The organism is Pseudomonas sp. TYF_14, assembly GCF_043105275.1.
Taxonomy (GTDB): domain Bacteria; phylum Pseudomonadota; class Gammaproteobacteria; order Pseudomonadales; family Pseudomonadaceae; genus Aquipseudomonas; species Aquipseudomonas alloputida.
Genome location: NZ_JBICLK010000027.1, coordinates 115343 through 172006 on the forward strand (window position 1 = coordinate 115343; position 56664 = coordinate 172006).

Annotated in this window: 55 protein-coding genes and 1 pseudogene (1 of these 56 running past the window's edge); 30 read left to right on the plus strand and 26 right to left on the minus strand. The window is 62.9% G+C overall.

All coding sequences use genetic code 11. The features are described 5' to 3' along the window. Positions 1-340: 340 nt before the first annotated feature. From ACF8O8_RS07440 to pilM, 7 genes are all read right to left on the minus strand, one after another. Complete coding sequence (locus ACF8O8_RS07440) at positions 341-1930, minus strand: SPOR domain-containing protein (protein ID WP_020191281.1); 1590 nt, start codon at positions 1928-1930, stop codon at positions 341-343. Positions 1931-1945: 15 nt separating this feature from the next. Next, positions 1946-3043: a 3-dehydroquinate synthase gene (aroB, locus tag ACF8O8_RS07445; protein WP_010955624.1), complete on the minus strand. Its 1098-nt coding sequence runs from the start codon at positions 3041-3043 to the stop codon at positions 1946-1948. A gap of 96 nt (positions 3044-3139) precedes the next feature. Further along, positions 3140-3658 carry a shikimate kinase AroK gene (gene aroK, locus ACF8O8_RS07450; RefSeq protein WP_010955625.1) on the minus strand — a complete coding sequence of 173 codons (519 nt, stop codon included), beginning with the start codon at positions 3656-3658 and terminating at the stop codon, positions 3140-3142. Positions 3659-3662: 4 nt separating this feature from the next. After that, positions 3663-4925, minus strand: coding sequence for a type IV pilus secretin PilQ (locus ACF8O8_RS07455; protein WP_010955626.1), 1263 nt, complete (start codon positions 4923-4925; stop codon positions 3663-3665). Continuing rightward, a complete protein-coding gene (locus tag ACF8O8_RS07460) occupies positions 4849-5850 on the minus strand; it encodes a pilus assembly protein PilP (protein WP_392509455.1) in 1002 nt (333 codons plus the stop codon). The genes ACF8O8_RS07455 and ACF8O8_RS07460 overlap by 77 nt, the downstream gene beginning before the upstream one ends. 11 nt (positions 5851-5861) lie before the next feature. Next, positions 5862-6398 carry a PilN domain-containing protein gene (locus tag ACF8O8_RS07465; protein ID WP_010955628.1) on the minus strand — a complete coding sequence of 179 codons (537 nt, stop codon included), beginning with the start codon at positions 6396-6398 and terminating at the stop codon, positions 5862-5864. Then, the gene (pilM, locus tag ACF8O8_RS07470) at positions 6395-7276 is read right to left on the minus strand and encodes a type IV pilus biogenesis protein PilM (RefSeq protein WP_010955629.1); all 882 of its coding nucleotides are present in this window, start codon (positions 7274-7276) and stop codon (positions 6395-6397) included. The genes ACF8O8_RS07465 and pilM overlap by 4 nt, the downstream gene beginning before the upstream one ends. A gap of 206 nt (positions 7277-7482) precedes the next feature. Here pilM and ACF8O8_RS07475 point away from each other — a divergent pair, with 206 nt between their 5' ends. Further along, positions 7483-9933: a penicillin-binding protein 1A gene (locus tag ACF8O8_RS07475; protein WP_392509471.1), complete on the plus strand. Its 2451-nt coding sequence runs from the start codon at positions 7483-7485 to the stop codon at positions 9931-9933. Positions 9934-10305: 372 nt separating this feature from the next. Here ACF8O8_RS07475 and ACF8O8_RS07480 read toward each other — a convergent pair whose 3' ends face one another. From ACF8O8_RS07480 to rpmE, 3 genes are all read right to left on the minus strand, one after another. Continuing rightward, positions 10306-11574: a malic enzyme-like NAD(P)-binding protein gene (locus ACF8O8_RS07480; RefSeq protein ID WP_004575488.1), complete on the minus strand. Its 1269-nt coding sequence runs from the start codon at positions 11572-11574 to the stop codon at positions 10306-10308. Positions 11575-11751: 177 nt separating this feature from the next. After that, positions 11752-12573 (minus strand): thermonuclease family protein, encoded by an 822-nt coding sequence (locus ACF8O8_RS07485; protein ID WP_392509456.1) that lies wholly within the window; start codon positions 12571-12573, stop codon positions 11752-11754. Positions 12574-12575: 2 nt separating this feature from the next. Next, positions 12576-12791 carry a 50S ribosomal protein L31 gene (rpmE, locus tag ACF8O8_RS07490; protein ID WP_003249127.1) on the minus strand — a complete coding sequence of 72 codons (216 nt, stop codon included), beginning with the start codon at positions 12789-12791 and terminating at the stop codon, positions 12576-12578. Between the two features lie 167 nt (positions 12792-12958). Here rpmE and ACF8O8_RS07495 point away from each other — a divergent pair, with 167 nt between their 5' ends. The 3 genes from ACF8O8_RS07495 (at position 12959) to ACF8O8_RS07505 (ending at position 17802) form a co-directional block, all read left to right on the plus strand. Further along, a complete protein-coding gene (locus tag ACF8O8_RS07495) occupies positions 12959-15178 on the plus strand; it encodes a primosomal protein N' (protein ID WP_010955632.1) in 2220 nt (739 codons plus the stop codon). 187 nt (positions 15179-15365) lie between these two features. Further along, a complete protein-coding gene (gene argS / locus ACF8O8_RS07500; protein ID WP_176684779.1) occupies positions 15366-17102 on the plus strand; it encodes an arginine--tRNA ligase in 1737 nt (578 codons plus the stop codon). 1 nt (position 17103) lies between these two features. Then, positions 17104-17802, plus strand: coding sequence for an SPOR domain-containing protein (locus ACF8O8_RS07505; RefSeq protein WP_014859104.1), 699 nt, complete (start codon positions 17104-17106; stop codon positions 17800-17802). Positions 17803-17892: 90 nt separating this feature from the next. Here ACF8O8_RS07505 and ACF8O8_RS07510 read toward each other — a convergent pair whose 3' ends face one another. Continuing rightward, on the minus strand, positions 17893-18312 hold the full coding sequence (locus ACF8O8_RS07510; protein WP_350298473.1) for a TM2 domain-containing protein: 420 nt from the start codon (positions 18310-18312) through the stop codon (positions 17893-17895). Positions 18313-18476: 164 nt separating this feature from the next. Here ACF8O8_RS07510 and ACF8O8_RS07515 point away from each other — a divergent pair, with 164 nt between their 5' ends. Continuing rightward, positions 18477-19100: a C40 family peptidase gene (locus tag ACF8O8_RS07515; protein ID WP_010955635.1), complete on the plus strand. Its 624-nt coding sequence runs from the start codon at positions 18477-18479 to the stop codon at positions 19098-19100. Positions 19101-19228: 128 nt separating this feature from the next. Here ACF8O8_RS07515 and ACF8O8_RS07520 read toward each other — a convergent pair whose 3' ends face one another. Continuing rightward, positions 19229-20227, minus strand: coding sequence for a type IV pilus twitching motility protein PilT (locus ACF8O8_RS07520; RefSeq protein WP_049588310.1), 999 nt, complete (start codon positions 20225-20227; stop codon positions 19229-19231). 65 nt (positions 20228-20292) lie between these two features. Between ACF8O8_RS07520 and ACF8O8_RS07525 the strand changes: the two genes are divergently transcribed. The 9 genes from ACF8O8_RS07525 (at position 20293) to ACF8O8_RS07565 (ending at position 26844) form a co-directional block, all read left to right on the plus strand. After that, entirely contained in the window at positions 20293-20979 is a 687-nt protein-coding gene (locus ACF8O8_RS07525) for a YggS family pyridoxal phosphate-dependent enzyme (RefSeq protein ID WP_010955637.1), read from the plus strand. 38 nt (positions 20980-21017) lie between these two features. Beyond that, on the plus strand, positions 21018-21836 hold the full coding sequence (gene proC, locus ACF8O8_RS07530; RefSeq protein ID WP_010955638.1) for a pyrroline-5-carboxylate reductase: 819 nt from the start codon (positions 21018-21020) through the stop codon (positions 21834-21836). Positions 21837-21846: 10 nt separating this feature from the next. After that, positions 21847-22437, plus strand: a complete 591-nt coding sequence (locus ACF8O8_RS07535; protein ID WP_003249110.1) for a YggT family protein — start codon at positions 21847-21849, stop codon at positions 22435-22437. Positions 22438-22536: 99 nt separating this feature from the next. Further along, positions 22537-23676 carry a homoserine O-acetyltransferase gene (locus tag ACF8O8_RS07540; RefSeq protein ID WP_010955639.1) on the plus strand — a complete coding sequence of 380 codons (1140 nt, stop codon included), beginning with the start codon at positions 22537-22539 and terminating at the stop codon, positions 23674-23676. Between the two features lie 7 nt (positions 23677-23683). After that, positions 23684-24304, plus strand: coding sequence for a methionine biosynthesis protein MetW (gene metW / locus ACF8O8_RS07545; RefSeq protein WP_003249106.1), 621 nt, complete (start codon positions 23684-23686; stop codon positions 24302-24304). 22 nt (positions 24305-24326) lie between these two features. Next, positions 24327-24761, plus strand: a complete 435-nt coding sequence (locus ACF8O8_RS07550; protein WP_064613754.1) for a DUF4426 domain-containing protein — start codon at positions 24327-24329, stop codon at positions 24759-24761. After that, positions 24758-25354 carry an RdgB/HAM1 family non-canonical purine NTP pyrophosphatase gene (rdgB, locus tag ACF8O8_RS07555; protein WP_010955642.1) on the plus strand — a complete coding sequence of 199 codons (597 nt, stop codon included), beginning with the start codon at positions 24758-24760 and terminating at the stop codon, positions 25352-25354. Before ACF8O8_RS07550 ends, rdgB begins: the two co-directional genes overlap by 4 nt. A gap of 5 nt (positions 25355-25359) precedes the next feature. Next, complete coding sequence (gene hemW, locus ACF8O8_RS07560; RefSeq protein WP_392509472.1) at positions 25360-26508, plus strand: radical SAM family heme chaperone HemW; 1149 nt, start codon at positions 25360-25362, stop codon at positions 26506-26508. 9 nt (positions 26509-26517) lie between these two features. Next, the gene (locus ACF8O8_RS07565; protein ID WP_003249095.1) at positions 26518-26844 is read left to right on the plus strand and encodes a DUF3392 domain-containing protein; all 327 of its coding nucleotides are present in this window, start codon (positions 26518-26520) and stop codon (positions 26842-26844) included. A 173-nt stretch (positions 26845-27017) separates the two neighbouring features. Here ACF8O8_RS07565 and trmB read toward each other — a convergent pair whose 3' ends face one another. From trmB to ACF8O8_RS07585, 4 genes are all read right to left on the minus strand, one after another. Beyond that, a complete protein-coding gene (gene trmB / locus ACF8O8_RS07570; protein WP_004575478.1) occupies positions 27018-27740 on the minus strand; it encodes a tRNA (guanosine(46)-N7)-methyltransferase TrmB in 723 nt (240 codons plus the stop codon). Positions 27741-27749: 9 nt separating this feature from the next. Next, positions 27750-28562 (minus strand): thiazole synthase, encoded by an 813-nt coding sequence (locus tag ACF8O8_RS07575; RefSeq protein ID WP_003249091.1) that lies wholly within the window; start codon positions 28560-28562, stop codon positions 27750-27752. Positions 28563-28616: 54 nt separating this feature from the next. Next, positions 28617-28817, minus strand: a complete 201-nt coding sequence (gene thiS / locus ACF8O8_RS07580; RefSeq protein WP_003249090.1) for a sulfur carrier protein ThiS — start codon at positions 28815-28817, stop codon at positions 28617-28619. A gap of 102 nt (positions 28818-28919) precedes the next feature. Beyond that, a complete protein-coding gene (locus ACF8O8_RS07585; RefSeq protein WP_010955645.1) occupies positions 28920-29291 on the minus strand; it encodes a DUF423 domain-containing protein in 372 nt (123 codons plus the stop codon). 29 nt (positions 29292-29320) lie between these two features. Between ACF8O8_RS07585 and mtgA the strand changes: the two are divergent. Continuing rightward, a pseudogene (gene mtgA / locus ACF8O8_RS07590) lies at positions 29321-30066 on the plus strand (monofunctional biosynthetic peptidoglycan transglycosylase). A 153-nt stretch (positions 30067-30219) separates the two neighbouring features. Here mtgA and rpoH read toward each other — a convergent pair. From rpoH to ftsY, 4 genes are all read right to left on the minus strand, one after another. Next, a complete protein-coding gene (gene rpoH / locus ACF8O8_RS07595; protein ID WP_003249083.1) occupies positions 30220-31074 on the minus strand; it encodes an RNA polymerase sigma factor RpoH in 855 nt (284 codons plus the stop codon). A 111-nt stretch (positions 31075-31185) separates the two neighbouring features. Then, positions 31186-32211 carry a permease-like cell division protein FtsX gene (gene ftsX, locus ACF8O8_RS07600; protein ID WP_010955647.1) on the minus strand — a complete coding sequence of 342 codons (1026 nt, stop codon included), beginning with the start codon at positions 32209-32211 and terminating at the stop codon, positions 31186-31188. After that, positions 32208-32879, minus strand: coding sequence for a cell division ATP-binding protein FtsE (ftsE, locus tag ACF8O8_RS07605; RefSeq protein ID WP_003249079.1), 672 nt, complete (start codon positions 32877-32879; stop codon positions 32208-32210). The genes ftsX and ftsE overlap by 4 nt, the downstream gene beginning before the upstream one ends. A 2-nt stretch (positions 32880-32881) precedes the next feature. Continuing rightward, the gene (ftsY, locus tag ACF8O8_RS07610) at positions 32882-34366 is read right to left on the minus strand and encodes a signal recognition particle-docking protein FtsY (RefSeq protein ID WP_392509457.1); all 1485 of its coding nucleotides are present in this window, start codon (positions 34364-34366) and stop codon (positions 32882-32884) included. Between the two features lie 231 nt (positions 34367-34597). On the opposite strand from ftsY, the gene ACF8O8_RS07615 reads away from it, so the two are divergent. The 6 genes from ACF8O8_RS07615 to ACF8O8_RS07640 all read left to right on the plus strand — a co-directional run bounded on the left by ACF8O8_RS07615 (position 34598) and on the right by ACF8O8_RS07640 (position 41846). Beyond that, on the plus strand, positions 34598-35953 hold the full coding sequence (locus ACF8O8_RS07615; RefSeq protein ID WP_004575476.1) for a pitrilysin family protein: 1356 nt from the start codon (positions 34598-34600) through the stop codon (positions 35951-35953). Beyond that, complete coding sequence (locus ACF8O8_RS07620) at positions 35946-37436, plus strand: pitrilysin family protein (protein WP_010955650.1); 1491 nt, start codon at positions 35946-35948, stop codon at positions 37434-37436. The genes ACF8O8_RS07615 and ACF8O8_RS07620 overlap by 8 nt, the downstream gene beginning before the upstream one ends. Beyond that, complete coding sequence (gene rsmD, locus ACF8O8_RS07625; RefSeq protein WP_010955651.1) at positions 37436-38038, plus strand: 16S rRNA (guanine(966)-N(2))-methyltransferase RsmD; 603 nt, start codon at positions 37436-37438, stop codon at positions 38036-38038. Before ACF8O8_RS07620 ends, rsmD begins: the two co-directional genes overlap by 1 nt. Positions 38039-38128: 90 nt before the next feature. Continuing rightward, on the plus strand, positions 38129-39430 hold the full coding sequence (locus ACF8O8_RS07630; protein WP_392509458.1) for a M16 family metallopeptidase: 1302 nt from the start codon (positions 38129-38131) through the stop codon (positions 39428-39430). Further along, positions 39423-40793, plus strand: a complete 1371-nt coding sequence (locus ACF8O8_RS07635) for a pitrilysin family protein (protein ID WP_350298469.1) — start codon at positions 39423-39425, stop codon at positions 40791-40793. Before ACF8O8_RS07630 ends, ACF8O8_RS07635 begins: the two co-directional genes overlap by 8 nt. Positions 40794-40853: 60 nt before the next feature. Beyond that, positions 40854-41846, plus strand: a complete 993-nt coding sequence (locus ACF8O8_RS07640; RefSeq protein WP_392509459.1) for a hydrolase — start codon at positions 40854-40856, stop codon at positions 41844-41846. A 102-nt stretch (positions 41847-41948) separates the two neighbouring features. Here ACF8O8_RS07640 and ACF8O8_RS07645 read toward each other — a convergent pair whose 3' ends face one another. Both ACF8O8_RS07645 and ACF8O8_RS07650 read right to left on the minus strand, forming a co-directional pair. Continuing rightward, on the minus strand, positions 41949-42803 hold the full coding sequence (locus ACF8O8_RS07645) for a sulfurtransferase (protein WP_274146463.1): 855 nt from the start codon (positions 42801-42803) through the stop codon (positions 41949-41951). Between the two features lie 35 nt (positions 42804-42838). Next, a complete protein-coding gene (locus ACF8O8_RS07650) occupies positions 42839-43504 on the minus strand; it encodes a TetR/AcrR family transcriptional regulator (RefSeq protein WP_129933516.1) in 666 nt (221 codons plus the stop codon). A gap of 150 nt (positions 43505-43654) precedes the next feature. Between ACF8O8_RS07650 and ACF8O8_RS07655 the strand changes: the two genes are divergently transcribed. The 5 genes from ACF8O8_RS07655 (at position 43655) to ACF8O8_RS07675 (ending at position 48151) form a co-directional block, all read left to right on the plus strand. Then, positions 43655-45085 (plus strand): coniferyl aldehyde dehydrogenase, encoded by a 1431-nt coding sequence (locus tag ACF8O8_RS07655; protein ID WP_392509460.1) that lies wholly within the window; start codon positions 43655-43657, stop codon positions 45083-45085. A gap of 10 nt (positions 45086-45095) precedes the next feature. Continuing rightward, positions 45096-45581: a hypothetical protein gene (locus tag ACF8O8_RS07660; protein ID WP_020192220.1), complete on the plus strand. Its 486-nt coding sequence runs from the start codon at positions 45096-45098 to the stop codon at positions 45579-45581. A gap of 20 nt (positions 45582-45601) precedes the next feature. Continuing rightward, the gene (locus tag ACF8O8_RS07665) at positions 45602-47200 is read left to right on the plus strand and encodes a GMC family oxidoreductase N-terminal domain-containing protein (protein ID WP_392509461.1); all 1599 of its coding nucleotides are present in this window, start codon (positions 45602-45604) and stop codon (positions 47198-47200) included. 112 nt (positions 47201-47312) lie between these two features. Then, positions 47313-47798, plus strand: a complete 486-nt coding sequence (gene coaD / locus ACF8O8_RS07670) for a pantetheine-phosphate adenylyltransferase (RefSeq protein WP_010955660.1) — start codon at positions 47313-47315, stop codon at positions 47796-47798. A gap of 101 nt (positions 47799-47899) precedes the next feature. Further along, entirely contained in the window at positions 47900-48151 is a 252-nt protein-coding gene (locus tag ACF8O8_RS07675) for a YfhL family 4Fe-4S dicluster ferredoxin (RefSeq protein WP_003249063.1), read from the plus strand. Positions 48152-48241: 90 nt separating this feature from the next. Here the strand turns inward: ACF8O8_RS07675 and mutM are convergent, their stop codons facing one another. Together mutM and ACF8O8_RS07685 are read right to left on the minus strand one after the other, a co-directional pair. Beyond that, positions 48242-49054: a bifunctional DNA-formamidopyrimidine glycosylase/DNA-(apurinic or apyrimidinic site) lyase gene (mutM, locus tag ACF8O8_RS07680; RefSeq protein WP_010955661.1), complete on the minus strand. Its 813-nt coding sequence runs from the start codon at positions 49052-49054 to the stop codon at positions 48242-48244. Positions 49055-49057: 3 nt separating this feature from the next. Further along, on the minus strand, positions 49058-49876 hold the full coding sequence (locus ACF8O8_RS07685) for an HDOD domain-containing protein (RefSeq protein WP_172835041.1): 819 nt from the start codon (positions 49874-49876) through the stop codon (positions 49058-49060). Positions 49877-50051: 175 nt separating this feature from the next. On the opposite strand from ACF8O8_RS07685, the gene ACF8O8_RS07690 reads away from it, so the two are divergent. Next, entirely contained in the window at positions 50052-51248 is a 1197-nt protein-coding gene (locus ACF8O8_RS07690) for a class I SAM-dependent rRNA methyltransferase (RefSeq protein ID WP_010955663.1), read from the plus strand. Between the two features lie 270 nt (positions 51249-51518). After that, entirely contained in the window at positions 51519-53360 is a 1842-nt protein-coding gene (gene ilvD / locus ACF8O8_RS07695; RefSeq protein WP_010955664.1) for a dihydroxy-acid dehydratase, read from the plus strand. Between the two features lie 70 nt (positions 53361-53430). On the opposite strand, the gene ACF8O8_RS07700 is transcribed toward ilvD, so the two are convergent. Further along, the gene (locus ACF8O8_RS07700; RefSeq protein ID WP_392509462.1) at positions 53431-54321 is read right to left on the minus strand and encodes a LysR family transcriptional regulator; all 891 of its coding nucleotides are present in this window, start codon (positions 54319-54321) and stop codon (positions 53431-53433) included. Positions 54322-54423: 102 nt separating this feature from the next. On the opposite strand from ACF8O8_RS07700, the gene ACF8O8_RS07705 reads away from it, so the two are divergent. Beyond that, positions 54424-55092 (plus strand): FMN-dependent NADH-azoreductase, encoded by a 669-nt coding sequence (locus tag ACF8O8_RS07705; protein ID WP_392509463.1) that lies wholly within the window; start codon positions 54424-54426, stop codon positions 55090-55092. An 8-nt stretch (positions 55093-55100) separates the two neighbouring features. Here the strand turns inward: ACF8O8_RS07705 and ACF8O8_RS07710 are convergent, their stop codons facing one another. Further along, positions 55101-56156, minus strand: a complete 1056-nt coding sequence (locus ACF8O8_RS07710; RefSeq protein WP_021783642.1) for a phosphorylcholine phosphatase — start codon at positions 56154-56156, stop codon at positions 55101-55103. 244 nt (positions 56157-56400) lie between these two features. On the opposite strand from ACF8O8_RS07710, the gene ACF8O8_RS07715 reads away from it, so the two are divergent. Beyond that, positions 56401-56664 carry the beginning of an L-cystine transporter gene (locus ACF8O8_RS07715; protein ID WP_392509464.1) on the plus strand. It continues 1128 nt past the right edge of the window, so only the first 264 of its 1392 coding nucleotides appear in the window; its start codon is at positions 56401-56403; the stop codon falls past the right edge of the window.

Consider the following 56664-nt stretch of genomic DNA (forward strand, 5'->3'; position numbering starts at 1 on the left):
AGGTAAATCTCTTTTTTAACAACCACTTACCATCCACGCCGATCAAACGCCAGCTTTTTTGCGGTGGTCATGGAAAACCATTGTTGCACAGCGACAGCGACGCCCACAAATTTTCATGTCTCGCCATTGAAAATTTATGTCGCAATTTTGAATGTTTTTGCGCCATGCGCCGTGATAGCGGCTTGGCTCGAGTCTGAAGCGTTTCAGCCATGACTGCAACTAAGGGCTTGTGGCCGGCAGTCCGGGACAGAAAAGCCTGCCGCGCTCGGGCGCAGCAGGCTAGTCGAAAGCTAGAATTCGCTTAGCTACTGGGCGGCGGGGTGATGCCGCCCGGAAGGTATCAGCGGGCCGTGGCCAGCTCTTGTTGGACGCTGCCGACGGTACGTGGCCAAGGTTTACCAGCCTGGACCTTCGCTGGCAAGTTCTTGATTGCCGCAACCGCTGCGTCGCGGTTGGCGAAACTGCCGTAAGTCACGACGTACAGAGGCTTGCCCTGCAGGTTTTTCTTGAAGTAGCGATAGTCGCCACCCTGGGCCTTGACGTAAGCCTGGGCCGACGCCTCGGAGCTGGTACCAAGGATCTGCACCACATAATTGCCCGGCTTCTGTCCGGCATACCAGCCACTGTTGCCAGCGCCAGCGGCGGCTGGTTTTTCGGCAGCTTTGGCAGCCGGCTTGGCCACGGCGACCTGGGTCGGCGCTGGTGCTGGCTTGGCCGGTGCAACCGGCTTGGCGGGCTGGGTTGCAACAGGCTTGGGCGCAGGCGCAACCGACTGCACGGGCTGGGCAGGCGCAGGCGCCGGGCCAGCCGGCACACCTTGTGGCGGAGCGATGGTGGTCACGGTGGGTGGCGGGTTGCCAGGCTGCAGCGCGGTGTCGACAGCCGGGCCTCCCTCTTCACCCTCGCCCATGCCTGCGGCTTGGGCCAGCGGCTCGCGCATCACAGGCTGCGACTGGCCAACCAGTGGCAGCGGCATTGGCTGGGACGAGCCAGAGAACTCGATGGCAGCACCCTGCTTGCCGTCGCCCAGTGGCAACTGGGCCTGGGCAGCCGGCGCTTCGGCAGGGGCCTTGTCGCCTTTCTTGGGCATCAATACCGCGGCCGCAACGGCAACCACGACCACAGCGGACAGCGCGAGCACATGTTTTTTAGGCATCTTGAACCCCATGGTTGGTCGCTTGGCCGTCGAGCGGCTGGCGATCATGGCTTCGATCAAAGTGTCACGGGCGACCTGATTGATGTTGCCAGGCCAGCCGTCGGAGTTTTCATGGATATCGGCGATCTGTTCACGGCTGAACACCTCGATGCCCCGACCAGCCCCTTCCAGGCGCTGTTCCAGGTACTCGCGGGTTTCTTCTTCACTGTAGGGCGCAAGCTCGATGATGTGAAAACGTTCTTCCTCGACATTGAGCTCATCCAGCCCGGCAATCAGCGATGGCTCACCGAACAGAAACACGTGCGGACGCCCTTCAGGTACCCCCGCCGCCAATTCCAGCAACGCTTGGAGTGCCGACTCGTCGAGTTGTTCCGCATCGTCCACCAGCAAATACACTTCCTGCCCGGTCAGTGCCAGCTGCACCACCTTCGACAGGATCGCCTGCACCTCGGGCTGGGCGACACCCAGCTCCTGCGCAACCTGCGCGAGCATACTGGAGGCATCGCTGGCGCTGCGGGCCGACACCACCACACTTTGCACAGCCTGCTTGTTGGTGCTGGCCACCAGGGCCTGGCGCAGCAGCGACTTGCCGCTGCCCAATGGGCCACTGACCACCAGCATCAACTGGCTATAGCGCGCCAGGTGGTGCAGTTGGCCAAGCACGGGCTTGCGCTGGGCCGGGAAGAACTTGAAGCCAGGTACGCGGGGCGCGAACGGATCATGGCTCAACTGGTAATGGTCGAGAAAGGCCTCATCGGCATGCAAACTTGTCATTGCGCTGTCACAACCTCAAAGCTGGGCCACGATCGCGCGGTAATCCGCCGACAGCGTGGCCTGGAGAATCTCTTTCGAATAGTCGTCGGTCACCACGGCCTCGCCCATCTGGCGCAGCAGCACCAGACGCAAACGACCGTCGAGCACCTTCTTGTCGACCGCCATGTGCTCCATGAAATGCGCCGGGGTCATTTCCTGTGGTGGCACCACCGGCAAACCTGCGTCCTGCAACAGGCGGATTCCACGATCGCGCTCAGCCTGGTCGATCCAGCCAAGGCGCATGGACATTTCCAGGGCCATCACTGTGCCCGCCGCGACGGCTTCGCCGTGCAGCCACACGCCATAGCCCATATGGGTTTCGATAGCATGCCCGAAGGTATGCCCCAGGTTCAGCGTGGCCCGTAGGCCGGACTCGCGCTCGTCGGCACCCACCACTGCTGCCTTGGCCGCGCAGGAGCGGCGGATGGCCTCGGTCAGGGCTGCCGAATCGAGGGCACGTAGTGCCTGCATATTGTCTTCGAGCCAGGCGAGGAACGGCTTGTCGCAAATCAGGCCGTACTTGATCACTTCGGCCAGACCTGCAGACAGCTCGCGCGCTGGCAGGGTCTTGAGGCTGGTGGTATCGATCAGCACCGCCTTGGGCTGATAGAACGCACCGACCATGTTCTTGCCCAGCGGATGATTGATGCCGGTCTTGCCACCCACGGAAGAGTCGACCTGGGACAGCAGGGTAGTCGGCACCTGGATGAAATCGACACCGCGCTGGTAGCAGGCGGCTGCGAAACCAGCCATGTCACCAATCACGCCACCACCCAGAGCGACCACAGTAGTACGACGATCATGCCGAGCTGTCAGCAGGCCATCGAAGATCAGCTGCAATGTTTCCCAGTTCTTGTGGGCTTCACCATCGGGCAACACAACGGGCAGTACCGAGTAGGCACCAAGGGCCTTGCTCAGGCGTTCGAGATACAGCGGCGCGACGGTCTCGTTGGAGACGATGGCAACCTGCCGACCCGCAATGTGCGGCGCCAGCAGCTCAGGCTGGTCCAGCAGGCCTTCGCCAATGTAGATCGGGTAGCTACGCTCGCCCAGGTCGACCTTTAGTGTCTGCATGTATCCCCACAATGTACTTGGGCGCGGCGCCATCCGGCGGCCTGCGCGGTAACGTTGAGCCTCGCCTCGGCGCTGGAGGCCGAGAATAGTCCCGGGTTAACGGGGCGGCAACTGCTGCAAGCGCTCGAGAATATCGATCACCACCATGCGTGGTGGCCGCTCGTCGGTTTCAACCACCAGGTCGGCGATCTCGCGGTAGAGCGGGTCGCGGGTTTCCAGCAAGGTGCGCAAGGTCGCCTCGGGATTGGCCGTGCGCAGCAGCGGGCGATTGCGGTCGCGCGCGGTGCGGCCGACTTGCTGCTCGACCGAAGCATGCAGGTAGATCACCCGGCCACCCTGATGCAGCGCCTGCCGGTTGGCTTCGCGCATCACCGCGCCACCGCCGGTGGCCAGCACCACACCGTCGAGCGCGCACAACTCGGCAATCATCGCTTGCTCGCGATCACGGAAACCCGGCTCGCCTTCCTTGTCGAATATCCACGGGATGTTCGCGCCGCATCGCAGTTCGATTTCCTTGTCGGAATCCTTGAACAGCAGGCGCAGCTCTTTGGCCAACAGGCGTCCGATGGTGCTTTTACCAGCGCCCATGGGCCCCACAAGTATCAAATTTCGCACAGAATCAACGACTCACAGCAATCGCCTGGTCACTCATGATACGCGGAGTCAGGAAGACCAGCAGCTCGGATTTTTTCTCTTGTAATGCATCGCGTCGAAACAGCCGCCCAACATACGGCAGATCGCCGAAAAATGGCACCTTGTCGACCACATTGTTTTGCGAAGTCGAGTAGACGCCACCGATCACGATCGTTTCGCCGTCAGCCACACGAACCTTGGCATTGACCTCGTTCTTGCGAATCGGCGGTACGTTGTTCAAGGCATTGACGTAATCCGGCTCGTCCTTGGTCACCCTGACGGTCATGATCACCTTGTTGTCCGGGGTGATCTGTGGCGTTACTTCCAGCGACAGCGAGGCTTCGCGAAACGATACCGAGGTAGCGCCGCTTTGGCTCGTTTCCTGGTAAGGCACCTCGGTACCCTTAAGGATCCTCGCCGTTTCCTTGTCAGCCGTGACCACCTTGGGCTGCGAAATGATTTCGCCGTTGCCGCTTTTTTCCATGGCACTGAGCTCCAGGTCCAGCAGCACGTCACCGCGCAACAAACCCAGGCCGATACTGCTGCCGGCACGCTCCAGACCGAGGTCGACGAACAGCTCCTTGCCGGGCCGCAGTTTCTCGCCGTACAGCGGCCCACCCCAGCGTACCCCCAGGCTTTTCTCATAATCGACGTTGGCCTCGACGATACGCGCCTCGATCGCTACCTGGCGCACCGGCACATCCAACTGCGCCACCAGCTGGCGCATCTCGGCCAGGCGGTCAGCGGGCAGATGCACCACCAACGTGTTGGTGCGCTCATCGACACTCAAGCTAGCCGGAGGGATGCCGTCACCCTCCAGGCCTGCCAGCAGCAACTGCGCCAGATCGGCGGCCTTGGCGTGGTGAATGGGCAGCAGCTCCCGACGCAATGGCTGCAGGTGCGCATCCAGCGCCTGACTCACCCGGGCGTCTGCTGATTGCGCGGCAAACTCGGCTGCAGGTGCCACCAACAGCACATTGCCCTCCTGGCGCCGGGACAGGCCCTTGCTGCGCAGGACCAGGTCAAGCGCCTGATCCCACGGCACGTCCTGCAAACGCAAAGTGACACTGCCTTGTACCGCATCACTGGCGACCAGGTTGACGCCAGCGTAGTCAGCCAGCACCTGCAGCACCGCACGCACCTCAACATCCTGGAAGTTTAGCGACAGGGGTTCACCCTGGTAAGGCGTCGCCGAAGCCAGCGGGATCGACAGCAGGGTCGCCAACAGGTATTTCATCCACGTTTTCATTCGGGTCCAAGGCCTCCTTGCCCAGGCGCTTGGTGAGGGTGATGAACGCCGTGCGCTCGTGCCATACCCCCGCCATGAACAGCCGCTCACGCACTTCGACCTGACGTTGGTCTATATGCATCACTACCCCCTGATCACGCCCTACCCGGTCGCCCGGGCGTACGCGATAGAGCTTGCCAGCCGCCATCAGCAGTGCCTCGCGTGCCGCCCCGCGCGCCAGGCTGCCGACCATTTCCAGCTGCGCCAACGGCACGCCGACCAGCCCGGCGCTGGCCACTCGCGCCGCAGCGGGCGCAAACGGGTCCACTTCAGGCGCAGCCATTGCGGCCCTTGCCGGCAGGTGCGCCAGCATTGCAGGTGCCTTCACGGGCGTAGCCGTGTGATAGGCATCAACCCGCAACTGCAGGCGCAACAGTCCAGGCTGGCGATCAACGGTTGCCAGGCTCATGTCACCGCTGCGCAGAATCCGTGCCTGCCCTAACCAGTCGTCCAGCCACAGCCGCAAGGCCGGATAACGCCCCACCACTTGCACCACCAGCGGTACCTTGCTGAATCCGGCCTGTTGCTCACCTGCCTCTACATCGAGGCGTTCGACAAGCAAGCCATGTGCATGCCCCGACACTGCCAGCCGTTCAAGCAGGTCGCTCATGCTCTCCCCGGCGGCCAGATACCAGTGCGCCTCTTGCAACCGCTGTTCGGCAATCACCACTAAAGCCTTCAGCCGCTCCAGTTCGGCCAACTGCGCTGCATTGGCTGCCTGCAGCTGGTTCAACTCGACATGCCTGGCATCCTCCCGCGCCTGCTGCTGTAACAGGGCAGGCAGGCGCATCGCGCAGCCCAGGCTGAACAACACAACAGCGATCAGCGCTGGCGCCAACCGTCGGAAGCGGCCTGAGCCCTCGACCACCGCCAGCCAAGCGAGCATCTGCGCTGGACTCACGACCAGAACGCCGCAACGCGAGCGGTGAGCAGAAACTCATCGCCGTCCGGCAGGCTCTTGATGCGCTTGAGCTCCAGATCGAGCAAAACGTTCGAGCGGTTCAAGTCGCGCATGAACTGCGCCACCACTGCACCGGACGCAGCCAACCCTGTCACCTGCAAGCGGCCACTATCAAGGCTCAGGCCGATTAGCTGCACACCTTCAGGCAACGCCCCTTCAAGGTCGGCGAAGACACCGGCCAATACACCCTGATGGGCGCGCAGGCCCTCCAGGGCCACCGCACGGGCAAGTAGCGCTTCATGCTGTGCACGCACTTCGGCCAGCGGCTGCAACTGCTCATCCTGTATATCAAGGGTCGCTTGGCGCTGGGTATTGGCCAGCACCTGCTGCTGCCCGCGTTGGCGGGCCAGCTGATCGACCAGCATCACGGCGCACAAAGCCAGGAGTGCGCCAGCAATCAACTGGCCTCGAAAGCGCCGCAGCGCCGCCTGACGCTGCCGTTCGCGCCAGGGCAGAAGGTTCAGCCGCATCATGGGCGCAGCCCTCCCAAGGCCAAGGCGCAGGCCAGGAGCATCGCCCCATCGACATGTTCCAGCCCTGCCAGCCCAGGCAGGTAGGTGCACGGCACATTCAGCCGGCTGCCCAAGGCTTGTAGCCAGCCCGGATTGATCGATGAGCTGCTGGCAACCCACAACCCCGCAGGCCGGCTCTGCCCGACCAGTAAAGCCTGGAGACGCTCTGGCCATTGCCCGTTCATGTCCGGGCCAGTCGTTTGCAGCTCACAGCGCTGGTACGCCCTGCCCGGCTGCCAGTCATGAAGGGTTACGCTGCGGTTTTCGACACGCAGCAGCGCTGCTCCCTCAAGGCCACCCTGCGGCAACATGCGGCACAAGGCAATGTTGTCGACCTCGACGGCCTCCAACTGCAAGCCCGCCTCCTCGACGACGGCTTCGAGTGACGCCAGCGCACTCTGCCGACAGGCTGCAACCATTACCTCGGAGCAACCTGGCTGGTCATGGGAAGCCCCCATGACCTGAAAATCCAAGGCCAGGTCTTCCAGCGGAAACGGAAACAGCCGCTCTGCATCGGCAAGCAGCTGTGCCTCCAACTGCGCCCCGCTCTGCTCCACCGGCAGATGGCACAACTTGCAGATAACCTGACTGGCCGGCAATGCCAGCGCTACCCGGCGTTGCCTGAGGCCGCTGCGCCGGTAAGCTCGCTGCAGCGCAGCCACCACCACCCCAGGCGCCTGAGCCCAGTCATCGGCCAGCGGCGCCTGAAACAGCTCTTGTGCTGACCCCATCACACGGCAGCGTCGATTGCGCTGCTGCAGTTGCATGATCCGAACGGCGTCGGGCGTAATTTCCACCCCCACGAGTGAACCGGCATCCTTGCCGAAGCGTCCAAACATCGCGACTCCTTTGCTGTCTGTTACAGCTGCCAAGCGCAGCCACCTGTCGCAACCCCGCGGCAACACTGGGCCAGGGCTACCCATCGACTCGACGAGTAGCCTGGCCGGTCACCCGGAAAGGCGAAAAATGCTTATAATGCCCAGCGTTTTTTGGTCCACCGGACCTGCGTGCAATCCACTCCCAACCTGGACACCGAAAAGCCTTGATACGTCTGCTGAAGTTCTTCTGGTGGTCTTCCGTCGCAGTCATCTGCGCGCTCGTACTCGGTGTGAGCGGTGCGTTTCTGTATCTTAGTCCCAGCCTGCCCTCGGTCGAGTCCCTCAGAAGCATCCAGTTGCAGATCCCCCTCAGGGTGTACAGCAGCGATGGCAAGCTGATTGCCGAATTCGGCGAAATGCGCCGCTCGCCGATCCGCTTCGCGGAAATTCCCCCACAATTCATTCAGGCGCTGCTGTCAGCCGAGGACGACAATTTCCTCAACCACTACGGCGTCGACCCCAGCAGCCTGATGCGCGCAGCAACCCAGCTGGTGAAAACCGGTCATATCCAGACCGGCGGCAGCACCATCACCATGCAGGTGGCGAAGAACTTCTTCCTCACCAGCGAGCGCAGCTTCTCACGCAAGACCAACGAAATCCTGCTGGCCCTGCAAATCGAGCGTGAGCTGACCAAGGACGAAATCCTTGAGCTGTACGTGAACAAGATCTACCTGGGCAACCGCGCCTACGGTATCGATGCAGCAGCACAGGTGTATTACGGCAAGTCCATCCGTGACGTGAGCCTGGCGCAAATGGCGATGATCGCCGGCCTGCCCAAGGCACCGTCGCGCTTCAACCCGCTGGCCAACCCGGTGCGCGCCAAAGAGCGCCGCGACTGGATCCTTGGGCGCATGTACAAGCTAGGCAAGATCGACCAGGCCAGCTATGAGGCCGCCCTGGCCGAGCCGCTCAACGCCAGCTATCACGTGCCGACGCCTGAGGTGAATGCCCCGTACATCGCCGAAATGGCCCGCGCGGAAATGGTCGGCCGCTACGGCAGCGACGCCTACACCGAAGGCTTCCGCGTCACGACCACCGTGCCTAGCGACATGCAGGAAATGGCCAACAAGGCCGTCCTCAAGGGCCTCTCCGATTACGATGAGCGCCACGGCTACCGTGGCCCTGAAGCACGCTTCCCGGGCCGCACCCAGGCAGCGTGGCTGCAGGAGCTGGGCAAGCAACGCACCCTTGGCGGCCTGGAGCCAGCCATTGTCACCCAGGTGGAACACACCGGCCTCAAGGTGCTGACCCGTGACGGCCAAGAGGCGCAGGTTGCCTGGGACACCATGAAATGGGCGCGCCCGTTCATCAACAACAACGCCCAGGGCCGTTCACCGCAATCACCGGCCGACGTGGCCCAGGTCGGTGACCTGGTGCGCCTGCAACGCCTTGACGATGGCACATTGAAGTTCAGTCAGGTGCCCGTTGCGCAGAGTGCCCTGGTCACCCTCGACCCGAACAACGGCGCCATCCGCGCCCTGGTCGGCGGTTTCTCGTTCGAACAGAGCAACTACAACCGCGCCGTGCAGGCCAAGCGCCAACCGGGCTCGAGTTTCAAACCCTTCATCTACAGCGCAGCGCTGGACAGCGGCTACACCGCTTCCAGCCTGGTCAACGATGCGCCGATCGTGTTCGTTGACGAGTCGGTGGATAAAGTGTGGCGACCGAAGAACGATACCAACACCTTCCTCGGCCCTATCCGCATGCGTGAGGCGCTGTACAAGTCACGTAACCTGGTGTCGATCCGCCTGCTGCAAGCCATGGGCGTGGACCGCACCATCGACTACATCGCCAAGTTCGGCTTCAACAAGCAGGACCTGCCGCGCAACCTGTCGCTGGCCCTGGGCACCGCCACCCTGACCCCGATGGAAATCGCCACCGGCTGGAGCACCTTTGCCAACGGTGGGTACAAGATCACCCCGTACCTGATCGAGCGCATCGAGAGCCGCAGCGGCGAGACACTGTTCACCGCCAACCCGGCCCGCGTACCGCAAGGTGCCCAAGACCAGGCGGGCCTGGCCGCACCCGAGCAGCCAATCAGCACTGCGGCCATGCCAGGCGAAGCACCTTCTGCCTTCAGCCAGGTGGCCGCGGCATCGCAAGCGCCGGCAGTGGCCGAACAGATCATCGACGGGCGTACCACCTACATCCTCACCAGCATGCTGCAGGACGTGATCAAGCGCGGCACCGGCCGCCGGGCGCTGGCCTTGGGCCGCACCGACCTGGCGGGCAAGACGGGTACGACCAACGAATCCAAGGACGCCTGGTTCTCCGGTTACAACGCCGATTACGTGACTACCGTTTGGGTCGGCTTCGACCAACCGGAAACCCTCGGCCGCCGCGAATATGGCGGGACTGCGGCACTGCCGATCTGGATGAACTTCATGGGCGCGGCGCTCAAGGACAAGCCTGCGCATGCCCCGGCAGAACCGGAGGGCATTCTCAGCTTGCGCGTCGACCCGGTCAGCGGGCGCGCGGCATCGCCGAGCACCCCGAATGCCTACTTCGAGCTGTTCAAAGCCGAAGATTCGCCGCCGTCGGTGGACGAGCTGGGCAATGGCGCGGCACCGGGCAGCCCGCTGCCGGCGGATGAAGCGGCACCGATGGATTTGTTCTGAAGCAGGGCGTTCGGCTCAGGTTTTACGTGGGCGCGTAAATCGAGCGCCGCCCGCGCGGCGCATCGCGAGCGAAGCTCGCTCCTACATTTGTTTCGGGCCGGTATCGCCTGCACCAACGCACGCGACCGCCTTGTTTGCCCGACACAATATCGAGGTGGACGCCAGGGGGCCGCGCGCTTCTATTTCAGGAATAACTGGCCCGAAACAAATGTAGGAGCGAGCTTCGCTCGCGATGCGCCGCGCGGGCGGCGCTCGATCTCATAGGCGCCAAAAATGTTGTGACAAGCACCTTGCAGCCCTGACACATTCTCAAGCCCCAACAAAAAGCCCCAGCTCATGCGAGCCGGGGCTTTTTTTTGTCGCTTGCGGCGATCAGCCGTTGAACACTTCATCCACGCTGGTCAGCGGGTAGTGCTTCGGATATGGCAGGGTAGCCACGCCGGATTCGATGGCAGCCTTGGCCACAGCATCGGAAACGACGGTGATCAAGCGTGCATCCAGCGGCTTCGGAATGATGTACTCACGGCCGAACTCTAGGCCTTCAACGCCATAGGCTTCGCAAACTTCCTTCGGCACTGGCAGCTTGGCCAGGTCTTTCAGGGCGATAGCGGCAGCGATCTTCATCTCTTCGTTGATACGCTTGGCGCGAACGTCCAGAGCACCACGGAAGATGAACGGGAAGCCCAGTACGTTGTTGACCTGGTTCGGGTAGTCGGAACGACCGGTCGCCATGATCACGTCGTTGCGAGTGGCGTGCGCCAGCTCTGGCGAGATTTCCGGGTCCGGGTTCGAGCAGGCGAACACGATCGGGTTGGCAGCCATCGACTTCAGGCCTTCCGGGCTCAGCAGGTTCGGGCCAGACAGACCTACGAACACGTCGGCACCGTCAAGGGCGTCGGCCAGGGTGCGCTTGTCGGTCGCGTGGGCGAACTGCGCCTTGTACTGGTTCAGGTCGTCACGGCCAGCGTGGATCACGCCACTACGGTCGATCATGAAGATGTTCTCGACCTTCGCACCCATGCTTACCAGCAGCTTCATGCAGGAAATGGCAGCAGCGCCGGCGCCCAGGCAGACGATCTTGGCTTCTTCCAGTTTCTTGCCGGCGATTTCCAGGGCGTTGATCATGCCAGCGGCAGTCACGATGGCAGTACCGTGCTGGTCATCGTGGAACACCGGGATGTCGCACTGTTCGATCAGGGTACGTTCGATTTCAAAGCACTCAGGTGCCTTGATGTCTTCAAGGTTGATGCCACCGAAGGTGATCGAAATGCGGCGAACGGTGTCGATGAACGCTTGCGGGCTTTCCGACTCGACTTCGATGTCGAACACATCGATACCGGCGAAACGCTTGAACAGAACACCCTTGCCTTCCATGACCGGCTTGGAAGCCAGTGGGCCGAGGTCACCCAGACCGAGGATGGCAGTGCCATCGGAAATCACCGCAACCAGGTTGCCTTTGCCGGTGTATTTGTAAGCCAGCTCTGGATCACGGCCAATTTCGCGCACCGGCTCTGCAACACCTGGGCTGTAGGCCAGGGCGAGGTCACGGGCGGTGGCAGTGGGCTTGGAGAGTTCAACGCTCAGTTTCCCCGGACGAGGTTGAGCGTGATATTCGAGAGCGGCGGTTTTCAGGTCTGACATGGTGGGCATTCCGCTATTTACTGTTCTGACGGACCGCCGAGGATACGCAAAGAGCCGGGGAGCCACAAGACTGGCCGGTCACTTGTGTCAAGGCCTTTAGCCTACGACTTTACGCTACAACCCACGGGGCATACGACCAACAGTGTGTACAATCCAGTAGCGAAATGTCTACATCTTTTAGCCTGAAATGCGCTCCAACATGCTCGGATCGGTCAATGGCAACACCCAGCGTCGCTGCCCGGGCTTGAGGCCACCCCTGCGGGAACGATCCAGCACCCAGCCGCGCGCTTCGACCTGGCGCCCCTTGAGGTTATCGAAGAAGCTGGCGGGGAAGTTGCGCTGCAGACGAGCGGGAACCTGCAGCACCAGGGTACTGCCCAGGGTCAGCCAGACCCCACCACGATTTCGCTCGATACCTTCGATACGACCACGCACAACAGCGAAACCTGACTGCCTGACATCGCTTGCAGCCACTACGGGCGAATGCCGCCACAGGCCAACGCCGGCCTGGCGCGCAGCTTGTTCGGCAAGCTGCTGACAACCGCTGAGACGTACATTAGGGGCAATAGCCACGCGGTAGCCCAAGCCCTCGCTAAGCAATTGCGCTTCCAGATTGTCGCCATTGCGGCTGTAGATATGCGCCAGTGTGCGACCGTACTTGTCTTTACCTTCAACACCAGGCACCAGCCCGACGCGATCGTCATTGGCCTTGACCAAGGCCTGCAATCGCCGCCTGGCAGCTTCGGCATAGGGCTCACTGGTACGTCCCTTGCGACCCATTTCCGGGGCATTGATACCGATCAGCCGAACGCTGCGGCCATCGACCAGACGCAAGGTGTCGCCATCAACCACCTGTCGTACCGCTACCCATTGGGGCTTGTCCGGCTGTGGGCAGAACGCCAGGACCGGGAAATGCCAGATAACGCCCACAAAAAAGGCGCCCACAAGGGACGCCTTCTTCAGCAACAATGCGAAACCCGAAGGATTCGCCATGCGCATGATTACTTCTTGGCACCGAACATGCCGAAGCGATCGGCGAACTTCTGTACGCGACCACCGGTGTCCAGAACTTTCTGCTTACCGGTGTAGAACGGGTGGCACAGGTTGCAAACGTCGATCGACAGGACGTTGCCCAGGGTCGAACGAGTTTCGAACTTGTTACCGCAGCTGCAGGTGACTGCAACTACTTCGTAGTTCGGGTGGATACCTTCTTTCATGGTCACTTCCTCGAGCTGCGTGCCGCCACCCAACACCAATTGTTGAATACCGCACGTAATTAGGCGGCGAATAATACCAGAGCACACCGTCAGCGCAAGATGTCGCTTGCACCGACCGTCGTCTGCTAGGCTCGCCAGTCCTTGTAACGCCCTCCGAGACTTTCCGCGTGTCCGACGTCATCCTGCGCCTTGCCCTGCCCTCCCCGCTGCGGCGCCTGTTCGACTACAAGGCGCCGGCGAGCATGGCGCGCCTGACCTTGACCCCAGGCATGCGCATCCGCGTGCCCTTTGGCCGCCGCGAAATGATCGGCGTGCTGATAGAGGTGTGCACGCAGAGCGAAGTGCCCGCCGACAAACTGAAGCCTGCCAGCGCCCTGCTCGACCCGGTGTCCCCCATCCCCGCGTCGCTGTTCAAGTTGTGCCTGTGGACCGCCCAGTACTACCAGCACAGCCTGGGCGATACCCTGAGCTGGGCGCTGCCCACGCTACTGCGCCAGGGCGAAGCCGCCGAAATGCGCCAGGAACGCTTCTGGCACATAGCCCCTGGCGCCCGCCTGGAAGACCCGCGCATCGCCCGCGCACCGCGCCAGCGCGACGCCCTCAAGACCCTGGCCCAGCACCCGCACGGCGTGGCCCACAGCCTGCTGGCCAAACTCAACCTGAACAAGGACAGCCTCGACCTGCTGCTGGCCAAGGACCTGGTACAGATCGAGACGCGCCGCCACTTGCCGGCACTACGTCATGAGCACTGGCTGGCACAGCCGGAACTGCCGCTCAACGAAGAGCAACGCGAAGCCTTCGACGCCGTGTGCGAGGGTTTTGGCGGTTTCGGCGCGTTCTTGCTGGCCGGCGTCACCGGCAGTGGCAAGACCGAGGTCTACCTGCAACTGATCCGCGAAACCCTGGAAGCCGGCAAGCAGGCGCTGGTGCTGATCCCGGAGATCAACCTCGGCCCGCAAACCCTGGCCCGCTTCGAGCAACGCTTCAACGCGCGCATTGCCCTGCTGCACTCTGCGGTAAACGACCGCGAACGCCTGGATGCCTGGCTGGCGGCACGGGACGGCGAGGCCGATATCATCATCGGCACCCGCTCGGCATTGTTCACGCCGATGAAAAACCCCGGCCTGATCATCATCGACGAAGAGCACGACGGCTCCTATAAACAGCAGGAAGGCCTGCGGTACCACGCCCGCGACCTGGCGCTGGTACGCGCTCACCAGGAGAACATCCCGATCCTGCTCGGTTCCGCCACACCGTCGCTGGAAACCCTGCATAACGCCCTGACCGGCCGCTACCGCCTGCTGCGTATGAACCAACGCGCCGGAGGGGCACGCCCGCCGCGCATGCTGCGCCTTGATGTGAAGAGCCTGCCACTGGACAGCGGCATCAGTGGCCCGCTGCAGCAGGCTATCCGACAGACCCTGGAGGCTGGCCAACAAGTGCTGGTGTTCCTCAACCGCCGCGGCTTTGCCCCAACCTTGCTGTGCCACGATTGCGGCTGGCTGTCCGAATGCCCACGCTGCGATGCGCGCATGACCGTGCACCAGCGCTCCGGCGTGCTGCGCTGCCACCACTGTGGCTATGACGAACGCCTGCCGCACCAGTGCCCGCAATGCAACCACGTCGACCTGCGCCCGGTCGGTGCCGGTACCGAACGCGCCGAAGAGCGCCTGAAGGTGCTGTTCCCGGATTACCCGATCCTGCGCGTGGACCGCGACAGCACGGCGCGCAAGGACGCCATGCACAACCTGTTCAGCACCATCCAGCGCGGCCAGCCGAGCATCCTCGTCGGCACCCAGATGCTCGCCAAGGGCCACCACTTCCCGCGGGTGACCCTGGTGGCCATCCTTGATGCCGATGGCGGGCTGTTTTCCGGTGACTTCCGCGCCAGCGAGCGCATGGCACAACTTATCGTACAGGTGGCCGGGCGGGCCGGGCGGGCCGAAGAGCCCGGCAAGGTCATCATCCAGACCCACCTGGCCGACCACCCACTGTTGGTCCAGCTAACCGAGCAAGGCTACTTCGCCTTCGCCGAACAGGCCCTGGACGAACGCCGAGCCGCCGGGCTGCCGCCCTACTCGCATCTGGCCTTGCTGCGTGCCGAAGCACACAAGCCGGGGCAGGCCGAAGGTTTCCTCGACGAAGCCTGTGCCGCCGCCGAGCGCCTGGTGGCCGAACAGCGCCTGCCGGGTATCGAACTGCTGGGCCCGGTACCGGCGCCCATGGAGCGCCGCGCCGGACGATTCCGCGCACAATTGTTGATACAGGCCAACACCCGGGCGCCGTTGCATCGACTGATCAGCGCCTGGTTGCTAGTGTTGGAACAGTTGCCGAGCGGGCGCCAGGTGCGCTGGTCGCTGGATGTCGACCCGGTAGACCTGTATTGAGCTGCAAGCTGCGAGTTGCCAGCGGCAAGCAAGCGCCGGGCGGGTGCGATGCCGCTTTTTCTTGCCGCTTGTGGCCCCCAGCTTGCCGCCCAAAGGTTGGCAACCTGCTCCCGGCAACGGATAATGCCCAGTTTTTCCACCTGCGCATCCAGGCGCTCACCGCGCTTGCGGTCGAAAAGAGATCCCCATGAAAGACACCATTCGCCAGCTGATCCAGCAAGCCCTCACCCAACTCGTCACCGACGGTGTGCTGCCTGAAGGGCTGTCGCCGGCGATCCAGGTGGAAAACGCCCGGGACAAGACCCACGGCGACTTCGCCAGCAACATCGCCATGATGCTGGCCAAGCCGGCCGGCATGAAGCCGCGCGACCTCGCCGAAAAACTGATCAACGCCCTGCCGGCCAGCGCCGACATCAGCAAGGTCGAGATTGCAGGCCCCGGCTTCCTCAACTTCTTCCAGAACACCGACGCCCTGGCCAACCGCCTGGATGCCGCCCTGGCCGACGCCCACCTGGGTGCGCGCAAAGCCGGCCCGGCGCAAAAGGTGGTGATCGACATGTCGGCACCCAACCTGGCCAAGGAAATGCACGTCGGCCACCTGCGCTCGACCATCATCGGTGACAGCGTTGCGCGCGTGCTGGAGTTCCTGGGCGACAACGTCATCCGCCAGAACCACGTCGGCGACTGGGGTACCCAGTTCGGCATGCTGATGGCCTACCTGCAGGAAAACCCGATCACCAGCGACGAGCTGTCGGACCTGGAAAACTTCTACCGCGCGGCGAAGAAACGCTTCGATGAATCGGAAGAGTTCGCCACTCGCGCCCGCGGCCTGGTGGTCAAGCTGCAAGCCGGTGACCCCGAGTGTCTGGCCCTTTGGACACGCTTCAAGGACATCTCGCTGTCGCACTGCCAGAAGACCTACGAGCTGCTCAACGTCAAGCTGACCATGGCCGACGTGATGGGCGAAAGTGCCTACAACGACGACTTGGCCAACGTGGTGGCCGACCTCAAGGCCAAGGGCCTGCTGGTCGAAGACCAGGGCGCCCAATGCGTGTTCCTCGAAGAGTTCAAGAACAGCGAAGGCGACCCTCTGCCGGTGATCGTGCAGAAGGCTGACGGCGGCTATCTGTACGCCACCACCGACCTGGCTGCCGTGCGTTACCGCAGCAACGTGTTGAAGGCTGACCGCGCACTGTACTTCGTCGACCAGCGCCAGGCCCTGCACTTCAATCAGGTGTTCGAAGTGGCCCGCCGCGCTGGCTTCGTCAGCCACCCGATGCAAATGGAGCACATGGGCTTCGGCACCATGAACGGCGCCGACGGCCGCCCGTTCAAGACCCGTGACGGCGGCACCGTGAAGCTGATCGACCTGCTCACCGAGGCCAAGGAGCGCGCCTACGCGCTGGTCAAGGAAAAAAACCCGAGCCTGGCCGACGACGAACTGCGCCACATCGGCGAGGTGGTGGGCATTGGCGCGGTGAAATACGCCGACCTGTCCAAGCACCGCACCAGTGACTACAGCTTCAACTTCGAGCTGATGCTCAACTTCGAAGGCAACACCGCGCCTTACCTGCTGTACGCTTACACCCGCGTAGCCGGCGTGTTCCGCAAGCTGGGCAAAGGCTTTGACGAAGTCGACGGCAAGATCGTGCTGCAAGCTGCCCACGAGCAGGACTTGGCCGCACGCCTGGCGCAGTTTGGCGAAATCCTCAACAACGTCGCCGAAAAAGGCACGCCGCACGTGCTGTGCAGCTACCTGTACGACTTGGCCGGCCTGTTCTCGAGCTTCTACGAGAACTGCCCGATCCTCGCTGCCGAAACCCCTTCGCAGCAGCAGAGCCGGCTGCGCCTGGCCGCCCTGACTGGCCGCACCCTCAAACAAGGTCTGGAACTGCTCGGCCTGGAAACCCTGGAGCGCATGTAAGTTGGCTGCCAAGAAAAAACCTGCCCCGAAACGCGGCGCCAGCCGCCAGACGGCACCGGCCAAACAGCCGATCCCCGGCTGGGTATGGCTGGCGGTCGGCCTGACCGTAGGCGCGTTCATCGTGTTCCTGATGAAGCTCGAACCCGGTGGCGATGACATCAAGCGCACCAAGCCCGAGCAGGAGAAACCGGCGAAAGCGGCCGAAGCCGGCAAGCCCGCGCAAGCCACCCCGCAACAGCCGGTGAAGCCGAAGTACGACTTCTACACCCTGCTGCCGGAGTCTGAGGTGATCGTGCCGCCGGAAGCCGTACCGGAGAAAACCCCACCGGTGCCGGCCCAGCCAGTAACCCCGGTAACACCAGCAGAAGCGGCGAAAATCGACACGGCGAGGGCCCAGGCAGCGTTGCTCGGCCAGACCCCGCCACCGCCACCACCCGTGATCAAGCCGGCGGCGACCACGCAGTACTTCCTTCAGGCCGGCTCGTTCCGCAAGCAGGCCGATGCCGACAAGGTACGGGCACAGATCATCCTGCTGGGCCAGTCCGTGAAAGTGGAGTCGGGCACGGTCAAGGATGAAACCTGGTACCGCGTGCTGGTTGGGCCATTCAGCAACCGCGAGCAGTTGACAGGGGCACAGAAGCAGCTGGCTGGGGCCGGGTTCAGCAACCTGTTGCTGCAACAGCGGCAGACCCGTCAGTAACGAAGAAGGCCTTGCCGCAGCGATGCGACAAGGCCTTCTTTATATGGACAGCATTGCCCGTGAAGGGGCTGTAAAGCAGCCCCGCCACCGTCAGCCCCGCCCCGCATTCCTTTCGGACACCTGGCTGTTCAACGTCCAGAAGTCATACAGCACCCCCACCAGGAACAACCCGCCGGTAAAGAAGTAGATGATCGCGGTGATCCACTTGCCCTGATACAGCCGGTGCAGGCCAAACACCCCCAGGAAGGTCAGCAGGATCCAGGCGATGTTGTAGTCGATACGCCCGGACTGAAACCTCAGGTCGGCTTCACGGTCCATGGACGGGATCAGGAACAGGTCGATCAACCAGCCAATGCCCAGCAAGCCCAAGGTGAAGAACCAGATGGTCCCCGTAATCGGCTTGCCGTAATAGAAACGATGGGAACCGGTGAAGCCGAAAATCCATAGCAGGTAGCCGATGGCTTTGCTGTGGGTGTCGTGAAAGGGCACCCCCTGTTGATAACTGTTCATTCATAGCCCCCGTGGGTTATCCGAAAATTTTCTAAGAAAAAATGTGACTTTTTCGTCGCAAGCCGACATACGGCGCCTGGCAATCGACCAACGGATCAATAACTGATCAAAAAGCTGTTATAAAGTTGCGCGCCAACACATAACTATTCATAAGAGCTTCATCTATGCCGCCTTTGATCAAGACATGGCTGACCCTCTGCCTATTATTGCCCCTGGCCGCCCACGCCACCAATCGTGAGCAACGTCTTCCCAATGGTTTCACCGGCTATACGACCAACGCCTCGGTGAAACGCGCACCAGTCAAACAGACCGCGCTACGCGCCCGCCCAGGCAATGCCGCCAGCAGCCGCGGTGCGAATGTCGCCGCCATGTCGCCTAAGCAAAGCAGCGATGTGCTGAGCCGTGCGGTAAATGTGCTCGGTACTCCTTATGTTTGGGGCGGCAGCAGCCCGAAAAAAGGCTTTGACTGCAGCGGGCTGGTCAAATACGCCTTCAACGACGTCGCCGACGTCGACCTGCCGCGCACCTCCAATGCCATGGCCCGGGGCCACGGGGTGAAGGTGGCCAAGGGTGATCTGAAGCCTGGCGACCTGATCTTCTTCAACATCAAGAGCCGTCGGGTCAATCACGTAGCCATCTACCTGGGTAACGACCGCTTCATCCACGCTCCACGCCGTGGCAAGCGGGTGAGTATCGACACCTTGAGCAAGCCTTACTGGCAGAAGCACTACGTGGTGGCCAAGCGGGTGCTGCCGAAAGAGCAGCAGCTGAGTCTGGCCAAGCGTTAAGCTGATCGGCGCTATCCGGTACCGGCCCCTTCGCGGGCACGCCCGCTCCCACAGGTAGCGCGTCGCTCTCGCGCGCAGCTCACATACCTGTGGGAGCGGGCGCGCCCGCGAAAGGGCCTTTGCAGGTACTACAAGCCTTTGATCAACCCTCGCTCCCTCAGCCTCCGCAACGCCCCCTCCATCGTCAGCATCCCCTCCGCCGCCCCGCCCTGCATCACTGAAGACAACTGCGCCAACCGCCCCTCCCGAACCAGGTTACGCACCGCCGGCGTCGCCACCAGCACTTCCCGCGCCGCCACCCGCCCACCCCCTACGCGCCTGACCAGCACCTGCGCGACCACCAGGCGCAGCGACTCGGCCAGCATCGCCCGCACCAACGGCTTTTCCTCGGCAGCAAACACCTCCACCAACCTGTCGATGCTGCTGGTCGCCGAACGCGCATGCACGGTTGCCAGCACCAGGTGCCCGGTTTCGGCCGCGCGCAGGGCCAGGCGAATGGTTTCCAGGTCGCGCAACTCGCCGATCATGATCACGTCCGGGTCCTGGCGCAGCGCACTGCGCAGCCCCTGAGCAAAGCCGCGACTATGGCGCCCCATCTCACGCTGGTTGACCAGGCTGCGCTGGCTGTCATGGATGATCTCGACAGGGTCTTCCAGGGTAATGATGTGCAGCGCCCGCTCGCGGTTCAGCTGGTCGAGCAGCGTTGCCAGGGTGCTGGACTTGCCACTGCCGGTCGGCCCGCCCACGAGGATCAAGCCATCCCGGCAATGCGCAACAGCTTGAAACACATCCGCAAGGTCCAGCTCACTCACCGTCGCAATGCGCCCCGGGATCAGCCGAAAGGTAACCGCCGGGCCATTCAACTGTCGAAACAGGTTCAGCCGAAAGCGCCCAAGCGCCGGCAACTCCAGCGCAAGGTCCATTTCATCGCCTTGGGCCCACTGCCGGCGCTGATCGTTATCCAGCACGCTGGCCATGCCCTCGATCAAGGCACCCTGGCTCAACGGCGGCAAGCCCATACGCTGCAACTCGCCATCCAGGCGCAGCATCGGAATCTGGCCCGTCGCCAGGTGCAGGTCTGAAGCCCCCGCATCCACAGCTCGGGCCAACAGGTCGGTCACATCCATAAGACTCCCCAAAGGCCTTCAAGCAGGTAGAATGCCGCAGACCCCACAGCTGCCGGCATCGATCCATGTCCACCCTAGCAGACAACCTTTCCGCGATTTCCGCCCGTATCGCCAGTGCTGCCCAGGCAGTCGGGCGTGATCCGGCCAGCGTCCAGTTGCTGGCCGTGAGCAAGACCAAGCCCGCCAGCGCTATCCGCGAGATCCATGCCGCCGGTGTGCACGACTTCGGGGAGAATTACCTACAGGAAGCACTGACAAAGCAGCAGGCCCTCAGCGACTTGCCCTTGATCTGGCACTTCATCGGCCCCATTCAGTCGAACAAGACCAAAGCCATCGCCGAGCATTTCGACTGGGTGCATTCCGTGGACCGCCTGAAAATTGCCCAACGCCTGTCGGAACAGCGCCCTGCGGGGCTGGCGCCGCTGAACATCTGCCTGCAGGTGAACGTCAGCGGCGAAGACAGTAAATCCGGCTGCACCCCAGCCGACCTACCCGCGTTGGCCAAAGCCGTAGCCGCACTGCCCAACCTGCGCCTGCGCGGGCTGATGGCAATCCCGGAACCCACCGAAGACCGCGCCACCCAGGAGGCCGCCTTCGCCAGCCTGCGCAAGTTGCAGGAAGGCCTGGGGCTTGGCTTGGACACCCTGTCGATGGGCATGAGCCACGACCTGGAAGCGGCCATCGCCCAGGGCGCGACGTGGGTACGGATTGGCACGGCCCTGTTCGGAGCCCGCGACTACGGCAACACCTGATTCCATGCTTCACTCACTCTTTTCCACAAGGACCTGACATGAGCAAGACACGTATTGCCTTTATCGGCGCCGGCAACATGGCCGCCAGCCTGATCGGTGGTCTGCGTGCCCAGGGCCTGGACGCCTCGCAGATCCGCGCCAGCGACCCGGGCGCCGAGACCCGCAGTCGCATCCAGGCCGAGCACGGCATTGAAGCCTTCGAGGACAACGCCCAGGCCATCGATGGCGCTGACGTCATCGTGCTGGCGGTCAAGCCACAAGTCATGAAAACCGTATGTCAGGCACTGCAACCCAACCTGCAGGATGGCCAGCTGATCGTTTCCATCGCCGCCGGCATCACATGCGCCAGCCTGCAGAGCTGGGTGGGCGCTCGCCCGGTGGTGCGCTGCATGCCCAACACCCCGGCATTGCTGCGCCAAGGCGTGAGCGGCCTGTACGCCACCGCTGAAGTGTCCGGCGAACAGCGTCTGCAGGCCGAACAACTGCTGTCGGCTGTAGGCACCGCCCTGTGGCTGGAGCAGGAACAGCAACTGGACGCCGTGACAGCTGTGTCCGGCAGTGGCCCGGCGTACTTCTTCCTGCTGATCGAGGCCATGACCGCGGCAGGCGAAAAACTCGGCCTGCCACGCGAAACGGCCTCCCAACTGACCTTGCAGACAGCCCTGGGCGCCGCGCGCATGGCAGTTGCAAGCGACGTCGATGCCGCTGAACTGCGCCGCCGCGTCACTTCGCCCGCCGGCACCACGGAAGCGGCGATCAAGTCGTTCCAGGCCAGCGGCTTCGAAGCCATCGTCGAGCAGGCGCTGCAGGCTGCAGCCACGCGCTCTGCCGAGCTGGCCGAACAACTGGGCAAATAAGGAGCCTTAGATGAATGCACTGTCAGGCGCCGCGATTTTCGTGGTGCAAACCCTGGTCAGCCTTTACCTGGTTATCGTCCTGCTGCGCTTCGTGCTGCAACTGGTCAAGGCCAACTTCTACAACCCGCTGTGCCAGTTCGCCGTTCGTGCCACCCAACCGCTACTCAAGCCGATCCGCCGGATCATCCCTAGCGTTGGCGGGCTGGATACCTCGTCGCTACTGCTGGCGGTGGTCATCCAGGCCTTGCTGATGGGCTTTGTGCTGATGGTCACCTACGGTACCTTCGGCGACGTCCTGCACCTGCTGATGTGGGCGATCATCGGCATCACCTCGCTGTTCCTGAAGATTTTCTGGGTGGCGATGATCGTCATGGTGATCGTTTCCTGGGTTGCACCCAACAGCCACAACCCGGCGGCCGAACTGGCCTACCAGATCAGCGAGCCGGTGCTGGCGCCGTTCCGCCGCCTGGTGCCAAATCTGGGTGGCATGGACATCTCGCCGATCTTCGCCTTCCTGGCGATCCAGGTGGTCCAGTCGTTTGTCATGCCCCCGCTGGCCGCCTACGCCGGCATGCCTCAAGAGCTGTGGCGAATGATCTGAGGCTCGCCAGCTCCAGCTTGCCCCCAGTCGCAAGCCTTTGCTTGCCGCTGGGGGTAGCGCTCTTTAGACTTACGCCTCCGTCAAGCGTGAGCAGGGTCGATGTCAACTGTCTTTCCCGAAGATTCCGTCGGTCTGGTAGTACCGCAAACCGCCCGGTTCGATGAACCGCTGGCACTGGCCTGTGGCCGTTCACTGGCCAGTTACGAACTGGTCTACGAGACCTATGGCACCCTGAACGCCAGCGCGAGCAACGCCGTGCTGATCTGCCATGCCCTGTCCGGCCACCACCATGCCGCTGGCTACCATGCCGCCACCGACCGCAAGCCGGGCTGGTGGGACAGCTGCATCGGCCCCGGCAAGCCGATCGATACCAACCGCTTCTTCGTGGTCAGCCTGAACAACCTCGGCGGCTGCAACGGCAGCACCGGCCCCAGCAGCGTCAACCCTGCCACCGGCAAACCGTATGGCGCCGACTTCCCTGTACTGACCGTAGAGGACTGGGTCCACAGCCAGGTGCGCCTGGGCGAGCGCCTGGGCATCCAGCAATGGGCCGCTGTCGTCGGCGGCAGCCTTGGCGGCATGCAGGCACTGCAATGGACCATCAGCTACCCCGAGCGTGTGCGTCATTGCGTCGACATTGCCTCGGCGCCCAAGCTGTCGGCGCAGAACATCGCCTTCAACGAGGTGGCGCGCCAGGCCATTCTCACCGACCCTGAGTTCCATGGCGGTTCGTTCCAGGACCAAGGCGTGATCCCCAAGCGCGGCCTGATGCTGGCGCGCATGGTCGGCCACATTACCTATCTGTCCGATGATTCGATGGGTGAAAAATTCGGCCGTGAGCTGAAAAGCGACAAGCTCAACTACGACTTCCACAGCGTCGAGTTCCAGGTCGAAAGCTACCTGCGCTATCAGGGCGAGGAGTTTTCCGGCCGTTTCGACGCCAACACCTACCTGCTGATGACCAAGGCACTGGACTATTTCGACCCGGCCGCCACGCACGGTGGTGATCTGGCCGCCACGCTGGCCCACGTCACGGCGGACTACTGCATCATGTCGTTCACCACTGACTGGCGCTTCTCTCCGGCCCGTTCGCGCGAGATCGTCGACGCGCTGATGGCCGCGCGCAAGAACGTCTGCTACCTGGAGATCGATTCGCCCTACGGGCACGATGCATTCCTGATTCCCACACCTCGCTACATGCAGGGTTTCTCGAACTACATGAACCGCATTGCCATCTGAGGACAGCATGAGAGCCGATCTGGAAATCATCCACGACTGGATCCCCGCCGGCAGCCGGGTACTCGACCTGGGCTGCGGTAGCGGCGAACTGCTGGCCTCGCTGCGTGACCGCAAACAGGTCACCGGCTATGGCCTGGAAATCGACGCCGACAATATCGCCGCCTGCGTGGCCAAGGGTGTCAACGTCATCGAACAAGACCTGGACAAAGGCCTGGGCAACTTCGCCAGCAACAGCTTCGACGTGGTGATCATGACCCAAGCCCTGCAGGCCGTGGAATACCCCGACCGCATCCTCGACGAAATGCTGCGAGTGGGCCGTCAGTGCATCATCACCTTCCCGAACTTCGGCCACTGGCGCTGCCGCTGGTACCTGGCGACCAAAGGCCGCATGCCGGTATCGGACTTCATGCCGTATACCTGGTACAACACGCCGAACATCCACTTCTGCACCTTCGCCGACTTCGAAGAACTTGTGCACGAACGCCGAGCCAAGGTACTGGACCGCCTGGCGGTCGACCACTTGCACCGCAATGGGTGGGGTGGCCGGCTATGGCCTAATCTTCTAGGTGAGATCGGCATCTACCGCGTCAGCAGTCCGGGCCTGCAAGAGCACCAGCTCGCGGTCTGACGCCCACCGGAGGAATCGCCCCATGCGTCGCCTAGCCCTGTTCCTGATCAGCCTGTGCCTGGCCCTGCCAGTACTGGCTGCCGATGCCGCACGCCCCGAGCGCAAGGAGGTATTTGGCGACGTGACGGTGCACTACAGTGCATTCACCTCGAGCATGCTCACACCCGAGGTGGCCGCGGCCACCGGCCTGGTGCGCAGCAAGAACCAGGGCGTGCTCAACATTACCGTCCTCAAGGCCAGCAAACCTGCCACGGCGGTGATCAGCGGCACCGTCAAGGACCTGACCGGGCGCAGCAGCCCGCTGTCGTTCAAGCAGATTACCGAACAGGGCGCGGTGTATTACATCGCCCAGTTCAAGATCGATCAGCCAGAAACCGTCACCTTCGACTTGAACATCGAAACCGGCGGCATCAGCAACTCTCTCAGCTTCAACCAGGAAGTGTTCCCAGGCGAATGATGAATTTCCAGCAACTCGTATTGGCCAGCCACAATGCCGGCAAACTGAAGGAACTCCAGGCCATGCTCGGCCATTCCGTGCAGCTGCACTCGATTGGTGAGTTCAGCCAGGTGGAGCCGGAAGAAACCGGCCTGTCGTTTGTCGAGAACGCCATCCTCAAGGCGCGCAACGCCGCCCGCATTTCCGGCCTGCCGGCCTTGGCCGATGACTCTGGACTGGCGGTGGACTTCCTCGGTGGCGCGCCGGGCATCTACTCGGCGCGCTATGCCGATGGCAAAGGTGACGCGGCAAACAACGCCAAGCTGCTCGAAGCCTTGAAAGACGTGCCTGAAGCTGAGCGCAGTGCACAGTTCGTCTGCGTTCTGGCGCTGGTGCGCCACGCCGACGACCCGTTGCCGATCCTGTGCGAAGGCCTGTGGCACGGGCGCATCCTGTTCGAGGCCAGCGGCGACCAGGGCTTTGGCTACGACCCGCTGTTCTGGGTACCGGAGCGCAACTGCTCCAGCGCCGATCTAGCCCCAGCAGACAAGAACCAGCTCAGCCACCGCGCCCGTGCCATGGCCCTGCTGCGCAAACGTCTGGGCCTCGCATGATCGAAATGCTAGGCTTTAGCAGCCTGCCGCCGCTGGCGCTGTACATCCACATTCCGTGGTGCGTACGCAAATGCCCTTATTGCGACTTCAACTCCCACGCAGCCGGGCCTGAACTACCGGAAGATGCCTACGTCACAGCCCTGCTCGACGACCTCGACCAGGAGCTGGCTGCCGTACAAGGTCGCCCGATCAGCTCGATCTTCTTCGGTGGCGGTACGCCAAGCCTGTTCAGTGCCAGCGCCCTTGGCCGGCTACTGCGTGGCGTAGAGCAACGTATTCCGTTCGCGCCAGACATCGAGATCACCCTCGAAGCCAACCCGGGCACCTTCGAGCAGGACAAGTTCAAGGCCTACCGGCAGACTGGTATCAACCGTCTTTCGATCGGCGTGCAGAGCTTCCAGCCAGCCAAGCTGGAGGCACTGGGGCGCATCCACAATGGCGACGAAGCGGTTCGAGCCGCCGGCATGGCGCGCGCGGCCGGTTTCGACAATTTCAACATGGACCTGATGCACGGCCTGCCCGACCAGTCGCTGGACGACGCGCTGGGTGACCTGCGCCAGGCCATCGACCTGGGGCCGACCCACCTGTCGTGGTATCAGCTGACCGTGGAGCCGAACACGGTGTTCTGGAACCAGCCGCCAGAGCTGCCCGAAGACGACATCCTCTGGGATATTCAGGAAGCCGGCCAAGCGCTGATGGCCGAGCACGGCTACCGCCAGTACGAGGTATCAGCCTACGCCCAGGCAGGCCGCGCCGCCCGGCACAACCTCAACTACTGGCGCTTCGGTGACTTCATCGGCATTGGCGCTGGCGCCCACGGCAAGCTCACCTTTGCCGACGGGCGCATCCTGCGTACCTGGAAGACCCGCCTGCCCAAGGACTACCTGAACCTGGCCAAGCCGTTCAGGGCCGGCGAGAAGCTGCTGCCAGTCGATGAACTGCCGTTCGAGTTCCTGATGAACGCCCTGCGCCTGACCGATGGCGTGGAAGCCGAACTGTTCACCCAGCGCACCGGCTTGCCACTGGCACAGCTACAGGAAGCACGCCGTGCCGCCGAACAAAAGGGCCTTTTACAGGTCGAACCGGATCGACTGGTAGCCACGCCGAGGGGCCAGTTGTTCCTCAATGACCTGCTGCAGTATTTCTTGACCTGAGGATGACCCATGGATCTGGTACTTGATCTGCTCGCGACGGTTTCCCGCTGGAGCCGCAGCAACCTGTCGGAGATTTCACTGGCCTTGGTAGGCTGCCTGCTGGTGCTGTTCGGCACCGATGTCAAAGCCTGGGCCGAGCAGCGCCTGGGCGGCCTCGCGGGCGCCCTGCGCGTGCCGTTCATGGCGCTGATGGTCATGATCGGTAGCGGTGCTGCGCTGATCTATGCCACACCGTGGGTGGTGAAGGGGCTCAGCCAGTTCAACAACTATGCGCTGGCGCCTGTGTTACTGGTGGTGCTGGTATTGATTGGCGTGGTGGCGGATCGCCGCGGCTGAGCGAATGACCCCTTGTAGGAGCGGGTTCAACCGCGAAAGGGCCGGCCCTGCTGGCCAATCTCCACCCGCCCTTCACCGTGGGCGCCGCTACCGTATTCGCGGGTAAACCCGCTCCTACAAAGAAAAAACCGCCCTTTTCAGGGCGGTTTTACCGAAAAGGCCGTATCAGCCGCTCAATCCACCTTCTCGAACTTCAAGTCCCACACCCCGTGCCCCAGCCGCTCACCGCGGCGTTCGAACTTGGTGATCGGGCGCTCTTCGGGGCGCGGCACATAGGTGCCGTCTGCCGCACGGTTGCGATAGCCAGGAGCTGCGCTCATCACTTCCAGCATGTACTCGGCATACGGCTCCCAATCGGTGGCCATGTGGAACACACCACCGGGCTTGAGCTTGCGACGTACCAGCTCGGCGAACTCCAGCTGGACAATGCGGCGCTTGTGATGACGTGCCTTGTGCCAAGGGTCTGGGAAGAACAGCATCAACCGATCGAGGCTGTTATCCGCCACGCAGCGGTTCAGCACTTCGATGGCATCGCAGTCATACACCCGCAGGTTTTTCAGCCCCTGGGTCAGCACGCCATTGAGCAGCGCGCCAACACCCGGGCGGTGCACTTCCACACCGATGAAATCCTGCTCAGGTGCGGCAGCGGCCATTTCCAGCAGGGAATGGCCCATGCCGAAGCCGATCTCCAAGGTGCGCGGGGCCGAACGGCCGAACACCTGGTCGTAGTCCACCGGGCTATCAGCCAGTGGCAGGATGTACAGCGGGCCGCCTTGGTCCAGACCGCGTTGCTGGCCTTCGGTCATGCGCCCGGCACGCATCACGAAGCTCTTGATGCGGCGGTGTGGGCGGGCTTCGCCGTCGGGGGTGATCGGCGTATCGTGCGATTCAGTCATCAGTTGCTCTTACTTGATCAGACCATCCAGCGGCGAGGAGGCGCTGGCATAGAGTTTCTTCGGCATACGACCAGCCAGGTAGGCCATGCGACCCGCGACAATGGCGTGTTTCATGGCCTCGGCCATCAGCACTGGCTGCTGGGCGTGGGCGATGGCCGAGTTCATCAGCACCGCCTCACAGCCCATTTCCATGGCGATGGTGGCGTCGGAGGCGGTACCCACACCGGCATCGACCAGCACCGGTACCTTGGATTCTTCCAGGATGATCTGCAGGTTGTAGGGGTTGCAGATACCCAGACCGGTGCCAATCAGGCCAGCCAGCGGCATGACCGCGATGCAGCCGACTTCGGCCAGCTGACGGGCGATGATCGGATCGTCGCTGGTGTAGACCATGACGTCGAAACCTTCCTTGACCAGCACTTCGGCTGCCTTGAGGGTTTCGATCACGTTGGGGAACAGGGTTTTCTGGTCGGCCAGCACTTCCAGCTTCACCAGCGTCCGGGACTCGTGCGATTTGCGCCCATCGAGCAGTTCGCGGGCCAGACGGCAAGTGCGTACCGCTTCCACCGCGTCAAAGCAGCCTGCAGTGTTCGGCAGGATGGTGTACTTGTCGGGCGACAGTACATCGAGCAGGTTCGGCTCGCCCGCGTTCTGGCCAAGGTTGGTGCGGCGCACAGCGACGGTGACGATTTCGGCACCCGAGGCCTCGGTGGCCAGGCGGGTTTCTTCCATGTCACGGTACTTGCCGGTACCGACCAGCAGGCGCGACTGGAAAGTACGCCCGGCCAGGGTGAAGGGCTTGTCGCTACGAACGTTGCTCATCGTTGTTCCTCGGGAAAAGGTTGCAGGGCTTGCTTGTGAACCGCCGGGCTGCTGTCAGCCGCCACCGATGGCGTGGACCACTTCGACCTGGTCGCCGTCATTCAGCAGCGTGCTGTCGTGCTGGCTACGCGGCACGATATCCAGGTTCAGTTCCACTGCAACACGGCGCCCGGTCAGCTCCAGGCGCGCCAGCAGGGCTGCAACGCTTTCGCCGGCAGGCAGTTCGTAAGGTTCACCGTTCAATTTAATGCGCATGCGCACGGCCACCATTGTTCTTTGGGGCCAGCATTCTAGCGCCGAACCGCCCTGCAACCCAAGGGCGGTGCGCGCCATTAGTCGTGATTGTGGACCACTCGGTCAGCCCAGCCGCCAGGCTGCCAGGCCCAGGCACAGCCAGCCGACAAGGAAGCACAAGCCACCAATCGGGGTGATGATGCCAAGCTTGCCAAGGCCACTGAGGGTCAGCAGGTACAGGCTGCCGGAGAACAGCACGATGCCCAACGCAAACAGGCCGCCAGCCCACCCGACCAGGCGCCCGGGCAGGTGCGCCGAGAGCACCGCAACGCCGAAGATCGCCAAGGCATGGACCAGTTGGTAAGTCACGCCGGTATGGAAGATTGCCAGGTAGTCAGCCGTCAGCCGGTTTTTCAGGCCATGAGCGGCGAAGGCGCCCAGGGCGACACCGGTAAAGCCAAAAAAGGCGGCAAGCATCAGGAAGCTGCGAAGCATGGGACGACTCCTTGTATCGGGTCTGTATAATGGCCCCTTCCACCCTTAGGGCCAAGCCATCGACATGCTGTCAACGCTTATCCGTCGCCTCTCCCGCGCCCTGCTCTGGTTCGTTGCCGGCAGCATCGTGCTGGTGCTGGTGTTCCGCTGGGTACCACCGCCCGGCACGGCGCTGATGGTCGAGCGCAAGGTACAGTCATGGGTGAATGGTGAACCGATCGACCTGCAGCGCGACTGGGAGCCATGGGAGAACATCTCCGATGAGCTCAAGGTTGCAGTCATTGCTGGCGAGGACCAGAAGTTCGCCAGCCACTGGGGCTTCGACCTCCCGGCCATTCAGGCGGCGCTGGCCCACAACGAGCGTGGCGGCAACATTCGCGGCGCCAGCACCCTGACCCAACAAGTGGCCAAGAACCTGTTTCTGTGGTCAGGCCGCAGCTGGTTTCGCAAGGGGCTGGAGGCCTGGTTCACCGCACTGATCGAGCTGTTCTGGTCGAAGGAACGGATTCTCGAGGTCTATTTGAACAGCGCCGAGTGGGGCAAGGGCGTGTTTGGTGCCCAGGCAGCGGCGCGTTATCACTTTGGCGTCGACGCCAGCCGGCTCAGCCGCCAGCAGGCAGCGCAGCTGGCTGCGGTGCTGCCTAGCCCAATCAAGTGGAGTGCCAGCCGGCCGAGTGCCTACGTGGCCAGCCGGGCCGGCTGGATTCGCCGGCAGATGAGCCAGTTGGGTGGGCCCAGCTACCTGATGCAGCTGGACTCCTCCAGAAAGCTTTGAATGCAGGCCCGGCCCTTTCGCGGGCAAGCCCGCGCCTACAGGCAACCGCATCCCCTGTAGGAGCGGGCTTACCCGCGAAGAGGCCGGCAAAGCCAAACAAAAAAGCCGCTCACCCCATAGGGCCAGCGGCTTTTCTTTACAACCCAGACTCAATCAGGCAGCTATCAGTGCCTTGACCTTGTTCATCGCATTCTTCTCCAACTGGCGAATACGCTCAGCCGATACGCTGTACTTGTCTGCCAGTTCATGCAGCGTGGCCTTCTCTTCCGCCAGCCAACGCTGGTAGAGAATGTCGCGGCTACGCTCGTCCAGGCCCTGCAGCGCTTCGTGCAGGTTGCTGGTGGAGTTGTCACTCCAGTCGGCATCCTCAAGCTGCACCGCCGGATCGTAACGGTGGTCTTCCAGGTAATGCGCAGGCGACTGGAAGGCGCTGTCGTCGTCAGCTTCCGCTGCCGGGTCAAAGGCCATGTCCTGGCCGCTGAGGCGGCTTTCCATCTCGCGCACTTCGCGCGGCTCGACGCCAAGGCTTTCCGCCACGCGATGCACTTCGTCGTTGTTCAGCCACGCCAGGCGCTTCTTCTGGCTACGCAGGTTGAAGAACAGCTTGCGCTGAGCCTTGGTGGTAGCCACCTTGACGATGCGCCAGTTGCGCAGAATGAACTCGTGGATCTCTGCCTTGATCCAGTGCACGGCGAACGACACCAGGCGCACGCCCATTTCCGGGTTGAAGCGCTTGACGGCTTTCATCAGGCCGACGTTGCCTTCCTGAATCAGGTCAGCCTGGGCCAACCCGTAGCCGGCATAACTACGGGCGATATGTACGACGAAACGCAGGTGGGCCATCACCATCTGACGAGCGGCCTCGACATCCTGCTCATAATAGAGACGCTCGCCCAGATCACGCTCCTGCTCGACCGTCAGCAGCGGGATGCTGTTGACCGTGTGCACATAGGCTTCCAGGTTTGCACCGGGTACCAGGGCATAGGCAGGTTGCAACGATGTGGTCATTCAAGAACCTCCGACTTACAAAACTCGCACCTTGTGGGCGCTGCCAACATTGACCTGGAACGACGGTACAAGTTCCACAGTGAAGAAAATGTCAATGCTGGCACGTAAAAACTATCGCGGCGCCAGCTCGTTCAAGTGGCGGGCGACTGCAATCCATGCACCGATATACCCCAACAACACTGCTCCGATCAAGAGCGACAGACCATCGGAAGCCGGAACGCCGCCCAAGGCGAAGTCACTGCCATACAGCCCGGAAAGCCCTACCACCGCCTCGTTCAGCCAGTTCAGGCCAAACGCCAGGATGCCCCACGCCAGCAGGCCTGCGCCCAGGCCATACAGGGCGCCCATGTACAGGAAAGGCCGGCGCACGTAGGCGTCGGTGCCGCCGACCAGCTTGATCACTTCGATCTCGATACGACGGTTTTCAATGTGTAGACGAATTGTGTTACCGATTACTAACAGCAGGGCAGAAATCAGCATCACGGCCAGGCCGAAGACGAAGCGATCACCCAGCTTGAGGATGGCTGCCAGGCGCTCGACCCAGACCAGGTCCAGTTGCGCCACGTCCACCCGCGGCAGCTCCGACAGGCGCTGACGCAAGGCGTCCAGCGCCGGTTTGTCGACCTCGGTCGGGGTTACCACCACCACACCCGGCAGTGGGTTGTCAGGCAGTTCGCGCAAGGCCTCGCCCAGGCCGGACTGCTGCTGGAACTCCTCCAGGGCCTGCTCGCGGCTGACATACTGGGCGTCCGCCACGCCAGGCATGCCCTTGATCTCGTCGCGCAGCGCTTCGCCATCGCGGCTGCCGGCATCGAGCTTGAGGTACAGCGAAATCTGCGCAGCGCGTTGCCACGAACCGCCAAGCTGCTCGACGTTCTTCAGCAACAAGGACAGGCCCATCGGCATGCTCAGCGCCACGGCCATGACCAGGCAAGTGAAGAAGCTGCCGATCGGCTGCTTGCCCAGGCGGCGCAGGCTGTCGGCCAGGCTGGCACGGTGGCTTTCCAGCCAGGCATGCAGCAGGGTGCGGAAGTCCGGGCCATCATCGTCTTCACCGCGCTTTTTCTTCGCAGGTTGCGGATCGGCCGGTTTCGGTGCGACCCGCTCGGAAACCTTCGGCGTACGTGTTGTGTTCATTGCCCGGCCTCCCCATCGCCGATCAAGCGGCCGCGTTGCAAGGTCAGCATGCGGTGACGCATGCGCGCGATCAGCGCCAGGTCGTGGCTGGCGATCAATACCGTCGTGCCCAGGCGGTTGATGTCCTCGAACACGCCCATGATCTCTGCAGCCAGGCGCGGGTCGAGGTTACCGGTGGGCTCGTCGGCCAGCAGCAGAGCCGGCTGGTGAACGATGGCGCGGGCGATACCCACCCGCTGCTGCTGCCCGGTGGACAGGTCGGCCGGGAACAGCTCGCCTTTGTCGGACAGCGATACACGCTCCAGGGCCGAGTCCACGCGCTTGGCGATCTCGACCTTGGACAGGCCGAGAATCTGCAGCGGCAAGGCAATGTTGTTGAACACGGTGCGGTCGAACAACAGCTGGTGGTTCTGGAACACCACGCCGATTTGCCGGCGCAGGAACGGGATTTGCGCATTGCTGATCTGGCCAAGGTCCTGCCCTGCCAGCATCAGCTTGCCGCTGGTCGGGCGCTCCATGGCCAGCAACAGGCGCAGCAAGGTGCTCTTGCCAGCGCCCGAGTGGCCGGTGACGAACAGGAATTCGCCCCGGCGCGCCCGGAAACTCAGCTCATGCAAACCCACATGACCGTTGGGATAGCGCTTGGCAACCTGCTCGAATCGGATCATGGTCAATCTCGCTCGGCGAACAGAGCCTTGACGAACGGCTCGGCTTCGAAGGTACGCAGGTCGTCGATGCCTTCACCGACGCCGATGAAACGGATCGGGATGTTGAACTGCTTGGCCAGGGCGAAGATCACCCCGCCCTTGGCAGTGCCGTCCAGCTTGGTCAGGGCCAGGCCGGTCAGCTCGACGCTCTGGTTGAAGTACTTGGCCTGACTGATGGCGTTCTGGCCGGTGCCGGCGTCAAGCACCAGCAGCACCTCGTGCGGCGCCTCAACGTCGAGCTTGCCGATGACCCGGCGAACCTTCTTCAGCTCTTCCATCAGGTTGTCTTTGGTGTGCAGGCGGCCGGCAGTGTCGGCGATCAGCACGTCGACGCCACGCGCCTTGGCGGCCTGCACGGCATCGAAGATTACCGAAGCAGAGTCGGCACCCGTGTGCTGGGCGATCACCGGAATCTGGTTACGCTCGCCCCACACCTGCAACTGCTCGACCGCCGCTGCGCGGAAGGTATCACCGGCAGCCAGCATGACCTTCTTGCCTTCCAGTTGCAGCTTTTTCGCCAGTTTGCCAATGGTGGTGGTCTTGCCGGCGCCGTTCACGCCCACCACAAGGATCACATAGGGTTTGTTCTGGGCCTGTACGTTCAGCGGCTGCTCGACCGGGCGCAGCAGCGCAGCCAGTTCTTCCTGCAACGATTTGTACAGGGCATCGGCATCGGCCAACTGCTTGCGCGCGACCTTCTGGGTCAGGTTCTGGACAATGGCCGAGGTAGCCTCCACACCCACGTCGGCAGTCAGCAGGCGCGTCTCGATTTCGTCGAGCAGGTCGTCGTCGATGACCTTCTTGCCGAGGAACAGGCTGGCCATGCCCTCGCCGATGCTGGCACTGGTCTTGGACAGGCCTTGCTTGAGGCGCGCGAAGAAGCCGGGCTTGGCCTGTTCGACGGGTGCAGCAACAGTGGCTGGTGCCGCGCGTTCCGGGATTGCGGGCGGTGCCTTCGGCTCCAGGTCCGGCACCAGGGCCACGGGCTCTTCGGCAACCGGCAGCACCAGGTTGCTGACCGGCGCTGCGGCCTCGACAGGGGCAGACTCGACAGGGGCCGCCTGCAAGGGCATGGACGCAACCGGCTGCGGTGCAGGTGCCACCAGCGGCTGGGATGCGACCGGCTCTGGCTCAGGCGCCTGCAACGGCTGCGACGCAACCGGTTCAGGGACGGGGGCCTCGACTACCGGAGGCCGGGCCGGTGCGGCGACCGGCTGCGGCTCAGCCAGCTGTGGGGCAGCAGGGGCCTGAACGGGTTCGGGGGCCTGTGGCGCTTCGGCGGCAGATCCCTCGACCGGAGCGGCTGCAGACTGCTCGACAGCGGGGGGTTCATGCGCGGGCACGCCCGCTCCCGCAGGTGGCTGCGGCTTCTTGCGAAACCAGCTGAACAGGCCTTTCTTCTCACCAGCCTCGGCCGGCGCTTTTTTGTCGTCGTTGGAACCAAACATGGAAGACGGCTATCTCAGGGTAGCGATAGGCCAGCTACGGCCAATCGGGAATTCTCTCTACGCAGAACAGACTATCTTGAAGCCGGCTGGTTCATGCGCAACGTTTTGACTTAGTGTCCTGTGGGCCAGAACGGCGACAGGCATGGTCGCCAGGCAACCGGATCAGTATCCTAGCACCTCCTGGCCCGCCGACGCTAAACCCAGCGGGCCGCCGAACAGGTTAAACACCGTATGAATGCTCTAGCCCGCCGCGCCGCTGGCCTGTTGCTCGGCACGCTTTGCCTGCCGCTCGCGGCCTTCGCCGCCGATGTGCAACCCACCCACGAATTCATCCTCGACAATGGCCTGAAGGTCGTGGTCCGCGAAGACCATCGTGCCCCGGTGGTGGTCTCGCAGATCTGGTACAAGGTCGGCTCCAGCTACGAGACCCCGGGCCAGACCGGCTTGTCCCATGCGCTGGAACACATGATGTTCAAGGGCAGCGCCAAGGTCGGCCCCGGCGAGGCCTCGCGCATTCTGCGTGACCTCGGCGCCGATGAAAACGCCTTCACCAGCGACGATTACACCGCCTATTACCAAGTGCTGGCCCGCGACCGCCTGCCGGTAGCCCTGGAACTGGAGGCCGACCGCCTTGCCAGCCTGCGCCTGCCTGCCGACGAGTTCAGCCGCGAAATCGAGGTCATCAAGGAAGAACGCCGCCTGCGCACCGACGACCAGCCCAATGCCAAGGCATTCGAGCTGTTCCGCGCCATGGCCTATCCGGCCAGCGGCTACCACACGCCGACCATTGGCTGGATGGCCGACCTGGAGCGCATGAAGGTCGAGGAACTGCGCCACTGGTACGAGTCCTGGTACGCCCCCAACAACGCCACCCTGGTGGTGGTCGGTGATGTCACCGCCGACGAGGTCAAGGGCCTGGCGCAGAAGTATTTCGGCAATATTCCCAAGCGCGCCGTACCGCCAGCCAAGCTGCCTCTGGAGCTGGCTGAACCAGGTTGGCGCCAGTTGACCCTGCACGTACGCACCCAGCTGCCAAGCCTGATCTACGGCTTCAACGTGCCCGGTCTGCCCACCGCCAAGGACCCTCGGACGGTACATGCCCTGCGCCTGATCTCGGCACTACTCGACGGCGGCTACAGCGCCCGCATGCCGGCCCGCCTGGAGCGTGGCCAGGAACTGGTGGCCGGCGCGTCGTCCAGCTACAACGCCTTCACCCGCGGCGACAGCCTGTTCCTGATCTCGGCGACGCCGAATGTGCAGAAGCAGAAAACCCTCGCCGACGTCGAGAAAGGCATCTGGCAGCTGCTTGAAGAACTCAAGAGCACGCCGCCCAGCGCCGAAGAGCTGGAACGCGTACGCGCCCAGGTCATCGCCGGCCTGGTCTACGACCGCGACTCCATCAGCAGCCAGGCCACCACCATCGGCCAGCTGGAAACCGTCGGCCTGTCCTGGAAGCTGATCGACAGCGAACTGGACGAGCTCAAGCGCGTCACCCCGCAGGACATCCAGAACGCCGCGCGCACCTACTTCACCCGCGAACGCCTGAGCGTTGCCCATGTACTGCCCGAGGAGTCCGCCCATGAGTGATCGCCGCGCACCACGCCCAACCCTGCTGGCCACGGGCATTCGTGCCCTGGCGCTGGCGGCAGTGCTGGCCGCTCCGGCCATGGCCGATAACGCTGCCAAGGCCGACAGCAGCGCGGCCCGCCCGGCCAACACCTTGCAGTCGCTGGCCGAACTGAATGGCAAGGCACCCAGCCGGCGTCAGTTGAACATCCAGCACTGGAACACCGCCGAAGGTGCCCGGGTGCTGTTCGTCGAAGCCCGCGAACTGCCCATGTTCGACCTGCGCGTCACCTTCGCTGCCGGCAGCAGCCAGGATGGTGGCACGCCAGGCCTGGCCGCTCTGACCAACGCCATGCTCAACGAGGGCGTGGCCGGCAAGGACGTCACCGCCATCGCCGAGGGCTTCGAAGGCCTGGGCGCAGACTTTGGCAACGGCTCCTACCGCGACATGGCCGTCGCATCGCTGCGCAGCCTCAGTGCCAAGGACAAGCGCGAACCGGCCCTCAAACTGTTTACAGAGGTGGCGGGCAAGCCGACATTCCCCGAGGATGCCCTCAAGCGCATCAAGAACCAGATGCTGGCTGGCTTCGAGTATGAGAAGCAAAACCCCGGCAAGATCGCCGGCAAGGCCCTTTTCGGCAAGCTCTATGGCGACCACCCCTACGCCCACCCAAGCGACGGCACCGCCGAGAGCATCACGGGCATCAGCCTTGCGCAGTTGCGCGCGTTCCACGCAAAGGCCTATACCGGCGGCAATGCGGTAATCGCCCTGGTCGGCGACCTCAGCCGTGCAGAGGCCGAAGCCATCGCCGCACAGGTGTCTGCCGGCCTGCCCAAGGGCCCTGCGCTGGCCGCACCGGCCCAACCCGCAGACGCCAAGGCCGGCCTGACCCACATCGACTTCCCGTCCAAGCAGACCCACCTGATGCTGGCCGAACTGGGGATCGACCGCCAGGACCCGGACTGGCCAGCCCTGTCCATGGGCAACCAGATCCTTGGCGGTGGCGCCTTCGGTACCCGGCTGATGAGCGAGGTGAGAGAGAAGCGCGGCCTGACCTACGGCGTGTACTCGGTATTCAGCCCGATGCAGGTACGCGGCCCGTTCATGATCAACCTGCAAACCCGTGCCGAGCTCAGCGAAGGTACGCTCAAGCTGGTGCAAGGCATTCTCGCCGACTACCTGAAGACGGGCCCGACCCAACAGGAACTGGACGATGCCAAGCGCGAGCTGGCCGGCAGCTTTCCGCTGTCCAACGCCAGTAATGCCAGCATCGTCGGCCAACTGGGCGCAATCGGCTTCTACAACTTGCCGCTGACCTGGCTTGAGGACTTCATGCAACAGTCCCAGGCCCTTACCGTCGAACAGGTCAAGGCAGCCATGAACAAACACCTGTCAGCCGATAAACTGGTGATCGTCACCGTTGGCCCGAAAGTGCCACAAAAACCGCTGCCAGCACCCACTGACAAGCCCTCCGAGCAACCGCTCGGGGTACCGGAGCACTAATGCCAAGATCCACCCCTCCCGCCCGCCCGCAAGCGGGCCAAAGCAAGGGCCAGGGCCACCTGCGCATCATCGCCGGCGAATGGCGCAGCCGCCGCCTGGCGGTGCCGGAAGGCGAAGGCCTGCGGCCAACGCCTGACCGCGTGCGGGAAACCGTATTCAACTGGCTGGCCCCCTACATCGAGGGCGCCCGCGTGCTGGACGCCTTCACCGGTAGTGGTGCCCTGGTGCTCGAAGCCCTGTCCCGTGGGGCCGAGGACGCCGTGGCGCTGGACAGCAACCCTGCGGCCATCGCCAACCTGAAGAACAACCTCGAAATCCTGCGCTGCCCTCGCGGGCAAATCCTGCAAACCGACGCCCTGCGCTACCTGCAAGGCCCGGCCAAGCAGCAGTTCGATGTCGTGTTCCTCGACCCGCCGTTCCATCAGGACCTGCTGGCCAACACCTGCAACATGCTGGAGCAGAATCAGTGGCTGGGCGAGCAGGCATGGGTCTACACCGAAAGCGAAGCGGCACCCTCGACCTTGCAGCTGCCGGGCAACTGGCGCCTGCACCGCGAGAAGAAGACCGGCCAGGTGCACTACGCACTCTGGCAGCGGGGCTGATTACCCGCGGCTTGGGTGTACTTAGTTACCGCACCCCACCTGCGCCATGGTTGAAGCTGCACCTTCATTTCCTGAAGGAGCAGTTCAACCATGGCCGAACACCCCTCCCCGCCGCTAATGGCAGCCTCGAAAGGTTCTTTTACCCTCGCCAACGGCCTGCACGTCTGCCTGCGTGAAGACCACCGTGCGCCACTGGTCAGCGTGCAGCTGTGGTACCACGTAGGCTCCAGCTACGAACCTGAAGGCCACACCGGCCTGTCCCATGCCTTGGAGCATCTACTGTTCGAGGGCAGCAGCAAACTGGCGCCTGGCCAGTACTCAACCCTCATGACCCGCTTGGGCGGCGACCCGAATGCATTCACCTATGCGGATGCCACGGTATTTCCGCTCACCTTGCCAACCCGCCACCTGGAAATTGCCCTGGAGGCCATGGCTGATGTCATGGCCAGTGCCACCCTCGGCGATACGCCCTTTGCTCGGGAACTGGCAGTGGTCATGGCTGAGCGACGCGAGGCAGTGGACAACAACCCTTGGGCATTGGCGCTGGAGCATCACGACTTGCTGGCTTACGGCAATAGTGGCCATGGCACGCCTGTCATTGGCCACATGTCAGATCTGGAGAGCCTCACTCCAGCCGCAGCGCGTACCTGGTACAAGACCTGGTACCACCCCAACAATGCCACCCTCGCCGTGGCCGGCGACATCAGCCTGCTACAACTGCAAACCTTGGTGACGCGCCACTTTGCGGCGATCCCCGCCCATCGCTTGCCGATGCGGCCCTTACCCCCAGGGCCCTCCTCCCAGGGCCGGCGTTTTCAGACGCTGCGCCTGCCAGGCTTGCACAACGGCGTGATCATAAGCTTCAAACTACCCAGCCAGCGTACCGCGCGGTCTGCCAGGCAGGCCTACGCGCTGCGTCTGCTTCCCGATCTGCTTGCCAACGGCTACAGCAGCATCCTCCAGCGCAGGCTGCTGCTGGACGAACCAATCCTGCAATACATCAAAGCGACCTATGAACCCTGGCAGCGCGGTGACAGCTTGCTGACCCTTTACGCGTTCTGCAGCCCACACGTAACCCCGCAGACCGCCGCCGAACGACTGATGCAGGAGATCGAAGCGTTTCGCCAGTCGGCGCCAGCCAAGGAACACCTGCAACGTGCCAAGGCTCGTCTGCTGGCCAGGCTGTTGTTCGAACGGGACGACATTGCCGAGCAGGCCCAAACCATGGGTAAACAGGCCGCCTGTGGCTTGCCGGTTATTTCGCTCGAGGAAGAACAACAGGCCATCGAGACCGTGACAGCCGAGCAGGTAGGCCTGGCTGCCTATGAATTCCTCACCCATTCCCGTGCAGCCTTCACGTTCACGCACCACAAGGAAAGCGCTCATGACTGACTCAACGACCCTGCAACAGCCTGCCGGAGCCAACAACCTCTACGGCGGGCTGCTCTCTGCCCAGGGACTTGACCTGGACCAGTTCGAAACCATCCATACACAGGTTCAAGCGTGGAAGACGACTGCGGGCACGGACGTCAAATTCGTTGAAGCACGGGAACTGCCAATCGTTGACGTGATACTACGGTTCAAGGCCGGCACCACGCAGGACACTCTGTACCCTGGCCTGGCAGCCTTGACGCTCTCCATGCTCGATGAGGGTAGCCAAGCCTACACGGCTGCCCAGCAGGCTGAGCACCTGGAGCGCCTGGGGGCGGTCATGGAAAAACAAGTACGTCTGGAACATGCGACGCTGCGCCTTCGCAGCCTTAGCCCCCCTTCTCTGCTCGACCCGGCCTTGGCGGTGTTCACCGACCTCGTGGCCCACCCTGTCTTCCATCCAATGGCCCTGACCAGGATCAAGCGCCAGTTGCTGCAAAACCATGCATCGCGCGAGCGGCTACCCATCCTCAGAGCACGTAGCGAAGTCTTCCGCCACCTGTTCAACGGGCATCCTTACGGCAACCCTCTGGGCAGCACCGCTCAAGGTATCGAGGCCATTACCCCTGAGGACTTGCGGGCATTCCACCAACGCGCCTACAGCGCCAGCAACCTTGAGATGGTCGTGGTAGGCGACCTTTCGCCTGGACAAGCCCAAGCCATCTCACAACAGATCAGCCAGGCCCTGCCGCAAGGCTGGTCGGCCACTGAACTACCGGCGGCCCCATCAGCTCCCAGCGCGACGATAGCCGTCGAGCAGGCTGGCGCCAGCAGTGCGATCCTGCTGGCACTGCCAATGAACGTACCCGCCAACGATCCGGAGTTTCTGGCCCTGGCCTTGGCAAGCGCTGTTCTGGGAGAGGGCCTCGAGTCGCGCTTGATGGTGGAGTTGCGCCAACGACGCGGCCTGACCTACGGCGTGCACACGCATGTATTGCCATTGAGTGCAGGCGGCCTGTTCACCGTGGAATGGGAGGTTGCGCCCCAGCATGTGCAGGGCACGCAGGCACTGGTAGAAACCCTGCTGCAGGCGTTCATCGACGAAGGGCCCACCCAGCTGGAGCTGCAACTGGCACGCAAACAGCTGGAAGGGCAGTTGCTGCGAGGGATCGCGCAGAACAGGCAACTCGCAACACTGCTGACGGAAGTAACCCATCAGCGGCAACCTGCCGATCATCTCGACACGTACAGCGCCCGTATTGCCGAACTTACCCCGGCAGATGTCCGAGCCGTCATGCAGCGCCGGCTGGCCCTGAGCCACAAGGTAGTTGTCAGTGTCGGACCAGGCGTTCAGCAACAGCCGCTGCCAGCCCCCGACCAATAGCGCAGGTACTGTGGCGCTGTTTCATGGCAAGCTAGCAGGGCACATCATGAGCCACCCAGCATGCCCAGCCACAACGCCACATTCCGTCCGGCCATCGGCCTGTCCAATCCCCACCTGCAGACCCTGTGGGGGCCGCTCTGGCGCAAGCTGCCTGAGCTGCAGCGTGACCGAGAGCGGCTGTGGCTGGCCGACGGCGACTTCATCGACCTGGACTGGCATGGCCCGCACCAACCCCATGCGCCACTGGTCATCGTGCTGCATGGGCTGACCGGCTCGTCTCACTCGCCCTACGTGAAAGGCTTGCAGCAAGCGCTGCAAGATCGCGGCTGGGCCAGTGTGGCCGTGAACTGGCGGGGTTGTTCAGGCGAGCCCAACCTGTTGCCGCGCAGCTACCATTCCGGCGCCAGCGAAGACCTGGCGGAAATTGTCAGCCATCTTCGCGCCCAGCGCCCGCTGGCGCCGCTGTATGCAGTGGGTTATTCGCTGGGTGGCAATGTACTGTTGAAATACCTGGGAGAGAGCGGCGTCGCCAGCCAACTGGAGGCAGCGGCTGCAGTTTCGGTGCCCTTTCGCCTGGACCACTGTGCCGACCGTATCGGCCAAGGGTTCTCCAAGGTGTATCAGGCGCATTTCATGCGCGAGATGCTGGCGTATGTTCAGCTCAAGCAGCGGCACTTCCACGCCCGGGGCCAGCATGAACAGCTGGCGACACTGGAACGCCTGGGCCAACTCACCAATTTGCGCACATTCTGGGACTTCGACGGTAAAGTCACTGCACCGCTCAATGGCTTTCGCGATGCGCACGACTACTATCGCCGCTCATCCAGCCACTTCTTCCTTGGCCAGAACCGCACACCTACGCTGATCATCCATTCCAGCGATGACCCGTTCGTGTCCAGCCACAGCCTGCCGACGGCCCGTGAACTGTCACCACAAATCCGCTTCGAACTGCATGACCGCGGTGGGCATGTGGGCTTTGTCGATGGCAGCCTGCGAAATCCGGGGTACTACCTGGAACGACGGATTCCGCAGTGGCTGGTGGACGGTAGCTAGCCCTCGAATTGGTAAAGGCTGCGCGCCCCCTGTGGGAGCGGGCATGCCCGCGAACACCGGCATTGCCGGTGCCACCCACCGCGGGGGTTCAACCCGGTCTGCTTACTCGCCGGTGGCCACAGCATGCTGCGGGTTGTTGATCCACTCACTCCACGACCCCGCATACAGCTTGCCCAGCGGGTACCCCGCCAGCGCCAGCGCAAACAGGTTATGGCAAGCGGTTACCCCAGACCCACAATAAGACACCAACTGCTCCGGCGCCCGTCCAGCCAGCTTTTCGGCAAAACGCTGCTTTAGCTGATCCGCCGGCAGAAAACGCCCGTCAGCCCCCAGGTTGTCGGTAAACGCCGCACACTGGGCACCGGGAATATGCCCCGCCACCGGGTCGATCGGTTCCACTTCACCACGAAAACGCGGCAAGGCACGCGCATCGATCAAGGTCAGGTCTGTGCTACCAAGGCGCTTGCCCAGATGGTCGGCATCGATCACCAGCTTCGCGTCAGGTTCACCACTGAAAGTGCCCTCACGTTTGGGTGGAGGGTCCAGGCTCAACGGCAGGCTCGCTGCGTGCCAGGCCTTCAGGCCACCGTCGAGAATCGCCACACCACTGCGCTTGCCCAGCCAGACCAGTAGCCACCAGGCGCGGGCGGCAAAGGCGCCGGGGCCGTCATCGTACAGCACCACCTCGCTGTCGTTGTTCAGGCCCCACTCTCGCAGGCGCTCGACCAGCCGCTGCGGATCGGGCAATGGGTGGCGCCCGGTGCGCCCCTTGCTCACCGGCCCGCTGAGATCCCGGTCCAGGTCGGCAAAATGCGCCCCCTCAATATGCCCCTGGGCATAGCTGCGCTGGCCATAGTCCACATCCTCGAGGGCAAAGCGGCAGTCGAGGATCACCAACTTGGGCGAGCCCAGACGCTCGGCCAACTGCTGCGGGGTGATCAATTGCGCAAGGGGCATGACAATCTCCTGATCGATGGCACGAGAGCCCTGGGCTAGAGCTCCAGGGCCTGGTTGAACGGTACATGGAATTCCTGACACAGCGCGTCTACGGCAGTACGGGCATTGTCGGTGACGAAACCGAGCTCCAGCACCAGCACCTGATAGACGCCGCGCTTGAAGGCTTCTTCACCCAAGTGCGCAGAATGTTCACGCGTGGTGCTGAGAAAACGTACCCATGATGTCAGCACGATCCAGGCGTTGATGGTCAGTGACTCGATCTGCGCCGGCACCATGGCCAGGATGCCAGCCTCGACGAAGCCGCGGTAGATCGCCTGGCCCTGGCGCAGGCAGCGCTCGGAAAAACGCCGGTAACGGGCGGCCAGTTCGGCATCGCTGTCCAGCAGATGCTCCAGGTCACGGTGCAGGAAGCGGTAGTTCCACATCGCCGCCAGCAAGGCCTTGAGGTAGAAGCGTTTGTCTTCCACGGTTGCCGCGCGGCCCTGCGGCGGACGCAGAAAGCTGTCCACCAGCGCTTCGTACTGGCTGAACAACAGGGCGATGATCGCCTGCTTGTTGGGGAAGTGGTAATACAGGTTGCCGGGCGAGATTTCCATGTGCGCGGCAATGTGGTTGGTACTGACGCTGCGTTCGCCCTGCTGGTTGAACAGCTCCAGGCTGTTCTGCACGATGCGCTCTCGGGTCTTCATGCGCGGGGCCATGCTCGCTCCCAGTCTGCGGGCCTTCATCAAAGGTTTATCTTACGGCGTATTACAGATGGAATGCACCGTTGAACGGCATGTAAAAATTCGCACCATGGTCCAAATTAGAGTATAGGCTCTAGGCAACCCCGGCCCGGACTCGACATCACCATGAACTCGCCCAGTGCCTTGCCCCCTGTGCAATTCGACCTCGATCTCGCGACGACGTTCGCGGCCCAGCGCCTGGCCTTTGCCGGTAACCCGCTGCCACCAGCGGCGCAGCGGCGCCAGTGGCTGAAGAGCCTGCGTGAAGCCTTGCTGAGCAGCCAGGCAGAACTGATCGAAGCCATCAGCCAGGATTTTGCCGGGCGCAGCGCCGACGAGACCTTGCTGGCCGAACTGCTACCGTCGGTGCAAGGCCTGCGCCACGCCGAAAAGCACTTGCAACGCTGGATGCGCAGCCGCCGACGCCGCGTCGGCCTGGCGTTCCAGCCGGCCAGCGCACAGGTGCGCTATCAACCCTTGGGCGTGGTTGGCATCATCGTGCCGTGGAACTACCCGTTGTTCCTCGCCATCGGCCCGTTGACCTGCGCCCTGGCCGCCGGCAACCGGGTCATGCTCAAGCTTAGCGAGGCCACGCCCGCGACTGGCCTGGCCCTGCAGCAACTGCTCGAGCGTGTGTTCCCCACAGACCTGGTCAGCGTTGTGCTCGGTGAGGTCGAGGTGGGCCAGGCCTTCGCCCGCCTGCCCTTCGACCACCTGCTGTTCACCGGTGCCACCAGCGTGGGCCGCCAGGTGATGCAGGCTGCCGCACACAACCTGACCCCGGTCACCCTGGAGCTGGGTGGCAAATCCCCCTCTATTGTTTCTGAGGATGTGCCGCTGGACAGCGCCGCCGAGCGCATCGCCTTCGGCAAGACCCTAAACGCTGGCCAGACCTGCGTCGCCCCCGACTACGTACTGGTGCCGCGCGAACGGCTGCCGGCCTTCAGCGACGCCTACCAGCGCGCCGTGCACCGACTGTACCCGCGCATCGCCGACAACCCCGACTACACCGCCATCATCAACCCGCGCCAGTTGCAGCGCTTGCAGCACCTGCTGGACGATGCCCGCGCCAAAGGCGCGCAAGTAATCGACTTGTACCCAGGCGAAGCCCCGCAGGGCCGGCGCCTGCCGCCACACCTGCTGCTGGACGTGAACGACAGCATGCAGGTGATGCAGGACGAAATCTTCGGCCCGCTATTGCCGTTAGTGCCTTATGACGGCCTCGACCAGGCCTTGGCCTACATCAATCAGCGCCCACGCCCACTGGCGCTGTACTTCTTTGGCTATGACCGCCACACCCAGGAGCATGTGCTGCGTCACACCCACTCCGGCGGTGTGTGCCTGAACGATACCTTGCTGCATGTCGCCCAGGACGATCTGCCCTTCGGCGGCATCGGCCCTTCAGGCATGGGCCACTACCATGGTCATGACGGTTTCCTCACCTTCAGCAAGGCCAAGGCGGTACTTGCCAAGCAACGCTTCAACGCCGCACGGCTGATCTACCCGCCTTATGGCAAAGCCTTGCAACGCCTGGTCTACAAACTGTTCATCCGCTGAGGGCCGCGCCATGCACCGCCGCGACCTGCTGCGTTTCAGCCTCGGCGCCAGTGCTTTTCTGGCGGGTGCCAGCCTGGTGGGGTGCAGCGTGCAAACCGCCGCGACCGGCTATCAGGTACTTCGTGACGACGACCTGCCCCTGCTGCGTGCGCTGATCCCGGTGGTCCTGGCCGGTACACAGGCCACCGATGCGCCGGTGTTGCGCAGCCTCGACAACAAGCTGGCGGCGTTGTCGCCGGAAATGCTCAAGCTCACCCGGCAATTGTTCGACGTGCTCAGCCTGCCGCTGACTCGCGGCCCGCTGACCGGCGTCTGGGGCAGCTGGGGCCAAGCTGGCGCCACGCAGGTCACGGCGTTCCTGCAGCGTTGGCAGGACAGCTCGCTGAACCTGCTACGCATGGGGCACGCCTCGTTGCTGCAATTGCTGCAAATGGCCTGGTACGAACGCCCCGAATCCTGGGCAGGCTGCGGTTACCCGGGTCCACCGAAAATCTGAAAACAACAAGAGCATCGCCAATGCCTGTCCCCGACCCGTTTCGCCAAGGCCTTGAACGCGGCTGGATCACCCACGACGCCTCGCGCCTGGAGCACGACCTGTTTCTGGAGGCCGACATTGCCGTGATCGGCAGTGGTGCCGGCGGCGCCACCAGTGCGCAGATGCTCAGCGCTGCCGGTTTCAAGGTACTGCTGATCGAAGAAGGCCCGCTGAAGACCAGCAGCGATTTCCACCTGCTGGAGAGCGAAGCCTACGCCAGCCTGTACCAGGAAGGGCTGGGGCGCATGAGCAAGGATGGCGCCATTACCATCCTGCAGGGCCGCGCCGTGGGCGGCACCACGCTGGTGAACTGGACCTCGAGCTTTCGTACCCCGCCGCAAACCCTGGCGCACTGGGCCTCGGTCCATGGCGTGAACGGTTTGGGCGAGGATGAACTGCGCCCCTGGTTCGAGCGCATGGAGCAGGAACTGGGCATCAGCACTTGGGCCTTGCCGCCGAATGCCAACAACGATGTGCTGCGCCGGGGCTGCGAACAGCTGGGTTACCGCTGGGGGGTGATCCCGCGCAATGTGCGCGGCTGCTGGAACCTGGGCTACTGCGGCATGGGCTGCCCGGTGAATGCCAAACAATCGATGCTGGTGACCCGTATACCTGCCACCCTCGAGCAAGGCGGCGAACTGCTGTATCTGGCGCGGGCCGAGCGCTTCGCTCACAACGGCGAACGCATTCAGAGCCTGACATGCCAGGCCCTGGACGCCCAGGGCATACACCCTACCGGCAGGCAGGTCAGCGTGCAGGCACGCCATTACCTCCTGGCCGGTGGCGGTATCAACAGCCCGGCCCTGCTGCTGCGCTCTGCCGCGCCCGACCCGCATGGTCGCCTGGGCAAGCGAACCTTCCTGCACCTGGTCAACTTCAGTGCGGCACGCTTCAGCGAGCGTATCGACCCCTACCATGGCGCCCCGCAGTCGATTTACAGCGATCACTTTCAGTGGCAAGACGGCGCAGACGGTCCGGTTGGCTACAAGCTGGAAGTGCCGCCACTGCACCCGGCCCTGGCCAGCACCCTGCTGGGCGGGCACGGCCACGAGAGTGCCCAGCGCATGGCCGAGCTGCCCCATACCCATGTGATGCTGGCGCTGCTACGCGATGGTTTTCACCCCGAAAGCCAGGGCGGGGCCGTGGAACTACGCAGCGATGGTTCACCTGTGCTCGATTACCCGGTCACCGACTACCTGCGTGACGGCTTGCGGCGCGCCTACCGCAGCATGGCACACGTTCAGTTTGCCGCTGGCGCCACCCAGGTAACCCCGGTGCATAGCGACGCCAGCGCCGCCTCTAGCCTGGAACAGGCCCTGACCATGATCGACAAACTGCGCCTGGAGCCCTTCCGCACGCGCTTGGGCAGCGCCCATGTGATGGGCGGCTGCGCCCTCGGCGAAGACCCGCGCGACGCGGTGTGCGACAGCCTGGGCCGCCATCACCAGCTGGAAAACCTGTCGATTCACGACGGTTCACTGTTCCCCACCAGCATCGGCGCCAACCCGCAATTGTCGGTGTATGCCATCAGCGCCAGGCTCAGCGAAGCACTGGTCAGCCGCCTGGCACACAGCGCATGACAACGAACCTGGCCCCTGTCTATAGTGCCATCAGTCGGCCGCATGACTTGGCCGGGGCGCCGTCGCTGCGCTACCATCCGACTCCCCAACGCACTCCAGCCAGGATGACGCGATGAACCGAGTGTTGTACCCGGGTACTTTCGACCCCATTACCAAAGGCCATGGCGATCTGGTCGAGCGCGCTTCGCGGCTATTCGACCACGTGATCATCGCGGTGGCGGCCAGCCCCAAGAAAAACCCGTTGTTCCCCCTGGAACAACGGGTTGAGCTCGCCCGTGAGGTCACCAAGCACCTGCCCAATGTCGAAGTCATCGGCTTCTCTTCCCTGTTGGCGCATTTCGCCAAGGAACAGGGCGCCAACGTCTTCCTGCGTGGCCTGCGTGCGGTGTCCGACTTCGAGTACGAGTTCCAGCTGGCGAACATGAACCGGCAACTGGCCCCTGATGTCGAGAGCCTGTTCCTGACGCCGTCGGAGCGTTATTCGTTCATTTCCTCGACCCTGGTCCGGGAGATTGCAGCGCTGGGCGGTGATATCAGCAAGTTCGTCCACCCGGTGGTGGCCGACGCACTGACTGAACGCTTCAAGAAGCAAGCCTGACGCCTGATTGTCGCGCCCGCGTGCACTGCGGGCGCGAATGCGGCACAATTGTGCCCATTGCGTTGAACATGCCCGGGCTGTGAGCCCCGGCCGGAGTCCCCATGTCCCTGATCATCACCGACGATTGCATCAATTGCGACGTCTGCGAACCCGAGTGCCCGAACGAGGCTATCTCCCAAGGCGAAGAGATCTACGTGATCGACCCTAACCTGTGCACCCAGTGCGTAGGCCATTACGATGAGCCGCAGTGCCAGCAGGTCTGCCCGGTCGACTGCATCCCGCTGGATGAAGCGCACCCGGAAACCGAAGAACAGCTGATGGCCAAGTATCGCCGGATCACTGGCAAGGGCTGATCATTGCCCTTCCCTGCACGGTCCCTGTGAGAGCGGGCATGCCTGCTCCCACAGTTCAGGTTTCGCTTCAACAGGTTCGCAGCGAACGTTTCATCGTTGGCAGCGCGGGCAGTACACGCTCGCCCTCTGCCCCAGCTTCACTTCGCGCAACTCAGTGCCGCATACCTTGCACGGCTGCCCGCCACGCCCGTACACAAACAGTTCCTGCTGGAAGTACCCCGGCTGCCCGTCGCCACCGATAAAGTCGCGCAGGGTGGTACCGCCCTGCTCGATGGCCGCCGCCAGCACCCGTTTGATCTCGATCGCCAGTTTCAGGTAGCGCGCCCGGGAAATCCCGCCCGCCTCTCGGCGTGGGTCGATACCGGCGGCAAACAACGCCTCGGTGGCGTAGATGTTGCCCACCCCTACCACCACCGCGTTGTCCATGATGAACGGCTTGACCGCCATCGACCGCCCGCGGGACAGCTGGAACAGCCGTTCACCATCGAACAGGTCCGTCAGCGGCTCAGGCCCCAGGCGCAGCAGTAACTCATGGTTCAGAGGGTCCAGGCTCCACAGCATGGCACCAAAGCGGCGAGGGTCGGTGTAGCGCAGCATCAGCCCGGACTCCAGCTCAATGTCGACATGCTCATGCTTGGCCGCCGGCAAGCCCAGCTCGACCAGCCGCAGGTTGCCCGACATGCCCAAGTGGCTGATCAGCGTACCCACTTCGGCATTGATCAACAGGTACTTGGCGCGTCGCTCCACGCTGACGATGCGCTGCCCCGACAGGCGCACATCGAGGTCTTCCGGGATCGGCCAGCGCAGCCGCCGGTCGCGAACCACCACACGGCTGACCCGCTGGCCTTCCAGGTGTGGCGCAATACCGCGTCGGGTGGTTTCTACTTCTGGCAATTCCGGCATGTGTCAGTGTCCGCCCAACTCGCGAATGTTCTGCTTGAGGTTTTCGAAATCGTATTCCGACAATCCAATGTAATCGAGCACCAAGGGGCCCACCACATTCCATTCGTGGTCCACCGCCTGGTTGCCCAGCACCCGGTAGGACGCGCAGATATGCTCAGCCATCTTCAGCACCGCCAGCAGGTTTTTCAGCTGGCTCTGGGTATTGCGCGAGGTATCGTCGCGGAACACGGCCAAGGCATTGTGGTGGTTGGCGATGGCCGCACTGAGGTGCTCGGGCAAGCGCCAGGATTTGGCTGTGAAGTAGCCGACCACTGAATGGTTGGTGTTGAACGTGCGGTTTTCGGTATCGACCACGCGTGTTTCTTCGTCGGCCTTGGCGTATGCCTCTTCCAGCACGTCCATGTAATCGGGGAAGCGCTTGAGCATCAACGGCACGCCACAGTCATGGAAGAGGCCAAGGGTATAGGCCTCGTCCGCCGCCTGTATGCCGGTACGCTTGGCCAGCGTCAGGCAGGTCATCGCGACGTCCTGGGCGGTATCCCAGAAGCGGTTGAGGGTAACGATGGTCTCGTCACTCATCTCGCCCTTGATCGACTGGGCGTTGATCAGGTTGATGATCGAACGGCTACCCAGCAGGTTCACCGCACGCTGGATCGAACCGATCTTGTTCGACAAGCCGAAGTGCGGAGAGTTGACCAGCTTGAGCAAGGCGCCAGAGAGGCCCGGGTCCTGGGAAATCAGCTTGGCGATGGTTTCCAGGTCTGGGTCAGGCATGTACTGCTCGAACTGCAGATCGACCATGATCTGCGGTTGAGGCGGGATGGTGATGCCTTGCAAGGCTTGCTGGATCTGTTCGGCGCTGAGTTCTTGGGACATACGTGCACACTCGTTTAGGACGCGGCATTTTAACCCTCTAAGCGCTCCCAGTTACCACACCTCTAAAGGCGAAAGCACAGCAGACACGCTATAATCCCGCTCTTTTTCCCGGAGCGACGTCATGTCCCTGCCCAGCCTTCGCCTCAAAGCCAATGCCGACCGCCGCCTGCGCGCCGGCCACCTGTGGGTCTACAGCAACGAAGTCGATGTCAGCGCGACCCCTTTGCAAGGCTTCCAGGCGGGCCAGCAGGCCATTCTCGAGGCAGCCAACGGCAAGCCGCTGGGCATCGTCGCGCTGAGTCCGAACAACCTGATCTGCGCCCGCCTGCTGTCACGCGACATCAAGCTGCCGCTGGACAAGTCGCTGCTGGTACACCGCCTGAACGTCGCCCTGTCGCTGCGCGAGCGCCTGTTCGAGCAGCCGTGCTACCGCCTGGTCTACGGTGACTCCGACCTGCTCCCAGGCCTGGTGGTCGACCGTTTCTTCGATATCCTCGTGGTGCAGTTGGCCTCGGCCACCATGGAAGCGCACAAGGATGACGTGATCGCCGCACTGGTGCAGGTGCTCAAGCCCAGCGGCATCCTGTTCAAGAACGATTCGGCCGCGCGCGACGCCGAAGGCCTGCAGCGCTATGTCGAGACCGTCTACGGCGAAGTGCCGGACTGGGTGCCGCTGGAAGAGAACGGCGTCAAGTTCGAAGCTCCGGTGCGCGAAGGCCAGAAGACGGGCTGGTTCTACGACCACCGCATGAACCGCGCCCGCCTGGCACCGTACGTGAAGGGCAAGCGTGTACTCGACCTGTTCAGCTACATCGGCGGCTGGGGCGTGCAGGCCGGTGCCTTCGGCGCCAGCGAAGTGTTCTGCGTCGATGCCTCGGGCTTTGCCCTGGACGGCGTGGAGCGTAACGCTGCACTGAACGGCATCAGCGAGAAGCTGACCTGCATCGAAGGCGACGTGTTCGAAGCCCTGCGAGAGCTCAAGGCGGCCGAAGAACGCTTCGACGTGATCATTGCCGACCCACCTGCCTTCATCAAGCGCAAGAAGGACCTGAAAAACGGCGAAGCGGCCTACCGCCGCCTGAACGAACAGGCCATGCGCATGTTGAACAAAGACGGCATCCTCGTCAGCGCCTCGTGCTCGATGCACCTGCCCGAGGACGACCTGAACAACATCCTGCTGACCAGTGCCCGCCACCTGGACCGCAACATGCAGCTGCTCGAGCGAGGCGGTCAGGGCCCGGATCACCCGGTACACCCGGCCATCGCCGAAACCCGCTACATCAAAAGCATCACCTGCCGGTTACTGCCAAACAGCTGATATCTGCCAAAAAGGGCCGCCCAGCGGCCCTTTCCTGCCGCAATCCCCCCGCCAACCATCCACATCTGCATTCCCTCACCGCGCCAGCGGTGTAGAATCGGCCTATTCATCGCCAGTCATCCCCGGCGGGTTTATGAGCTCTGGTCAAGCACGCGGCGATCCCGCGCGGTCTTGGCCCCATCCGTGCCAGTGGCAACCGGCCTGCGGCGCAAAGGACAAGAGAAGCTCACTCCCCTATTTGTGACCTGATTAAGCCGCCAGGAGTGTTTCATGCCTGATTATCGTTCCAAGACTTCCACCCAAGGCCGCAACATGGCCGGCGCCCGTGCCCTGTGGCGCGCCACCGGGATGAAGGACGAAGACTTCAAGAAACCGATCATCGCCATCGCCAACTCGTTCACCCAGTTCGTCCCGGGCCATGTGCACCTGAAGGACCTGGGCCAGCTGGTGGCTCGCGAAATCGAACGCGCCGGTGGCGTGGCCAAGGAATTCAACACCATCGCGGTCGATGACGGCATCGCCATGGGCCACGACGGCATGCTGTACTCGCTGCCAAGCCGCGAAATCATTGCCGACGCCGTGGAATACATGGTCAATGCGCACTGCGCCGACGCCATCGTCTGTATCTCCAACTGCGACAAGATCACCCCCGGCATGCTGATGGCCGCCCTGCGCCTGAACATCCCGGTGATCTTCGTTTCCGGCGGCCCGATGGAAGCCGGCAAGACCAAGCTGGCCAGCCACGGCCTGGACCTGGTCGATGCCATGGTCATCGCGGCCGACTCCACGGCCTCCGACGAGAAAGTCGCCGAATACGAGCGCAGCGCCTGCCCGACCTGTGGTTCGTGCTCCGGCATGTTCACCGCCAACTCGATGAACTGCCTGACCGAAGCCCTGGGCCTGGCCCTGCCGGGCAACGGTTCGACCCTGGCCACCCACTCCGACCGCGAGCAGCTGTTCCTCACGGCCGGCCGTACCATCGTCGAGCTGTGCAAGCGCTACTACGGCGAGAATGACGAGTCGGTCCTGCCACGCAGCATCGCCAACTTCAAAGCGTTCGAAAACGCCATGATGCTGGACATCGCCATGGGCGGCTCGACCAACACCATCCTGCACCTGCTGGCAGCAGCACAGGAAGGCGAAGTGGCGTTCGACCTGCGCGACATCGACCGCCTGTCACGCAAAGTGCCGCAGCTGTGCAAAGTGGCGCCGAACATCCAGAAGTACCACATGGAAGACGTCCACCGCGCCGGCGGCATCTTCAGCATCCTCGGTTCGCTGGCCCGTGGCGGCCTGCTGCACACCGACCTGCCGACCGTGCACAGCCGCAGCATGGAAGAAGCCATCGCCAAATGGGACATCACCCAGACCGATGACGAAGCTGTGCACACCTTCTTCAAGGCTGGCCCTGCCGGTATCCCGACCCAGACCGCATTCAGCCAGTCGACCCGTTGGGAAACCCTCGACGACGACCGTGAAAACGGCTGTATCCGCAGCTTTGAACACGCCTACTCGCAAGAGGGCGGCCTGGCCGTGCTGTACGGCAACATCGCACTGGATGGCTGCGTGGTCAAAACCGCCGGTGTCGACGAATCGATCCACGTGTTCGAGGGCACCGCGAAGATCTTCGAAAGCCAGGACAGCGCCGTGCGCGGCATCCTCGCCGACGAGGTGAAAGCCGGCGACATCGTCATCATCCGCTACGAAGGCCCGAAAGGCGGCCCGGGCATGCAAGAGATGCTGTACCCGACCTCGTACCTCAAGTCCAAAGGCCTGGGCAAGGCCTGCGCCCTGCTCACCGACGGTCGCTTCTCGGGCGGTACCTCGGGCCTGTCGATCGGCCACGCCTCGCCAGAGGCCGCGGCGGGCGGCGCCATCGGCCTGGTGCGCGACGGCGACAAGGTACTGATCGACATCCCTAACCGCTCGATCAACCTGCTGGTCAGCGATGAAGAGCTGGCGCAACGCCGTGTCGAGCAGGACAAGAAGGGCTGGAAGCCAGCCGAGGTCCGTCCACGCAAGGTAACCACCGCGCTCAAGGCCTATGCCCTGCTGGCCACCAGTGCCGACAAAGGCGCAGTGCGTAACAAGGCAATGCTCGAAGGGCTGTAAGGGCTTTTCTGGCATTTGCACAACCGGCGTCTCGTACGCCGGTTTTTTTTGCCTGTGGATAAAGGCCGGATCAAAGCTCTCCCTTCGCGACACATTGGCGTAATTGCGCCAGCAGCAGGGCAGCCGAGCGCTTCGGTGTCGCCGCCGACGTCAGCACGAACTGCGCTTGAGGCAAGGCTGGCAACGTCGACACCTCCACCAGGCCGGCAGCCAGAGCAGACGATCGCGTGACAGGCGTTACCCCAAGCCCGCCACTTACGGCGGTCATCAGCCCGCCGACACTTGGGCTCTGGCAAACGATGCGCCATTGCCGCCCGGCGCGTACCAAGGCCTCGATAGCTGCGGCCCGATAAGGGCATTGATCAGAAAATACCGCCAAGGGCACAGGCGTGGTGACCTCATCGCTGCCCAGCGCAATCGGCCCTCTCGCCCACACCAATGGCTCGGACCAAAGCACCTCGCCCCGTTCTTCATCGCTGCAGCGGCTGCCCAATACGATATCCAGCCCACCCGAGTGGACGAGCGAGAGCAACTCCCCAGTCAGGCCGACGGTCAGGGACACCTCTGCATCGGGATGTGCCACCGAAAAACGACGCATGCAGTCGATGATCGGGGCTTTCACCATTTCCTCGCTCAACCCCACGTACACCGTGCCTGACACCCGCCGCCCTGCTCCAAGGCTTGCGCGGGCATCATCGTGCAACGCCAGGATGGTGCGGGCATAGCCTGCCAACCGAGCGCCTGCGGGTGTCAGGCTGACCGAACGGGTCGTACGCTCCAGCAATTTTTGTCCAGCTTCGCGTTCAAGCCGCCGAATATGAGCGCTGATCGCCGACTGCGTTAGGTGCAGCCTGTGCGCAGCGCGGGTGAAACCACCGGTGTCGGCAACGGCAATCAAGCTCCGCAAAAGCACAGTATCGAACACAGATTCATCACCTATCTCACTCAATCTCGTGAGCATACGTCATTTCTATAATGAATCGCCCTGAATCAGACTGTGCGCCGAACGCCTGGGCGGTGAAGCGTCAGGCAAGGCTCATCAACACTACCTGGGAGAAGCCCCGTGGTTGAACGTATCTTGTATGTCTGCGCCTCACCCAGAGGAGAGCGGTCCGTTTCCGCTCAGATTACCGACGTGTTCCTGGCGGCATTGGCCGAGCGCAAAGCGGTGGAAATCGATCACTTGAATCCTTGGGAATGTGAGCTGCCTGAGGTAGATGGCGCCTTGCTCGCGGCGAAGTACGCGGGGCTTGCCGATGCCCCGCTGTCAACCGCACAGGCCGCTGCATGGGATCGGATCAAGACCCTCGCTCAACGGTTCCACCGGGCGGATACCTTGGTGTTCAGCGTACCGCTGTGGAATTTCGGTATTCCGTACAAGCTCAAGCACCTGATCGACGCAATTTCGCACAAAGATGTGCTGTTCACCCTCGATGAACACGGGTTGAACGGCATGCTTGGCGGGCGTCGAGCGGTTGCCATCTACACCCGTGGTTTGGGCTACGGGCCCGCCTCACAGACACCCGACCAGTATTTTGGCCTGGAAAAAACCTTCATCGACACATGGTTTCGCTTCGTTGGGATTAACCAGGCGCACAGTGTAGTGGTCGAACAGACCCTAGGCCCTGAGGGCGCCAGGATCCGTGAACGTGCCATTGAACAAGTGACCCTGTTGGCGAAGAACATTGACCAGAAAGCGGCCCAGACCCTCATTGTGGGCCGCGATGGTTGATATTCCCGTTACTGGATCTGCTCCGGCGTGACGATCACCCAGTTCTTGTCTGCCGTCACCGGCAACCCTTCCTTGGCCTGCGCCGCCGCATTCTTGGCAATCATCCCGTTGAGCTGGTCCATGTACTTGGCCTTGCGGTTTATCCACAGGTGGATACCGCCTTTGCCCACATCCACCCCGTGGAACTGCATGTAGCCATCGCTGGTCGGCGTGTCGCCGCCCACCAGCACCGGTTTCTTCCACTCATCGATGTAGGTAAGGATCGCCGCCTGCTTGCCCGCCATCCAGGTGGCCGGGGTCCACAGGTAAGGGGTCAGCTCCAGGCCCTCGTTAGCCTTGGCATCGTAGTGCCCGGCGCTGATCTGCTTGCGCGCAGTGGTCAGCTGTCCGCTGGCGCGGTCCTTGAGCAGCAGGCTCACGCCAATCACGTTCTGGGGCTTCACGTTGTATCCATACTTGGGGTCCGAGGCGACCATGCGCACCAGCTCTTCGGAGGCCGCCGAAACCACATAGACCTCGATGCCATTCTCCATCAGCTTGTTGTACAGCTCGGCCTGGCCCTTGAAGACCTTGGGCGGCTGAACCTCGATGGCCTTGACCTGGTCGCCTTCGTAATAGGTGCTGGGGATCGGCTTGGTCGAAGCCATCAGCTCATCCACCTGCGCCTTCAGCTGCTTGAGGGTAAAGCCGGAGAACACCTGGGCTACCCACGGGTAGCAGACCATGTCATCGATTTCACACAGCCGGTAGTAGTAACTGAACAGGCTTTCCTTGTGCTCGGCAGTGTCCTTGAACGGCATCAGCTTCAACGAAGGGTCGAGCTTGTCGCGGCTTAGCAGCCCCTTGTTTTCCATGAACGGAAGCAAGGCTTCTTCCAGGTCATAGCGGTAACTGGTGTTGTCCATGTCAAACACCGCGTAGTTACCCTTGTTGGCATTGGCGGCGATCATGCTGTCGAGCTGTTTGGCCGCGTCGGCGGGCCAGTGTTTGAGCTCCGTGGCGAAGGTTTCGATACTGAACAGCAGGGACAGGCCGATGGCGGCGGCTTTCACAGCGACTTTCATGTACGAATCTCCTGAAATGACCCAGAAACGCTAGTGCAACAATCCCCACTGCAAGCCCCCGATAACGACCTCCAGGCAGCTGCAAACGCCTTGTTCATTGCAATCTGCGACATCCCGTTATTCCATAAACGACTATGGAAATTCCATTTAGGTATAAATTCGTTTGTTTTCAGGCTGTTAGCATTTCCGTTCGCAATCGCTCACAGAGGCGATGCCACTTCTGCTTTTTTCTGCTGGAGCTTCAATGAACCTGCCGCTGTCACTCAACCTGCTGGCATTCCTGGCCCTGTTGCTGGGTCTGGCACAAACCCGCCGCACCGACTGGAGCCTGGCCAAGAAGGTACTGCTTGGCCTGGTGCTGGGCGTGGTCTTCGGCCTTGTGCTGCACACGATCTATGGCGCTGGCCACCCCGTGCTCAAGGCAACCATCGCCTGGCTCGACCTGGTCGGCAACGGCTATGTCGGCCTGTTGCAGATGATTGTCATGCCGCTGATCTTCGCCTCGATC

Coding starts and splice junctions, on each gene's coding strand:
- ACF8O8_RS07630 (WP_392509458.1), top strand. CDS start 38,129: ATGGCCGAACACCCCTCCCCGCCGCTAATGGCAGCCTCGAAAGGTTCT.
- ACF8O8_RS07540 (WP_010955639.1), top strand. CDS start 22,537: ATGTCAACTGTCTTTCCCGAAGATTCCGTCGGTCTGGTAGTACCGCAA.
- ACF8O8_RS07535 (WP_003249110.1), top strand. CDS start 21,847: ATGAATGCACTGTCAGGCGCCGCGATTTTCGTGGTGCAAACCCTGGTC.
- ACF8O8_RS07690 (WP_010955663.1), top strand. CDS start 50,052: ATGTCCCTGCCCAGCCTTCGCCTCAAAGCCAATGCCGACCGCCGCCTG.
- ACF8O8_RS07620 (WP_010955650.1), top strand. CDS start 35,946: ATGAGTGATCGCCGCGCACCACGCCCAACCCTGCTGGCCACGGGCATT.
- trmB (WP_004575478.1), bottom strand. CDS start 27,740: ATGACTGAATCGCACGATACGCCGATCACCCCCGACGGCGAAGCCCGC.
- ACF8O8_RS07520 (WP_049588310.1), bottom strand. CDS start 20,227: ATGGATGTGACCGACCTGTTGGCCCGAGCTGTGGATGCGGGGGCTTCA.
- metW (WP_003249106.1), top strand. CDS start 23,684: ATGAGAGCCGATCTGGAAATCATCCACGACTGGATCCCCGCCGGCAGC.
- rpmE (WP_003249127.1), bottom strand. CDS start 12,791: ATGAAAGAAGGTATCCACCCGAACTACGAAGTAGTTGCAGTCACCTGC.
- ACF8O8_RS07485 (WP_392509456.1), bottom strand. CDS start 12,573: ATGCGCATGGCGAATCCTTCGGGTTTCGCATTGTTGCTGAAGAAGGCG.
- rpoH (WP_003249083.1), bottom strand. CDS start 31,074: ATGACCACATCGTTGCAACCTGCCTATGCCCTGGTACCCGGTGCAAAC.
- coaD (WP_010955660.1), top strand. CDS start 47,313: ATGAACCGAGTGTTGTACCCGGGTACTTTCGACCCCATTACCAAAGGC.
- proC (WP_010955638.1), top strand. CDS start 21,018: ATGAGCAAGACACGTATTGCCTTTATCGGCGCCGGCAACATGGCCGCC.
- ACF8O8_RS07655 (WP_392509460.1), top strand. CDS start 43,655: ATGAACTCGCCCAGTGCCTTGCCCCCTGTGCAATTCGACCTCGATCTC.
- ACF8O8_RS07455 (WP_010955626.1), bottom strand. CDS start 4,925: ATGAAAACGTGGATGAAATACCTGTTGGCGACCCTGCTGTCGATCCCG.
- ACF8O8_RS07510 (WP_350298473.1), bottom strand. CDS start 18,312: ATGAACAGTTATCAACAGGGGGTGCCCTTTCACGACACCCACAGCAAA.
- rsmD (WP_010955651.1), top strand. CDS start 37,436: ATGCCAAGATCCACCCCTCCCGCCCGCCCGCAAGCGGGCCAAAGCAAG.
- argS (WP_176684779.1), top strand. CDS start 15,366: ATGAAAGACACCATTCGCCAGCTGATCCAGCAAGCCCTCACCCAACTC.
- ftsE (WP_003249079.1), bottom strand. CDS start 32,879: ATGATCCGATTCGAGCAGGTTGCCAAGCGCTATCCCAACGGTCATGTG.
- thiS (WP_003249090.1), bottom strand. CDS start 28,817: ATGCGCATTAAATTGAACGGTGAACCTTACGAACTGCCTGCCGGCGAA.
- rdgB (WP_010955642.1), top strand. CDS start 24,758: ATGATGAATTTCCAGCAACTCGTATTGGCCAGCCACAATGCCGGCAAA.
- ACF8O8_RS07665 (WP_392509461.1), top strand. CDS start 45,602: ATGCCTGTCCCCGACCCGTTTCGCCAAGGCCTTGAACGCGGCTGGATC.
- ACF8O8_RS07565 (WP_003249095.1), top strand. CDS start 26,518: ATGGATCTGGTACTTGATCTGCTCGCGACGGTTTCCCGCTGGAGCCGC.
- ACF8O8_RS07460 (WP_392509455.1), bottom strand. CDS start 5,850: ATGCTCGCTTGGCTGGCGGTGGTCGAGGGCTCAGGCCGCTTCCGACGG.
- ACF8O8_RS07635 (WP_350298469.1), top strand. CDS start 39,423: ATGACTGACTCAACGACCCTGCAACAGCCTGCCGGAGCCAACAACCTC.
- ACF8O8_RS07675 (WP_003249063.1), top strand. CDS start 47,900: ATGTCCCTGATCATCACCGACGATTGCATCAATTGCGACGTCTGCGAA.
- aroB (WP_010955624.1), bottom strand. CDS start 3,043: ATGCAGACACTAAAGGTCGACCTGGGCGAGCGTAGCTACCCGATCTAC.
- mutM (WP_010955661.1), bottom strand. CDS start 49,054: ATGCCGGAATTGCCAGAAGTAGAAACCACCCGACGCGGTATTGCGCCA.
- ACF8O8_RS07700 (WP_392509462.1), bottom strand. CDS start 54,321: ATGCTCACGAGATTGAGTGAGATAGGTGATGAATCTGTGTTCGATACT.
- ftsX (WP_010955647.1), bottom strand. CDS start 32,211: ATGAACACAACACGTACGCCGAAGGTTTCCGAGCGGGTCGCACCGAAA.
- ACF8O8_RS07660 (WP_020192220.1), top strand. CDS start 45,096: ATGCACCGCCGCGACCTGCTGCGTTTCAGCCTCGGCGCCAGTGCTTTT.
- hemW (WP_392509472.1), top strand. CDS start 25,360: ATGCTAGGCTTTAGCAGCCTGCCGCCGCTGGCGCTGTACATCCACATT.
- ACF8O8_RS07585 (WP_010955645.1), bottom strand. CDS start 29,291: ATGCTTCGCAGCTTCCTGATGCTTGCCGCCTTTTTTGGCTTTACCGGT.
- ACF8O8_RS07440 (WP_020191281.1), bottom strand. CDS start 1,930: ATGACAAGTTTGCATGCCGATGAGGCCTTTCTCGACCATTACCAGTTG.
- ACF8O8_RS07650 (WP_129933516.1), bottom strand. CDS start 43,504: ATGGCCCCGCGCATGAAGACCCGAGAGCGCATCGTGCAGAACAGCCTG.
- ACF8O8_RS07480 (WP_004575488.1), bottom strand. CDS start 11,574: ATGTCAGACCTGAAAACCGCCGCTCTCGAATATCACGCTCAACCTCGT.
- pilM (WP_010955629.1), bottom strand. CDS start 7,276: ATGTTTGGACGCTTCGGCAAGGATGCCGGTTCACTCGTGGGGGTGGAA.
- ACF8O8_RS07550 (WP_064613754.1), top strand. CDS start 24,327: ATGCGTCGCCTAGCCCTGTTCCTGATCAGCCTGTGCCTGGCCCTGCCA.
- ACF8O8_RS07640 (WP_392509459.1), top strand. CDS start 40,854: ATGCCCAGCCACAACGCCACATTCCGTCCGGCCATCGGCCTGTCCAAT.
- ACF8O8_RS07515 (WP_010955635.1), top strand. CDS start 18,477: ATGCCGCCTTTGATCAAGACATGGCTGACCCTCTGCCTATTATTGCCC.
- ACF8O8_RS07465 (WP_010955628.1), bottom strand. CDS start 6,398: ATGATGCGGCTGAACCTTCTGCCCTGGCGCGAACGGCAGCGTCAGGCG.
- ACF8O8_RS07575 (WP_003249091.1), bottom strand. CDS start 28,562: ATGAGCAACGTTCGTAGCGACAAGCCCTTCACCCTGGCCGGGCGTACT.
- ftsY (WP_392509457.1), bottom strand. CDS start 34,366: ATGTTTGGTTCCAACGACGACAAAAAAGCGCCGGCCGAGGCTGGTGAG.
- ACF8O8_RS07710 (WP_021783642.1), bottom strand. CDS start 56,156: ATGAAAGTCGCTGTGAAAGCCGCCGCCATCGGCCTGTCCCTGCTGTTC.
- ACF8O8_RS07615 (WP_004575476.1), top strand. CDS start 34,598: ATGAATGCTCTAGCCCGCCGCGCCGCTGGCCTGTTGCTCGGCACGCTT.
- ACF8O8_RS07525 (WP_010955637.1), top strand. CDS start 20,293: ATGTCCACCCTAGCAGACAACCTTTCCGCGATTTCCGCCCGTATCGCC.
- ACF8O8_RS07645 (WP_274146463.1), bottom strand. CDS start 42,803: ATGCCCCTTGCGCAATTGATCACCCCGCAGCAGTTGGCCGAGCGTCTG.
- ilvD (WP_010955664.1), top strand. CDS start 51,519: ATGCCTGATTATCGTTCCAAGACTTCCACCCAAGGCCGCAACATGGCC.